Genomic DNA, 57,671 nt, shown 5'->3' on the forward strand with positions numbered 1-57,671 from the left:
CTTTTTTCATTTTTGCAATCTGTGTGTTAAAGGTAAGAAATTGTCTGCACACAGATCGGGTATTCGCCTACCGCGGGTTCCTCAAATTCCCCGTGCGATTTCTTCTAAATCACACAGAGAATTTCGAGGTATAACTTTAACTTCGTAAGTAGTGAAACCAACTTACACAGTTTTTGTCATAGTCCCTTTTCTGATTTTATCTAAAAGCTTATCTCCCAAAATCATCTTGTAACCTTACAATATCTTCCTCGTCTGATGGGTGGTTGTCGTCTGTGTGCTGCCAGATTTCAGCTATCATTCCCCAGTCTTCCAGTCCTATCAAGCGGTGCCTTTCGCCCTGTTGCAGCTTGATTTTTTCTCCTGCACATAAGATATGTTTTTCCTGTTCCACATCTGTGAGACTAGTGGCCACGGCTACTTTTCCATTGATGCATCTCCATATTTCCGCTCTTCTGAAATGATATTGCCAACTCAGTCTTTTGCCAGGGGCGACCAGAAGGATTTTTGGGCTAAGTTTTTCGGAGAGCTTCAGTTTTTGGAAATCTTCCTCAGGGAAAAATTCTATTGCAAAATATTGTGCCTGAGATTCATCTATTACCAAAAAACCACCCCATGGCCTTTCCCTATCTTCTTTGATGATGGTAAACCCTTTCTCCTTCATTAGGCGTTCTGCCGCTTCAAAAATTTCATTCTTAGATTTCATGATGACCTGAATTGTACACAAAAACAATTCAAATATGCAAATTGTGCTTGGAAATCGGAAATACCGATTAAACCTTTTGGTCTTAAAAACTGTCTATATGTATGATTATTTTATCCATCCATTTATCTTTCATAACCCAAAACCTTAAAAAATGAAAACCATTGTAATTATTCTCTTAGGAGTCCTTTTGGCAGTCCCTTTTTTACCAATTTCAGAAGTGTATGAAGTCAAGGTTGACAAAAATGTCAGTACAGTGACCTGGCGCGCGAGCAAAGTGACAGGCACGCACTTTGGCAAAGTCAAAATTTCACAGGCGGACCTGGATTACAAAAACAATAGGATTCAGGGTGGTTTTTTTGAAATCGATATGACCTCAATTACTGTAGAAGACATTACAGACCCTGGTTCCAACAAAAGACTTACAGACCATCTGAAGTCAGATGACTTCTTTTCTGTAGATAAATTCAAAACTTCCAGTTTAAAAATTACAGAGGCCAAAACTGCAAATGGAAAGGATTACCAAATTAATGGGAATTTAATGATCAAGGGGATTTCCAATCCTGTGAGCTTTCCTGCAACAGTGGAAGTTAAGGGAGGAGAGATCACAGCTACGGGTAAAATTACCTTTGACCGTACCAAATATGACATCAAGTACCGTTCGGGAAGTTTCTTTGATGGACTGGCAGACCGAATGATATATGATGAAGTGCAGCTGGAAATTGCATTAGTGGCCAAAGCAAATTAAGTAGAATAAGAGCTTAGATTTAAAATCCCGGTTAAAGATTAGGCCGGGATTTATTTTTCATTTCTATCCGTGTTTTGGAACCTTCCAAAAATAAAAGGGATTGATCTATCCAAAATAGCCGCTTACTTTAGTAATTTAGCCCTATGGAGTATAAATGGATGATTAGGGAAAAGGCCGACCCTAAAATTGTAGATTCCCTAAGTAAAGAAATTAATGTTAATCCCACTTTGGCCAATATGTTGGTCAATAGGGGCATAGATTCTTTCCAAAAAGCCAAAGATTTTTTTAGACCTGATCTTGATAAGCTACATGATCCCATGTTGATGAAGGACATGGATAAAGCCCTGTCCCGGCTGGCATACGCCATTGACCAAGGGGAAAAGATTTTGGTTTATGGGGATTATGATGTAGATGGGACAACTTCTGTGGCCATGATGTATGGTTACCTCAGCCGATTTTATCCTAATGTGGATTTTTACATTCCGGATAGATACAAAGAAGGATATGGAATTTCTGAAAGAGGCGTACGGTTTGCGGCAGATAATGGCTTTAAGCTTATTATTTCTTTGGACTGTGGCATAAAGGCCATTTCCAAAGTTGCTATGGCCAAGGAATTGGGAGTTGATTTTATCATTTGTGACCACCATACTCCGGGTGAGGAGTTGCCCCCTGCTATTGCTATTTTGGATCCAAAGAGGCAAGATTGTACATATCCCTATAAAGAATTGAGCGGTTGTGGGGTTGGTTTTAAACTGATTCAGGCTTTTTCAACTTTCAGAGGAGAAGACCCCGGGAAGGTCATGTCTTTTTTGGATCTTTTGGCGGTAAGCATTGCGGCTGACATTGTTCCGATTACAGGTGAAAACAGAATTTTGACCTATTATGGTATTGAGCGGATCAATAATAATCCAAGGCCTGGGATCAAAGCATTGATCCTTCGGAGTAAAATTGAAAAGGAAATCGAAATTTCCGATATCGTATTCAAAATAGGCCCTAGGATCAATGCCTCAGGAAGGTTGGAGCATGCCAAAGCTTCGGTAGAGTTATTGATTTCTAAGGACCTGGAGGATGCTTTGGCTAGAGCAGAACTAGTTGATACAGTCAACGCGGCCCGTAAGAATTTTGACGAAAATATTACCAAAGAGGCACTTTCTATGATTGAAAGTCTTGATGAGGTAAGGCAAATGAAAACTACTGTGCTTTTCAAGGAAGATTGGCACAAAGGTGTTATCGGAATTGTGGCTTCGAGGTGTATTGAGAGGTTTTATAGACCCACAATAATCCTGACAGAATCCAACAACAAAGCTACAGGAAGCGCAAGGTCTGTCTATGATTTTGATATATATGAGGCCATTTCTGAATGCAGTGATCTTCTTGAGCAGTTTGGAGGCCATAAATATGCTGCCGGCTTGACTTTATCTGTGGATAATGTGCCGGCATTTCAGGCAAAATTTGAGGAAGTGGTTAGTTCCAGGCTTGATGAAATCCACATGAAGCCTGTGCTTGAAATAGATGATGAAATATTGCTTGATCAGATCAATTATAAATTTTATAATATCCTGAGGCAAATGGCACCATTCGGTCCGGGAAATCCTGAGCCGATCTTTACCGTTAAGCAAGTATATGCTGAAAATGTCCGTATCTTAAAGGACAAGCATTTGCGCTTCAATGTGGTACAAGACGGACAAGAAACCAAGCCTGTATGTATTGCTTTTGGATTAGCTGACAAAGATATTTATCCAGATGAAATCATTTATAAAATGTTAATGCGCAAAATGCGATTTGATTTGGCATTTGAGATAAGAGAGAATACTTTTAGGAATAATAGCAGTCTTCAACTTTACGTGAAAGACATCAAATTTGACTGATATGAAATTGATCATGACCAAAAGGTTTCCTAACCGGGATGATTATCAAACGGGTGTGACTCCATAGGACCTTTGGAAAACTATTATAAGCATATGAAATTAAGGGCTGAGCATTTGGTAAAAATTTATAAAGGCCGCAAAGTAGTGAATAACATCTCTGTAGAGGTGGAGCAGGGGGAGATTGTGGGATTATTGGGACCTAATGGGGCCGGGAAGACGACTTCATTCTATATGATTGTTGGACTGATTCAGCCCAATGAAGGAAAAATTTTCCTGGAAGATCAAAATATTACCGAATTGCCTATGTATAAGAGGGCCAAACTTGGAATTGGATATTTAGCCCAGGAAGCTTCAGTTTTTAGGAAGCTCTCGGTAGAAGAAAACATCATGGCTGTATTGGAAATGACCAATAAGACCAAAGCTGAAATGAAAGAAAAAGTGGAAAGTCTGCTAGAAGAATTCAGTCTTACCCATGTGAGGAAAAACCTTGGTATGGTACTTTCAGGAGGGGAGAGAAGAAGGACAGAAATAGCAAGGGCGCTGGCAGTAGATCCTAAGTTTGTACTCTTGGATGAACCATTTGCAGGGGTAGATCCCATTGCAGTAGAGGAAATCCAGACCATTGTGGCCAAGCTAAAAAATAAGAATATAGGTATACTGATTACAGACCATAATGTAAATGAAACCCTTTCCATTACTGATCGCGCCTATTTGATGTTTGAGGGAAGGTTGTTGAAAGCCGGTACAGCTGAGGAATTGGCCGCTGATGAACAGGTGAGAAGGGTATACTTAGGACAGCACTTTGAATTGAAGAGAAAAGTTTTTAACTAATGGAAGTTGTCAATACATTTCTGACCTGGATTTTTAAAAGCCGGATTGGTCAGATTGAAAATTTTATGCACAATCCCATCGAGGTTCAAGAACAAATCCTCGAAGAATTGATTTCCAATGCCAAGAGAACCACTTTTGGCAAGACTTTTAGATTTCAGGAGATTAATACCTACAACGATTTTGCCACTAGGGTTCCTGTGCACACTTATGAGGAGCTAAGTCCCTATTTTGAGCGGATTATGAAAGGGGAGCAGAATGTACTTTGGCCCTCCGAGATTCTCTGGTTTTCCAAATCCTCCGGAACTACTTCCAGCCGGAGTAAATATATACCTGTCTCCCAAGAAGCTTTGGAAGATTGTCATTTCAAAGGTGGCAAGGATATGCTTTCTCTATATGTGAACAATTATCCCGAGAGCAAACTTTTTGCAGGGAAAAGCTTAAGTATTGGGGGGAGTTTGGGCAAGAATCCCTTAGATCCCATCAGTGAGATCCAAGTGGGAGACATCTCTGCTGTTATCATGCAGAATTTGCCACTTTGGGTCCAATTTGCAAGAACCCCCAGTCTTGAAATCGCTCTTATGAGTGAGTGGGAAAGCAAGATAGAAAAGATGGCCAAAGAGGTCATGCACGAGAATGTCATCAGTATTTCGGGGGTGCCCACCTGGACTATAGTTCTGCTTCAGCGGATCATGGAACTCAAACAGGCCAAAAATATTCTTGATGTATGGCCAAATCTAGAAGTATTTTTCCATGGAGCGGTAGCATTTGGACCATATAGAAACCTGTTTCAGGAAATGATTCCCTCATCTAAAATGAGGTACATGGAAACCTACAATGCCTCGGAAGGATTTTTTGGGATACAGGACCAAAAAGATTCAGATGAACTGCTGTTGATGCTGGATTATGGCATATTTTATGAATTTATTCCCATGGAGGATTTGGAAAAGGAGTTTCCAAAAGTAATTCCTTTATCAGAAGTAGAATTAGGTAAGAATTATGCCATCCTGATAACAACCAATGCAGGTCTGTGGCGCTATAAAATCGGGGACACAGTAAGGTTTACCAATACAAGTCCCTATAGATTCAAAATTTCCGGCCGGACGAAGCATTTCATCAATGCTTTTGGAGAAGAAGTGATCGTGGAAAATGCAGAGAAAGCAATTGAAGCAGCAGCTGTGGCCACAGGAGCCTCAATTACAAATTTCACAGCAGCACCGTTATATTTTGGCGATTCCAAAAGCAAAGGTGCGCATGAATGGGTAATTGAGTTCAAAAAGTTACCTGATAATAATGAAAAATTCATCATGGTTTTGGATGAGATCCTCCGTGAGATCAATTCTGATTATGATGCCAAGCGGTACAAAGACCTTGCCTTATCAGCTCCCAAAGTGCATTTTGTTCAGGAGGGGATATTTTCAAAATGGCTCAAGAATAAGGGGAAGCTTGGTGGTCAGAACAAAGTGCCCAGGCTATCCAATACAAGGGAGTATTTGGATGAAGTTCTATCTCTACTTTGACAAGAATCAAATCCCCATTCCTACAGGCTTAAGGTTGTTCATTTGGCCCAGTATCCAAACTTGTCTTCCCTGAATGTAAGGGGTAGGTCTGGCAGGAGACCACCTTCTGGGATTGGGCAATACCGCTGCAATGAGAGCTGCTTCTTGACGGTTTAATTTTTCTGCAGATTTCCTGAAATTAGACTGAGATGCGGCCTCAATACCATAAACCCCTTCACCCATTTCAATGACATTGAGGTATACTTCCATGATTCTTTCTTTTGGCCAAAAAGTTTCTATCAAAAAGGTGAAATAAGCTTCAAGACCCTTTCTGACCAATGTCCTTGAAGGCCATAGGAATACGTTTTTTGCGGTCTGCTGGGAAATGGTGCTGGCTCCCTTAATTCTTTTTCCTTTTTTGTTCTGTTCCCAGGCTTTCTCCATCGCTTTCCAATCAAAACCCCTATGGTCCATAAAGTTTTGATCTTCAGCTGCCACCACTGCTTGGGGAACATGTTTGGATATTTTTTTGATGGAAACCCAGTCTTTATATAAGCGAAGTTCCTTCTTTTCATCTATGGCCTGCTCATAGAGCCTTATCACCATCAATGGGGTGATCGGAACAGGAACAAACCTATAAATTAGAGTAAAACCAATGCTTAGGATAAAAAACCATAAAATGATTTTGAAAAGTATGCCAAATATTATTTTGATGATTTTCATACCCTTAAGCGTAAGCAGTGGCTTGAATGAACCTATAATAGAATACTGAATCCTTCATCGCTCTGAGGCTGTCCATGCCCTTTTGCATAGCTTTAAACTGAGAATCAGTTATGAGTCCATCTTGAATAAGTGAAGAAGCCCCAGAGCCCATAAGATTTTTCCAATAGGTAAAAACGGTATTTTTTTCCTGATTTGTCCTGCTGTCAAGATGAAAACCACCACTCCTCAGGTCTATGTTTCTATATCCTGCTTCATGCAAAAGATTTCCCAATTTGGCACCCACATGGGGATCTCCTCCGATAGAAATTTGATAATTGTTATAAATATCCCAATAATCCATAACTTCTGGTAAGCAAGGGTAAGTATAGAAACTGCTGTTTAAAACTTCGGTGATGGATACCATTGCCCCTGATTTCAGAAAGGGCTTCATACTTTTAAGGACACGTACCGGATCCGCGATATGTTCCAAAACCCAGCAAATAAAAGCCCCATCAAAAGTTTTATCCAGATTGAGGGCTGTTGCATCTTGTTGTATAAAGCGTACTTTTTCAGTTCCAAAGCCCAATGCCTCCATATTCTCTTGGGCCTTTTTAATTTGACGGGCTTCATATTCTACGCCAGTAATCTGGAGGTGTGGAAATCTTCTCAGGAGGATTTCAGTCTGTGCACCTACTCCACTACCAATTTCAAGTAAATTGGTAACATTTGAAAAGTCGATGAAGTCATAAATAGGCCTTTCAATGACCAGAGCCTGTTCCCGTAGTCTTTCCTGTTCGGTGGCTGTATAGCCATGGATATACTTTTTCTCAGATGGATCTTGATTCATCGCTATTTTGCTGAACAGCAAAATAAGGGCTTTTTTTGCTGATAATAAAGGGTACTTTTCTCTGGATTTTTCAAGGATTCGATTTTTGCTTGAGTATCACCGGTTCTTTCAATTTTCCAGTGACCAATTCCATAAAATATTTTAGCTCAGGATAAATTAAAGGGGAAACTATTGGGTATTTCAATACTACATTTGCTGAAATTTTTACGGAATTGTCTAAAGCTGTAATTTGATAAGTAAATGTGGCATCTCCACTTGGAAATGCCATACCTGTATTTTCAAGGTAATCAATTGGTCAAGCTGTTCAATGAATGTTGTGCTAACCAATTTTTTCTACAATTTCCCTTGGCGCTTATGAGAAGTGGATTTGATTACATTATGCCTAAACATGCTATCAGTATAGGGGTTAATTCTGAATTGAGCCATTTTGGGAAGCCAGGAAAGATTTTTTTTTGGATAGTAACCAGACTGACTTGAATAAATGTAGTTCTCCAATACATTGGTATAAACTTCCCTTTCTTTTGAAGTTTCAGAACTGCCCAATACATTCAAATTCCACAACACCATTTTATTAGACGAATTTGATTTCATGAAAGGAGCCAAATCCTCCAAGTCTGACATAAATTTTGTGAAGTTCTTCTAGGTTGTGAATTATTCCTGAAACCAAGATCTGCCTCCATATTCACTTGTTTTTAAATATGCAAATCACCCTTATTGACAATATTTTTTCTAGGCAATCCTGATTTTTGCACATAATAGCTATTTCTTTGATTAATGGAAGATACCCATACGAAAACCCATATTTTTTTTACCTTTACTGTCCATAATAGCAATAATAAGCATGAACCCGATTACTATTGGAAGTTTTGAAGATTTCGCCAAATTCATAGGACAGGACCTAGGAGTTTCTGATTATCACCAAATTACCCAAGAACAGATCAATAAATTTGCCGATGCTACCTTAGATCATCAGTGGATTCATACAGAGCCCGATCGAGCCAAACGAGAAGGTGCTTTTGGAGATACCATAGCCCATGGCTACTTGACACTTTCTCTAGTGCCTTTTTTATGGGAGCAGGTTGTAAGTGTACAAAACCTAAAAATGATGGTCAATTATGGTATTGAAAACCTGCGATTTGCACAAGCGGTATTAGTTAATAATGAAGTGAGGCTCAATGCCCACCTTAAAAATGTTGTTAATTTGAGAGGCACAATTAAGGCAGAAGTGGATGTTACACTAGAAATCAAAGACCAAAAAAAACCTGCCTTTACCGGTACTTTGGTTTTTCTTTATCATTTCCACTCCTAATAATATATTCAAACGATGGTTATATACCATCGTTTGAAGTTTTAATCAATTACCCGCTAGAAGATCATTCACCACTGCTGATGCACAACTGCACCCGAATGCCGCAGGTAAAAAGGACATGGTCCCATAAGCTGATTTTTTATAGTTACGGCCATCGGTATGCATCAAGCTCTCTTTGATATAAAGTTCTGTAGAAAATACAGCCTTAAAACCTTTATTGATATCATGTTTTTTTAATCTCTTTCGGAGCATCCGTGCCAATTTGCAGTTGTAGGTTTCTGAAATATCTGAGATTTTGATTTTGGTAGGATCAATTTTTCCCCCAGCACCCATTGAACTGACCAATGGAAATCCCCGTCGGTAAGCTCCTTCAATCAGGTGTAATTTTGGAGTTAAGCTATCAATGCAATCCACTACATAATCGAATTCATTTTCAGCTAAAAGCTGGGAAATGGGTTCCGGGCCCAAGAATTCTTTTATCACATGAATTTTTAGGTTGGGGTTGATGCTTAACAGACGTTCTTCCATCCACTCTGCTTTAGATTGGCCTACATTTTTTTGAGTTGCAGGCAGCTGTCTGTTACAATTGCTGATATCCACGACATCTCCATCAATAATGGTCATTTCACCGATACCACTTCTACAGATAAATTCAGCTGCAAAAGAACCTACTCCACCCAATCCTACAATCAGCACATGCTTTTTTGCTAACTTCTCCAATCCCTCACGTCCTACGATCAATTCTGTCCGTGAAAGCCAGGCAAAATCATTCATCAATTCCTCTTTTTGATATTTTCTTCCAGTTTTCTTTAAGCTGTCTGTCCAGGGTTTGGACAGGAAGGCGCAAAATTAAGGAAGCCTGTTCATATATGGAGGAAATATTTTTTTCAGAAGTATCGGTTTCTAAAAAAATCCGGTCTATGGGGCAGTTTTTCAGCCAGTTTTGGGCATTCGAGTCCTCTTTAAAGATGGCCTCCCCAAAGGAAAAGTAAATTGGGTATTGCAATAGGCTTTGGGCTATGCTTTCTTTTTGGTTGAAACCATGCCAGATTATTGCCGGAGGGTTTTTTTCATTTTTCAAGAATTGCTGGAGAAGATGGACCCCTTTTACACAATGGAGGATTAGTGGTAAGCTATGTTTATAGGCAAGTTGAGCCTGAGCTGTAAAAGCTGCTAACTGTGTTTTTCCTTCTGGGCCTCTGGCTAAGTCAAACCCGCACTCTCCAATAGCCCAAAGGTTGGGATCATGAATGTTGTTTTCAATTTCAGATAACAGACTTTTCCAATCTTCATTCAGAGACCAAGGATGAATTCCATACGAATACGGTGATTTGGGGGCATTCTTACCCACCAAATTAAATATCCGGTTGCATTGGGGGTCTTGGTGTGTATGGAAATCTATGTAGTCCAAAGTATTCTCTATATGACCTCGTTCAAGCCAAAATAAAAGGCGCGCTGATCGCCGATTGCAAAGTCCAGTCGGATATTCAGTCCGTCGTCTGTGATTTTATATCTAAAACCAAATCCTCCCCCATATTTGAACCTTTTCCAGTCAAATTGCTGCAAGCTCCCGGCTACTTGACCAGAATGTGCGAAAACCACCATGCCCAAGTTTCTATGTACCCTAAATCTGTATTCAGCCTGATGTACCATAGCGTGCCTATCTCTGTATTTTCCTTCAAAATATCCTCGCATCCTGTCACTTCCTCCTATCAAGGAAATTTGTTGAAATGGGGCATTGGCAGAGGTAAAACTCCACCAGCTTTGCAATGCCAAGGAATTATTTCTGACCTTTAGGTATTTCCTTAGATCAAAAGTCAATTGTGAAAACTCAAATCTGCTTCCCAGAAAGCTGCTGTAATCCATGTATCCGATGCGATTAAACCATCCCCTATGCGGTTGAAAAATATTGTCCCGTGTATCATAGTTTAAAACCAGCCCCAATCCGGAAATCCTTTGGCCATCATAGCCTAAAGGGCGGTCAGTTTCCAGCAATCCACCTTCTACTCTTTGTGAAATATCATCTGTCCTGAATTCGTATTTAGGGCCCAGATAAAGGCCTTTGAAAAGCATCCTTTCATAATTGATGAAAAATGATGCAAATCGGGTGGTATAAGCCTCTCCAGTAATTGTTGAAGCAATATCACCAATACCATAATATTTGAATGGAAAATTGGAAAGCTCAAGCCTTGCATTCAGCAAAGATCTGTTTTCATCTGCCCACCATTCCAGTTCTGTAGTAAAAATGCTTTGGTTATTGAGTGTGTACAAAAATGTAATGGGCAATGTGGAAGGCCTTAGATTTTGGTTTTTTTCCCCCTGAGGCCTAAAAATCCTTAAGGCCCTGGCTCCAAGACCTAAATTGGTTTCAGGACTATAAACCAGAGCGGGTATAATTGTCCACTTATCTCCAGAGATGATATCGATTACCCTATCCCCAAAATCAAATAGTTTGTCAAGGCCTCTATTGGTTTCTTTCAGTTCAAGCTCTTGGGCCTGAAGAAAAAAACTGAATAAAAATAGCCCCAATGAAAAGTAGATTTTCCTCATTGGGGCAAAGGTAAGCAAATACCGAATTATTTGATCTTCTCAAGAGAAGTTAGTCATTGGTTTTGCCAATAAATTCCGGGATGTTAGAATTCTACAATCAGTCCAATTGTAGGCAACAATGTTCCTGCAGGATTATCAATAAGCCGCATTTCATACCTGCTTGGATCATTTGGATTAACTTTAATGCTACCATCGGGATTCCTTACAGGAATAAGCAAAGGAGGTTGCTCAGCTTGGAAATTGTAAGCATTCTGGATATCTAAGAACCAATTTAGGTTCCATTTTTTGAAGAAATATTTTTTATCAATTCTAAGATCCAGCTGGTGGAAAGCCTGAAGCCTAATGGCATTGATCAGGTTGTAATCCAATAGTGGTTGCCCACGTAGGTTCCAAACTTCAATCAAAGAGGATGTTTCAATATCGATCGGGGTATAAGGGGTACCTCCAAGATATCTCCATCTTGCCCCAAATTCCCAGTTTTTTACAAATCTTTTTCCAGCTGTCAAACTTACAATGATGCGGTTATCCCATGCAGAAGGAATAAATCCTTGAGTATTTGGATTGGTAAACTCACTTCTTACCAACGTGAGTGAGCCAATACCATAAAAATTGTTGAAGAAGCGCTGTTGGGCCAAGAACTCCAATCCATAAGCCCTTCCCTGTGCATCAGACCTTAATTCTTCATTTCCGATAACTCCAAAATCAGCTCCCAAATTGGCCAAAGCAATTCCGTTCAGGACAGAGGAGGGATAGTTATTGTAGTGTTTATAGAATGCTTCTACCGAAAATCTCCTACTTTTTTGTGGAAGCACTTTTTCTATTCCTGTAATGAATTGACTTGACCTGATAAAGCGAATATCATTCAATTGGTTGACCAATTCCCCTTCATTATTTCTGAATCCTAATGCTGTATAAGGTGGCCTTTGGTAATAGATACCGGCGCTTGAAGTCCAGAAAAGGTTTGGTTTGAACTGGTAGGATATTGAAAGCCTTGGACTAATCTGATTGAGAGGGTTTTGAGCGGTCTGTCCGAAATCACTGCCATCCATCCTTACTCCACCACTTAGCAACAATCTTTCATTGAAGTAGTTTTTGCTTGCAGATACAAATGCTCCATAACTGTTAAAAAATGATCTGGCATTTACATTGATCACTTGCCCTATCGGTGCCAATGTTAAACGGTCAAAATTACTGATAGTAAATCGAGAATATTCGTAGTTAAAGCCATATTTGAAGGTCACCGGTCCTTTAAAAATAGAATTCTCAGCACGGAATTTGTTTTCACTTTCCTGTGAAAGATAGTCAAACAGGATATTTTCCTTTGTAGATTCGTCATTTCCGGCATACTTAAAGGAGCGGTTATTGAGCATATTTCTGCTCAGGATAAAAGTCCAGAAGCCATTTTCCCTGTATCTTTTTAGCCTAAGACCAGTAGTATAATTCCATTGGGTTGAGATGGGAAGGTTATCCAAAAGATATAACCTGGATTCTCTTTCCTCAATGGTTTCATTCCTTGGTTCATCAAAGTTTAGAGAAAAGAGGTCTATGGCGCCGACCCCTAAGAATGTCAACTCTGTTTTGTCATTAATTTTGGTTACAGTTTTCACCTGGAAGTCATAAAAATCAGGTAGGAAAGGAAGTCCTAATGCCCTAAATAACAGTTGAAGGTATGATCTCCTGGCCGAAATGAGGTAGGTTGTTTTTTCTCCCAGAGGCCCTTCATTAGAAAAGGTGAATTCACTCGCCCCTATGGTCATTTGGGTAAACATCTTGTCACTTCTTCCTTCTTTAAATTCAAAATTAAAGAAGGAGCTAAGTGAATTCATCCTGTCCGCCGGGAACCCTCCTGTAATGACATCCACATTTTTGATCAAATTGACATTTAGGATACCTACAGGACCACCGGAAGAGCCTTGTGTGGCAAAGTGATTGATCACAGGAACCTCAATGTCATCAATAAAAAACTTGTTTTCATTGGGAGCGCCACCTCTGATAATGATGTCATTTCTAAAGCTGGCAGTACTCGCAACTCCTGGAAGTGATTGGATTACCCTACTTATATCCCTGTTTCCGCCCGGATATCTTTCAATCTCATTGGTATTCAGTTTTCTTACTGAAATTGGGGTTTCATCAGATCTAGTAAATTCTGCATTGACTGTAACCTCAGAAAGATCGGCGGCTTCTTCTCTGAGTTCAAAATTGAGTTGAACTGATCTTGCTCTTGTTACTTGTATTTCAAACTGAGTTTGAGAGCGGTAGCCTATAAAACTTGCTCTGACATTATAGAGGCCAGGTTCTATATTGGATAATACATAATTGCCATCAAGATCAGTAACAGTACCATAGTCAGTACCTAAAATGACTATGTTGGCAAAAGAAATGCCTTCATTATTGACAGGATTGGATACCCTCCCACGGATTTCGCCCATTTGGGCCATTGTTTGAATAAATGAAAACAAAAGGATTATGAGAAGAAATGAAAGTCGCATAATTGTACATGTATAACCTGTATGTAAGCTAGAATCACAAGATTTTGTTTGGAAAAAATGGGAATATTTTAGTAAAAAAATTTATCTTTTTCCGTAAGCTTCTTTCACTTGCCAAAGCCTCCACCAAGGTGTACCGGGTGAATCGTGATGTTCATAATGATACCCGAAAAAATAGCAGGAAATGAAAGCCCATAAATGGTTTTCATTTTGACTGTGCGAGTGATGTTTGTTGTCGATTTGCCCTTTGTGGGGTAAATATGTCCCGAAATAAAACAGTTGTAAGGTGGAAAGTATAGCAGGCAACATCCAGAATACAATCAAATTCTCAGTCGATAGAAATAGTTTGAGGATATTGAAGCTGATCGCCATCAATAGAAACTGCCATATGTTCAGGTATTGCTTGATGAAACTGAGGTACCAGATAAAGAAATTACCTGAGGCGTGGTAGTCTGGGTCTTTGTCTGTGGCGACATAGCGATGGTGTTCATGGTGTTTTGGAAAAAGCTTCCAATAAAAGTTGAATGAAAACAGGATTGCTGCGATCCATCCAATGGTATGATTGATTTCCTTATTGGTTGAAACAACCCCGTGCATGGCATCATGGGCTGTAATGAATAAGCCCGTGTAGAGATGCATTTGAAATAGGATGGCAAGGTAGGTAAGAGGATTTGTCCAGTTGAAATCCCATTGTAATAGGAAGCATAAGGAAACTGCCCAAATTGATATTATGCTTATCGCAATTAGGATTCCTTTTGCACCAAGGGAACTAGAAATTGGGTATTCTCTCATTGTCATTTTATTATGAACCAAGAGGAGCTCTTAAAACTTCTCAATCCTTTCTTTTACCTGTTCCATCAGCCACATTGGTGTGGAGGTAGCTCCACATATTCCGACAGATTCATTAGCTGAAAACCAGTCGAGGTTTACTTGTTCTGGATTTGAAACAAAGTAAGTGTTTGGATTTTTGTCCTTGCAAACATTATATAAAACTTTGCCATTGGAGGATTTAGTTCCACTGACAAATATTATTTTGTCAAACTTGTCAGCAAATTCCCGGAGCTCTTTGTCTCTGTTAGAAACCTGCCTGCAAATGGTATCGTTGGTATTGACTGTGATGCCATTTTCTTTTAGTATATCATTGATTTCATAAAATTTATCTGTGCTTTTTGTAGTCTGACTGTACAAAGTCAGGTTCTTGGGCAAGGAACCCAAGTCCAATTCGGATATGTCCTGAAATACAACAGCTTTGTTATTGGTCTGACCTAAAAGACCTACGACTTCAGCATGGCCGTGCTTACCATATATATATATGGTCTCGTCTTTGTCAAAAGAATTTTTAATTCTGTTTTGGAGTTTGAGAACAACAGGACAGCTTGCATCGATTAAAGTAAGGTTATTTTTTATAGCCAATTGATAAGTTGATGGGGGCTCCCCATGTGCTCTTATCAGTACCTTTTCGTCTTGGAGATTATTCAATTGATTGTGATCAATGATCCTAAGGCCTTTTTGTGTGAGGCGGTTTACCTCCTCATCATTGTGAACAATGTCTCCCAAGCAATACAAATAACCTTGTTCATCAAGAATTTCTTCTGCCATTTCTATGGCATAGACAACACCAAAACAAAAGCCGGAGTGTTGGTCAATATGTACTTGCAAGTTCAACATAAGCTATTAACTTTTGACTTTTTGAATTGTTTTGGTTTATGATATTTTCAATTGATCCTAAATATTCACCGAATTGTCTGATTTTGAAACTTCAAATTCTATCAACCTAAACCCAGTTTCATTCCAAAGTAGGTCCCAAGCAATAGGGACAGCTTTCTTGAATTCGGAATTCTAATCCGTTTTTGAGTAATTGTTTCCGCAGGTAAGTCTTTGATTTTATCAAATAGTTTTTGATAGTAGAGATAAGCTACCTTTACACCCAATTTAGCACCTTCGGGCAGTTTTTTGATTCCCTCCAAGGCTTCATCAAAATCTCTTTGTATATCTTCCTCAATCAATTCCTTGGCAGATTTATCAAAGGTATTGAAATCCACACCTGGAAAATATACCCTACCTCTTTCTTCAAAGTCACTTTTTATATCTCGGAGGAAATTGACTTTTTGGAAAGCAGCACCAAGCTTGCAGGCAGGTGATTTCAATCTCTCATATTGCTGTTGATCACCTTCCACAAATACCTTAAGACACATCAGCCCTACTACTTCTGCTGAACCATAAATGTACTCATGATACCTGGAGTCGTTATAGCTTTTGAAATCCAGATCCATTTCCATGCTTTTCAGAAAGGCCTCTATCAAATCCAGATCTATTTGGTATTGGTTTACAATCAACTGAAAGGCATGTAACACAGGGTTCAAACTGATTTTATTTTCAATAGCTTCATAGGTATCCAATTTAAATTGATCCAATAAGGTCTTTTTATCTTTGTCGTGGAATGTGTCCACAATTTCATCCGCATACCGGACAAATCCATATATAGCATAAATTGGCAAATGGAATTTTTTATCCAGGGTTTTGATGCCCAGGGTAAAGCTTGTGCTGTACCTTTGAGTAATCAGCTTACTGCATTCAAAGGTGGTTTGATCATAGAGCATTTTTGCATCCATACCCATAATATACCAATTTATCTACAAATTGTTTTCTTTTATTATTTCTCTTGATACCACATGACCCGAAATTATGGTTGGTGGCACCCCAGGTCCAGGAACTGTCAATTGCCCTGTATAGTATAGATTATTGACTTTTTTGTTTTTCAATGAAGGCTTGAGAATTGCAGTTTGCAACAGGGTATTGGCCAATCCATAGGCATTTCCTTTGAAGGCATTGTAATCCGCTTTGAAATCACTGTGTGCGTAGGATCTTTTGAAAACAACATGGCTTCTGATTTCCTGCCCAGTCAATTTTTCCAAGCGGTCCATGACCATATGGTAATATTTTTCACGGATTTCTTCCCCGTCTTCGAGATCAGGAGCCAATGGGATCAATATGACTAAGTTTTCTTTTCCTTCTGGTGCTACGCTTGGGTCTGTTTTGGATGCTGCGGATAAATAAAACAGTGGCCTTTCGGGCCATCTTGGATTTTTATATATGGCATCTGCATGTGGACCCATCTGTTCATCGAAGAAAAGGCAGTGATGAGTTAGATTTTCTAATTTTTTGTCAATTCCGAGGTAAAACAAGAGAGAGGATGGTGCCATTACCCTCTTATTCCAATAATTTTCACTATAATTTCTATACTCAGGTGACAAGAGTTGACTGTCTACATGGTGGTAATCAGCTGCTGCCACTACCACATCTGCCTCATATTTTTTCCCGTTTTTTAATACAACACCCTTGGCTTTGCCATTTTGTACTTCTATTTGGGATACGTCTGCACCTAGTTGGATGTTGACACCTTTTTCCTCTGCCAATTTCACCATACCTTTAACTATCTCGTGCATGCCTCCCATTGGGTACCATGTTCCCAAAACAATATCCGCATAATTCATCAAACTGTACAGGGCAGGAATATTATCAGCTGTTTCACCAAGGAAAATTACTGGGAATTCCATTAAACGGATTATTTTTTCATCATTGAAGAACTTTCTGACATGTTTGGCCATAGATTGAAATACATCCATTCGGATGATATCTGCCAATAACCTTGGATTTGTAAATTCAAAAATTGACCTGCTTGGCCTATATACCAGGTCGTTTATTCCTACCTTGTATTTGTATGCAGCTTGTTCCAGAAAAGCATCTAGTTTTGGGCCTACTCCTGGCTCCATGCTTTCCAATAAAGCCTTAAAGTCTTTCAAATCTGCAGGGATATTTACGAATTGTTTTTCGCCAAAAACTACTGTATATGAAGGGTCAAGTCTGACCAGATTGTAATAGTCAGATGGCTTTTTTCCAAAGTTGGCAAAGTATTTTTCGAAAACATCCGGCATCCAGTACCAAGAGGGCCCCATATCAAAAACAAAACCCTCGGCTTCGAACTTTCGGGCTCTTCCGCCGGGGGTAGTGTTTTTTTCTAAAATGGTAACTTTGTATCCTGCGTGTGCCAAATGGGTAGCCGTGGACAAACCAGCAAATCCTGATCCAATGACTACCACCTGTTTTTGTGGCATAATTGATTAATTTTTATGTTGGTATACGTGTAAGTCTTCTTTTAAAAGTTTCCTGGCAATATGAATTCTATTTTTTACAGTTCCAATAGGTATATTTAGTTTATCAGCAATTTCGTGGTATTTAAAACCTCTGTAGTGCATCATGAATGGGATTTTGTAAACTTCTTCCAGTTTTTCAATGGCTGAATGTATATCATCCATGGTGAAATCTCCATAAGCACCATTTTCAACCAGAATGTCACCTGAATTGATGTAGTGGAGATTTTCTGTGGTATCTACAAATGTACCTCTTCTCACCATTCTTTGATAATTGGTGATAAAAGTGTTCTTCATGATGGTATAAAGCCAAGCCTTTAGATTCGTTCCCTCTGTGAATTTATCCTTGTTTGTAAATGCCTTTACCATGGTGTCCTGTAATAGGTCATTGGCATCATCCATATCTCTTGTTAATTTCAGGGCGAATGGCTTCAAAGAACTGGATAGCTTGTTGAGCGAGTAACTGAATTCTAGAGTTGTCATGGCTTTCTGTTTTTGTTTAATCAAAATTATTAAAACTTAAACAAAGTGCAAACATTTTGTCTAATTTATTTTTGAAAATATTAAACAAAATTAAGATGTTGTTCATTCCAAATCTCTGAAATTTGGTGAATAACGGTTAATTGTAACTTTAAGTGCATAAAAAAAGGTGAAATTCGGAAATTTCACCTTGTTTAATTATTTATCAAAATTGTCAATTTATTTCTCCTGAGGGGCGAGTTCAATTTCCCTAAGATAATCTTTAAGCTGTCTGATATAATGCATGGCAAAAACATTATTTGGTAATTTAAGATCTTGGCCTACAATCTGATATCCTGACACTATGATTTTCGTATCTGAAAATCTCTCGGAAAGGGCCTCTATGTATTCCTGTACATATTCAGCACTAGGAGATGTAGTAATTACAGTTACAATATATTCTGGGCGGTGAAGTTTGTAGACAGCCAATAAATCATCAGAAGGTGTATTTTGCCCCAGATAAATCACCTTATGCCCTTGATTTTTAATAAGGAATGCAGCAAAGAGGATAGAAATTTCATGGAGTTCACCTTCAGGTAAAAAAAGTATAAATTTTTTACCATTGCTTTTGGAGACTTGTCCATCGATGGCAACAATTAGTTTTTGCCTTACAAGGTTACTGATAAAATGCTCCTGCGCAGGATTTATTGCACCTGTCTGCCAAAGAACCCCAATTTTGGACATGAACGGATAAATGATATTCATCATTGTCTGATCAAATCCTATTTTTAGGATATTGGTTGACAAAACTTTGTCAAAACGCTCCTCATCCATTTCTATCATGCAGATGGTAAGGGCATGTATTTGGTCATCGTGGGTTAAACTTCTTTCTGTCAGTTTGACAACTTCCTCCCTCATTTCATCCATGGCCATTTTAGCAATCTTACTTATTTTATAGCCATTGTCATTTAATAAGGCGACGTTGAGGATCAGTTTGAGGTCATTATCGTCATAATACCGGATATTAGTTTCTGTTCTTTTTGGGGAAAGCAGATTATACCGCTGTTCCCAAATGCGCAGCGTGTGTGCCTTTATACCGGACAACTGTTCAAGATCCTTGATGGAATAAGTACTCACGAAAATTATCTTTTAAAATACTTCTTTGGTACAACAAATAATCCGAATGATACAGCATCATTCTTTTTATTGGTGGCATGATGGTCCTGATGGGCTTTGAATATACCTAACAAGTACTTATTCTGAGGCCTATTGAACCATTTCAGCCTTCGATGTACAAGTACATCATGAATAATGAAATATAACATACCATAAATACTGATGCCTACTCCCATCCAAAACCTATAATCTAGGTTTTCCGCTCCTGTCAGTATCAAACCAATAGCTATACTACCAAACAGTAATGAAAATAAATCATTCAGTTCAAAGAATGATTTAGAAGGTTGATGATGGGTTTTATGAATGGACCAAAGTGGACCATGCATGATGTATTTATGGATAAACCATCCGGAAAGCTCCATGATGGCAAAGCCTATTAAAGTAAATACAACAGCATACATCATTTCAATAACTTATTTAAGGACAGAATGTTTTTTTGATTTTATAGAATAAAGTTTAAAATCACAAAGAATGCGACAAGATTGACCAATAAATATGCAGATATTTTGTTTTCCTTGGAAAACTCAGCCTTTCTAAAGATCAATTGTATAATAAATGCCACCCCAAACCATCCCAGGTAATTGGATAAGGGAATAATATCATTCTCCCAAGTCCAGAAATCAAGGACAATTGCTACGGGCTCAATGGCATAATCAATCATTACCATAGCAAAGGCTCCAAGCAGAGAGGCAAAGATGTCATTTTGGATCCATTTGTACAGTAAAGTGCCTGTAAGGTATATCAATATCAGCCAATTGACACCGATCAAGATTGGGACTTCAAATAATTGAGGTCCCAATACCGGTCCATATTGATAATTGCCAAAAGGGAAACCGGTATGAACTCCAGATACTTCAGAACCATATCCGATAAGGAATGCAGCTGCCAAAAATCTGATAAATGAATCATTCCAGTCCCTGTGCTTAGATAGCATGATTCCCAGTGTGATAAGCAATTGGTAAGGTGTAAGAGACTGAAAGTATGGCCTTACTTCAGGAATGGACATGCCAATTATACCTACCAGATATAGGACTGTAATAACTGCTTCTAAAACAGGAAACTTTTTCTTGTCGGGTTTATCGAGATCCAAAGAGGGGACATTACTTATTTTTTGATCAATCGGATAAGACATGGCTTTAAATGGAATTCACAATTGCTGAGAATTGTTTAACTGCTGAGAAGTATATTTGTTGGAAATTAATCGAGGCAAAGGTAAAAAATAAAAAGCAAGTAATATGTTATTATACAATGTGACCGTCAATATTGAAAAAGATGCTGAAAAGGATTGGGTGATCTGGATGAAAGAAACACATATTCCAGATGTGCTGGCTACCGGAATGTTTTTTGAAAACAGGTTTTATAAAATCCTGCATGACTCTGAAGATGGTAGTGTTAATTATTCTGTACAGTATTTTTCAGACTCCATGGATAAAATCCTTGAATATCAAAAGGTTTATGCTCCTAAACTTCAACAGGATACCAAAGATAAATTTGGAGAAAAGTTTGTCGTTTTTAGAACACTTCTTGAATCAGTCAAATAATCATGGAAAAAGAACTGAAATGCCGCTGTGGATGGTGTCTGGGTTTTGAGGATTACATAAGGTACCATGATGAAGAATGGGGAGTGCCTGTACGGGATGACAGCAAACAGTTTGAGTTTCTGGTTCTGGAAAGTGCCCAGGCCGGCTTGAGCTGGTCAACTATCCTTAAGAAAAGGCAAGGATATAAAAAGGCATTTGCAGATTTTGATTACATGCAAGTGGCAGAATTTCCTGAGGCTTATTTAAAGGAATTGTTGACAGATAAAGGAATTATCAGAAATGAACTCAAAATAAGATCTGCCGTTAACAATGCCCGTCGTTTCTTGGAAGTTCAGGATGAGTTTGGAACTTTTTCAGAATACATTTGGAGCTTTGTAAATGGAAAAAGCATTCAGAATGAATGGAAATCCCTTTCAGAAGTTCCTGCTACCTCGTCTGTTTCGGATCGTTTGGCCAAAGACATGAAGAAGCGTGGCTTTAAATTTTTGGGAAGTACCATACTTTATGCCCATATGCAGGCTACCGGTCTGGTCAATGACCATTTAGTGGACTGTTGGAGATATGAGGAGGTAAAAAAATTATCTGTGTAATACAAAAGGGGCTGCTTTTATGCAGCCACTTTTGTTTGGATCTTTATTTATTGGGTTTATAGGCGTCCTTATATTTGCTCCAGACTTCATATATAGGATTGCCTGTAGAACTCATCCCACTATGATGCCATTCCCCGTTGATTACTTCAAAGTCAAAACTTAGACTCGCACCGACTCTCGAATCATCCCGTGAAAAAAAGGTTATGTTTTCAGTGTATTTTCCATTTTCAGCAGTATAAGTACCTCCGCCTGTTCCCATAAATTCCTTGGTCTCAGAATTGAATGCAATCCATTGAAATCTTCCGCCACTCAGAACTTTTACAGTTCTTCTGGCCCCAGGTGTACTTCTTCTTATTTCTCCTTCAGCTTTTCTTCCAGTAAATACCCAGTTGGCAGTTAAGTCATCCTTTCTATCGCCAATTTTTTCCCAGATTTCAACCAGGGTTTTACCATCCACTTGGGCAGATATGATTACCCTATTGTCTTTTTTATCCAGGCTGTAGTTAGTTGTGGTGCCGACTTTCTCAGAATTCATTGTGAAAAAATCAAGAGTTTCTCTATAATTATTACCATCAGTCGAAAACTCACCACCTCCAGCACCAAGGAATTTATTGCTTCCGATTTCTTTGGCCCCAAATGCAAAATAGCCATCCTGATAGATTTTGATGTATTCTTTATCAGTGATTTCTTTACCGTCCTTATGGGTCATTTTCCATGCTCCCTCTAAAGTTTGTGCGTAAATCATTCCTGCCAGAAACAACAAGGGCAATGTCAATATTTTTTTCATGATAGGATTATGTTTAGGTTTATGGTTTCAATATATGACTTAATGCTTGAGTATGAAAACCTTTATACTTGGACGGACGAAAGAAGAGGTGCTAGGGTTACTCCGCGAAAAGGAAATTAAGACTGTAGCATTGGGAGAAAGAAAAATTTGCCTTACCAGGATAGGGGAAGAATATTTTGCTTTTGAGCAAAACTGCCCGCATAGAAAGGCCAATTTGGGTCAGGGATATATCAATAATTTTCAGGAAATAATTTGCCCATTGCATGCTTATCGTTTTGATTTAAAGTCTGGAAAGGTGAGTAATGCCAACTGTCCAGATCTCCAGGTTTTCAAAACTCAAATATCTGATAATGGATTAAAGATTTTTATTTGACCTCAGTGAAGCCTAGAGCCATTTGGGACTTTATGGTCAGGAGTGGCCAATACAATGCCGCCATTACCATCATCAAAGCCCGTCACCAAAATTTCTGATATAAAGTTAGCAATTTGTTTTGGCTTAAAATTGCAGACACAAATTACCTGCTTTCCTATCAGATCCTCGGGGATGTACCGGGCAGTAATCTGAGCTGAGGATTGCTTGACCCCCAATTCTCCCAAATCCACCCAAATTTTGTAGGCTGGTTTTTGTGCTCTTTCAAAATTTTCTGCTTTGATAATTGTACCCACTCTTATCTCGATTCTTTGAAAATCACAAAAGTCAATCGTTTGCATTGAGAAATTATTTTATTATTTTTGGAACATTACTGCTGAAAAGCAGTTAAATCTACTCAAACCTCCATCATAAATGAACTCATTTGACAATAATTCTTCCTTCATGCCAAAGGTTTTCCTAATCGGTCTGGGATTGTGTTTGTTTTTAAGTTCTTATTCATTTGCCCAAAGCGAAAGAGAAAAAAGTACTCAGGACCTGCCAAAAAACTCAGATGGAATAGGACAATTTGAAAGTCATGAATCTGGTTCTTTGGAATTAAGGAATGAATTATTGAACCGTTCTAATCTAAACCAGAACAAAGATAACTCATTGAATGCCACAAATTCCAATAGAAGGGAAAACCCAATCTACAAGCAAGGGGGGGAAAAAGATGTCAAAAAAGAAGGAATGTCTACCTTGTCTTTCAACCTGTTCCTTTATATAGTGGACAAATTCAAAGAAGATTAAATGCAAATACCAATAAATCCAAAATAAAAAAGAGATCGCGTGATCTCTTTTTTTTTACCCCTCATTTTGAAACAAGTTCAACTTGACCACAAAATCCCAGATTGCTATACCCATAGAGACTGAAATATTCAATGAGTGTTTGGTGCCGAGTTGAGGGATTTCTAGGACATGATCACTTTTCAGTATTACTTCCTGTTCAACTCCAAATACTTCATTTCCAAATACCAGTGCATATTTTTTACCTTTATCGGGTTGAAATTCATTCAAAGGAACTGACTGATCAACCTGTTCTAATGCACAAATGTTGAATCCCGCCTCCCTTAACTCTTCAATGGCTTTACTGGTATTTTCAAAATATTCCCATTCTACTGATTCCGTTGCTCCCAATGCAGTTTTTTGAATTTCACGATGAGGAGGAGTTCCCGTGATCCCACAAAGGCATATTTTTTCTATTAAAAAGGCGTCAGAAGTCCGGAATGCTGAACCCACATTATTCAGACTTCTCACATTGTCCAACACTATGACCAAAGGTGCTTTATCCCTTTTTTTGAATTCCTCAACCGATAAGCGGTTGAGTTCTTCCATGCTTAATTTCTTCATGAGGTTTTGTTTACCCTTTGATATCTCTTAATTTCAGGTTTTGAATTTATTCCAAAATTAGCACAAAGATTTAATTCAGGGACGATATGGCCAAAGAGAAGGAAAAGGAAGTCAAGGAAACCCCATTAATGAAACAATATAATGCTATTAAAGCAAAACATCCTGGGGCCTTGCTTTTGTTTAGAGTGGGGGATTTTTATGAGACTTTTGGAGAAGATGCCATTGTAGCCAGTAAAGTCCTCGATATTGTTCTTACCAAAAGGGCTAATGGGGCAGCATCCCATATTGAATTAGCGGGATTTCCCCATCATTCTTTGGACAGTTATCTTCCAAAATTAGTACGTGCCGGTAACAGGGTAGCTATCTGTGATCAATTGGAAGATCCCAAAGAGGTAAAAGGTATTGTCAAAAGGGGTGTAACTGAATTGGTGACTCCGGGTCTTTCATTCAATGATAATGTACTTGATAAGCGGAAGAACAATTACCTTGCCTCCATTCACTTTGGGAAAGAAAACCTTGGAATTGCATTTTTGGATCTATCGACCGGAGAATTTATGAGTGCGGAAGGCAGTCAACAGTACATTGAAAAGTTATTACAAAGCTTTAGCCCCTCCGAAGTCATTTATTCCAAAGCATACAGACAGAGAGCCCAGGAAATGCTCAAAGAGCAGTTTTCCACTTTTCATTGTGAAGATTGGGTGTATCAATTTGATTACGCCTATGAAAAGTTGACCGGGCACTTTGCCACTGCCAACCTGAAAGGTTTTGGTATAGACAATCTGGAATTGGGCATCGTGGCAGCAGGTGCAGTCTTGTTTTATTTGGAAGAAACGGAACATAAAGAAGTTAAGCATATAGCTTCCATTTCTAGGATTGCCGAGGAAAAATTTGTCTGGCTGGACAAATTCACTATCAGAAACCTGGAGCTTGTCTATCCCCAGCAAGATGGGGGAGTTCCTTTGATCAATATTCTGGATCAGACCGTTACCCCAATGGGATCCAGAATGATGAAGAAATGGATGGTGCTTCCCCTTAAAGAGAAGGAATTAATTGAGGAAAGACTGAAGGTTGTCGAGTTTTTCTTTGAAAACAACCCATTGGGAGAAGAAATCCTTTCTCATCTTAGACATATTGGTGATTTGGAAAGGCTGATTTCAAAGGTGGCAGTAGGGAGAATCAATCCAAGGGAAATGAATCAACTGAAAAAAGCGTTGAAAAATACCCTACCTATCAGGGACCTGTTGCGCGCATCCGAAAGCGAATCACTCAGAAAACTAGCAGATCAGATCAATTCATGTGAATTCCTTTTGGAGAAAATCGAAAAAGAACTTCAGGAGGATGCTCCTATGCTGGTGCATCAGGGAGGTATAATCAAAGATGGGGTGGATTCGGAACTGGATGAATACAGGGGCCTGGCCAATACCGGAAAAGATTACCTATTGGCTTTACAGCAGAGAGAATTGCAAAGGACAGGTATCAGTTCGCTCAAAGTAGCCTTTAACAAAGTCTTTGGCTATTATCTGGAAGTGACCAATGCCCATAAGGACAAGGTGCCTGAGGAATGGATCAGGAAACAGACATTGGTCAATGCAGAGAGGTACATTACCCCTGAGCTCAAAGAATATGAAGAAAAGATCCTGAATGCTGAGGAGCGTATGATTGCCATTGAGCAACGTTACTTTCAGGCATTGGTACAAGATGCTTCAGACTATGTAATTCAAATCCAGCAAAATGCCCGGATCTTGGCCACCTTGGATTGTCTGTTGTCTTTTGCCAATGTAGCAAAAACCAACAAATACAGTAAACCAAAAATTTCTGATACAGATGCTCTGGAAATCAAGGATGGAAGGCATCCGGTCATTGAGAAGCAACTACCCGTAGGGGAGGCTTATGTGCCGAATGACATCTATCTGGACAATGAAAGTCAGCAGATTATAATCATTACAGGCCCCAATATGGCTGGTAAATCTGCACTTTTAAGGCAGACTGCCCTGATCGTGCTCATGGCTCAAATGGGAAGTTTTGTACCTGCATCCTATGCACGTATTGGTATTATAGATAAGGTGTTTACAAGAGTCGGCGCGTCTGATAATTTATCAAAAGGTGAATCTACTTTTATGGTTGAAATGACAGAGACGGCCAGCATCCTGAATAATCTTTCTGATAGAAGTTTGGTTCTGATGGACGAAATCGGTCGGGGAACATCCACCTATGATGGAATAAGCATAGCTTGGTCAATTGTGGAATTCCTGCACAACCACCCGAAGACCCGGGCAAAAACATTGTTTGCTACCCATTACCATGAACTCAACCAGTTGGCAGAAGATTTTCCGAAAATCAAAAATTTCAACGTTTCTGTAAAAGAGGTTGGTAATAAGGTGATTTTTATGCGAAAACTGAAGGAAGGAGGAAGTGAACACAGTTTTGGTATCCATGTTGCCCAAATGGCAGGCATGCCCAATCCTGTTGTACTAAGGGCGGCAGAGATTATGGTACATTTGGAAAAAGACAAAGCCATGAAAGCTTCAAAAAATTCTTTGAAGGAAATGCCTAAAAACAACTATCAGTTGAGCCTTTTCGATATAGACCCGAAATACAAAGAAGTACAGGATATGATTGCACAAATTGACATCAATGCCATATCACCGATTGAAGCATTGATCAAATTAAATGAGATAAAAAAGAAACTTGACTTTTGAAATCAACGTTGATTTAGACCGAAAAGTACAGCCCAAATAAAACTTAAACAAAACTTATGGAAATCAGTCTGTTAGAGGAGCTTAAAAAACAAAATAAGCTATCTGATTTTTTTTCTTATTGGAAAAAAAAGTCTCCAACTTACTATCCTGAGGAAAGGGATATTTTAGAAGACCTGAGAAGATTTAGCCAGAATTTGGCTTTAAAGGAAGGCATTGTAATGGGATGTTTTGATTACAGGGATTTGAGCCTTGCCTTTTTCACAGAAAACATCGAGCAAATAAGCGGTTATTCAGTTGAGTTTTTAAAGAAAAACGGAATTGCAGGAGTCATCTCAGCACTCCATCCAGAAGATGCCCAAGAGCATGTCGCTTTTAATAATAAGGTTTTGGAAACTTTCAATCAGGCCAGTCTTTCTGAAAAAAAGACATTTGAGCTATCTTATACTGTAAGATGGCTACATAAAGATGATGGGCATGAGATTTGGTTTTTTACCAAAGCCAAGCCTTATCTGGTGGACCAGGAAGGAAATTTTGTTTATGACCTGCATATAGCCTTCCAAATCAATAACCATGAGCATTTGACAGGTTATGATTGGAGTTTTTCTTACACGAAGGATAACGGAGAAAAGGTCCTTTTCAAAAAGAATGATGTCAAACAGGATATTCCTTTGACTAAAAAAGAAATTGAAATTGGTTCTTACCTGGTCAAAGGTATGGATTCTCAAGAGATAGCTGAGAAATTATTTATTTCCAGAAATACGGTATTCACCCATAGAAAAAGTATTATGAAAAAGCTCAATGCCAAAAATGTGGCTGAAGTGATTAAAACCCTTATTTCTTATGGGATAAATTAAGTGGCTGATTCTCATAATTGAGCAGAATTCATGCTTTAAAAAAGCCAAAAAAAATTCTATAGCCTTTTGCAAATTTAGAAAACTGATTTACCTTTGCACACACAAAACACGGAGATATAAGGTCAAAGTGATTTTACTGCAATAAGCGAGAGTAGCTCAGTTGGTAGAGCACAACCTTGCCAAGGTTGGGGTCGCGAGTTCGAATCTCGTCTCTCGCTCAAAAAAGGCCCTTTCAAAAAAGGGCTTTCTTGTTTTTGTTAATATTTAAGCTCTAGCGATAGAGTAAGCCGGGATGGTGGAACTGGTAGACACGCAAGACTTAAAATCTTGTGGCCGCTTAGGCCGTGCGGGTTCGATTCCCGCTCCTGGTACTTAAAGCCTCGTATGACAGCGGGGCTTTATTGTTTTAAGCCAGTTAATTTTTTCGAAATTCCAGACAAAATTTAATTTTCAACACTGAATTACATGCGGATTTCCTGTATGAAATCAACGTTCTACAGGAAGATGATTTGTCGCAATTTCCAATCTTGGTATAAACTTTTCTGTAATTAAGCTCTTTTCAATAATTTGAGCTCACCTTTTCTCTTTACAATTTTGAGGTCAAAGTAATTGTTAAGAAATGCTTTGCACTGATTTTCTGACCACTCAGCTCGGCTTTCGTTATCAAAAAGTATACTTAATCGCAGCATGTTTTTAACATAAATCTCTTGCTTGCCCAATTCTCTCAGCCATCTTGTCAATTGGGAGTGCCAATCCTCTTTGAATTTTTCAAAATGGCTTCTTCCATCAAAAAGCAGTTCAAGCTGATTATCTCCATTTTGGTACCGGTATACTCCACAGAGTTGCCTGTAAATAACCCTTAAATTTTCTTTAGGATATTCAAAAGTGTCCAATATCCTAGAAAAGGTGGTATCCATCAACATCAAAGGATTGTAGAGCTGGGTGTAGGATTTTTTCAATTCAAAAACCATCAAATCCAGCATATCCTCTTCCATGACAGTTTGCGCCTGTCTAAGGATATAGTTTTTGTCAAGTGGGAATAATTTTTGAATCATTAGGATACGAAAACTTTTGCAAATTAGTCGTTTCGGTTCATTTTTTAAAGATTTTAAGCCAAAATGATCTCTTCAATTGCCATTTGGATCAAATCAGGTTCAAACCCCCTTCCCATTAGATATTGATGGGTTTTGAATTTCTTTTTCATTCCATCAGTTTCTTTTAGAGATTGCCATTTTTTTTCAGCGACATGAATTAGGATGCCCCAATATTCTTCTCCGTCAATTTCCTTTAATCCTGATTTGATGCAGTTGGGGCTGATTTTTCTTGATTTCAGTTCATTGATGATTTTATTTCGCCCCCATTTTTTCAAACGATATTTGCCTCTCACAAAGGCCTGTGCATACCTTTCTTCATTAATGAAGCCTTCTGAAATCATTGTAGCGATCAAATCTTCAGCCTCTGTTCCGAAGATCCCCCTTTCAGCCAATTTTGTCCTTACTTCTTCCTGACAACGCTCCTGATAAGCACAATAGGCTGCAACTTTCACTTTGGCTTCTTGTAGAGACCATTGCTTTTTGGGTCCTTGGTTGCCATATTCTTTTCGTGGGTAGGACATTTTGTGTATTTTTGACCCCAAAGTAATCCTTCGGGTTATTTTTTTCAAATTCAATCTTCAAACCATTAAACATCATGCGTAGTAAAATTGTAGCTGGTAACTGGAAAATGAACCTAAATTTCGATGAAGGCCAAAAGCTTACTTCTGAAATTGTTAATATGCTCAAGGATGAGCATGTAAAGGATGTGACTGTAGTACTTAATCCTCCTTTTGTGCATCTCTATCCTGTGAAAAAACTGATAGGGGATGCCCCCAATCTTTTCCTCGGATCACAAAATTGTTCCGATAAGGCATCAGGCGCTTATACAGGGGAAGTTTCTGCCGGAATGCTGGCTTCCTTTGGTGCCAAGTTTGTCATTTTGGGACATAGCGAGAGAAGGGAATATTTCAAAGAATCCAACGAACTGCTAACTGCCAAAACCAGACAAGCGCTTGATAATGGTCTGACCCCAATCTTTTGTTGTGGTGAACCCTTGGAAATTAGGGAATCTGGCACGCATGAAACATACGTGAAGGAACAGCTGACAGAAAGTCTTTTTGGATTTTCTTCCGATGAAATTTCCAAAATTGTTATTGCATATGAGCCCATTTGGGCCATTGGTACAGGAAGAACTGCAAGCTCTGATCAAGCTCAGGATATGCATGCTGCTTTAAGAAATCACCTTGCTTCAAAATATGGAAGCAATATTGCAGAAGGAATTTCAATCCTCTACGGAGGTAGCTGTAATCCGTCCAATGCTAAAGAAATATTCTCCAAACCTGATGTGGACGGGGGATTGATCGGAGGAGCTTCCTTGAAATCAAGGGACTTTGTGGAGATCGTTAAATCCTTTTAAAAAAATCAACCGGAAGCATTATGCTTCCGGTTGATTTTTTGCGCTTGTTTATGCCATGGCCACTTCTCAAATGCTACCCCTCAATTAGATGCAATACCTTGAATTTAAGATTACCTGTACCGAAGCCTACAGAGAAATATTGATAGCAGAGCTGTCTGAAATTGGATTTGATTCCTTTTTGGAAACGGATGAAGGTTTGGATGCTTACATCCAGGAAGATGTTTTCCAGAGGGAGGCATTTATGGAAATTATCGATAAATATAAGGAAGCAGCCAAAATTTCAGTTCAAGAGGGGGTAATGCCCAAGGTCAATTGGAATGAGGAGTGGGAGAAAAACTATGATCCCATCACTGTAGGGGATCAGGTATATGTCAGAGCATCATTTCACCCCACCAAACCAGAGTTTCCATTTGAAATTGTCATCAACCCTAAAATGTCTTTTGGCACTGGCCATCATGCAACTACCTATTTGATGATTTCTCATCAGTTGAACCTTGACCACCAAGGTAAGCGGGTTTTGGATATTGGAGCAGGAACAGGTATTTTAGCAATAATGGCACATCAATTAGGTGCTGCTTTAGTAGAGGCATTTGATATTGACGAGTGGTGTGTCCAAAACGGAAATGAAAACTTTGACCTGAACGGAATGGCCGCTGTCCGAATGGGAAGAGGAACTGTGCGGGAAGTAAATCCACAGGGCAAATTTGATATTGTCCTTGCCAATATCAACAAGAACGTTTTACTGGATGAAATGGAGGTGTACAGCGGATTGATTAAGGAACAGGGCTACCTTTTGTTGAGCGGGTTTTATGAACATGATATTCCCGATATTGAAAAAGAAGCCAATAGCCATGGATTGGTTTTAATTGGGAAAAAAGTAAAAGATAATTGGGCTGCATTAGCCATGCAAAAAATATGACTGAGTTGATCATTTATGCCATTGTTTTCCTTCTTTTGATCGCCCATACCCTGATGGCGGGAAAAATGTACAAAGCAGTACATGGCAATCCAAATCTGAGTTTGAAGGAAAAAAATGACTGGAAATTAAAAGCACTGATCTTTCCGGGATACTTTTGGGGCAAGTATAAGCGGACTTTGTAATGAAATAGAAATTTCAAGTGATTTTTGGATTGAATTCACTCCTAATCTTTTTTTAAGCTTTAACTTAAATTTTATTCCTTCATGTTTGTGTAAATCATAAAGAAATGTTTAAGAAAGGGCTTAATATTTTACAAAGTTCAATCTAACACTCCTTCTTGTTTTAGTTATTATAAGATGTAAAACAATTTATTTAGTTGTTTTGCTGTTTTTTTTCTAAGTCAATTTAGAAAGCAGATTTATCGAATCAATTGAATTTAAACTTTTAATATTAAATATTATGATTATCTGCAATCATAGCACTAACTGAATTACATAGAACATTCAGGGAACCTAGAATCAATATCCATAATAACTCCACCGCAGAGGTGAATCCAATATCAGGTTTGCATGTTTAAAAAAAGCTAAGAGAGAAATGTAAATTATAAGTATCAAACAAAATTTAATAAATCTCTCATTGCTAATGAAACTACACAAAATACAAAAAAAAGATTTCGGCGGTCAAGAAATTTATGTGGGAATCGAAGTTCACAAAAAGTATTTGACGATAGCAGTAAAGTCAGAATTTCTAGAGCACAAAACCTTTGTTTAGAAATCCGATAGCTAGGTTCTGGGAGATTAGATTACCTTAAGAGAAATTTTCCAGGTGCAATTTTCAAAAATGTTTACCCGGTTGGATCCCGCTCCCCGATCATTCCAGTTTGACAGACTATTCCTAACAGGTTGCTCTACAGCAGAGCCTGGTTCCCCTTTGCCTGACAAAAATTAAAAAAAGTAAATAAGAGAGAAAAAAACATTTCTTGATAGAAATTTAACATAGAATAATTATCGGTATGGTTATAAACCGCAATTAAAAAGATTACTGGTATCATTGCGGATATACATATTAAATATTAAGTAACTTATACATTTTTTAAAATATAATGGGGTCATCTGAGTGTTTTTTATGCTCTTATAGATAAGTAATGTAAAAATTCAAAATTCTATATCTTAAGAATACTTAAGTGATGTCTTATTGAATTGCCATTTCACTACTTCTTGACAATGGATTTTGTAGTCTCAATTATTCTATTCTATAGTTTATGAAAAAATTTTATTTGGTCATATTTCTGCTCTTGGGAAATATTAGTACAGGAATTGGAAGGGAGCTCATTTCTGTTGCCTTCAATACCCAAAATGAGCAGATTTCCTTTGCTGCAGGAGAACTTAAAAAAGAACTTTATTACGACGGTATTCAACTTAGGTTATCCGACCTTAGTCAGGTAATGGAAATTCCCAATATCACCGTAGTAGTCAAAGGGGATTATTCTTTATTTTTTGATGACATTATTGAGGATACAGATTTTGAAAACATTGGTCCTGAAGGTTTCAAAATTAAAAAAATAAAAGGGGGCAGATCAATATTTGTTCTGTCAATCGACCAGAATGGGGCAGTTTATGGTCTGCTCGATATCGGTGAACATCTTCTCTCCAAAAGAGATATTAATGAATATGAGGCTAGACTTGTCAACCCTGCATTTGAATATAGGATTGTAAAATTCAATCTGCCCTGGTCGCCTTACAGATCGAGTGCGGCTACAGAAGTACACACTCATATCAGCCGGGATATTTCATTTTGGGAAAGATTCCTTGATATGATGGTTGAAAACAGGCTCAATGTCCTTTCCCTGTGGAATAACCATCCATTTCCTTATATGATCAGCTCTGAAAACTTTCCCCAGGCAAGTCCTTTTAATGATGTGGAAATGGAAGAATGGAAAAACTTTTGGAAAACCCTATTTAGGATGGCAAAAATCAGGGGCATACAGACTTTTATTGTCAACTGGAACATTGTTGTTTCCCCGGAGTTTGCCGAAGCATATGGAGTAAGGGAATACAATGATTTGTCAGAGACCGTAAAAAAATATACTAAAGAGTCTGTAACCCAGCTTATCAATGAATATGATGACCTTACCGGAATCGGCGTTACCCTTGCCGATTGGATGGGGAATTTCGGGGAAATGGAAATGACTCCCCAAAAACGTGAAGAATGGATTGAGGAAACTTTTGTTGCCGGAATGAAAGCCGCAAAAAGACCCGTGAAATTTATCCACAGATCAGTGCTTGCAGGTGACCCTGTGGCCATGAGGAACCTAATTGACAGGGCCGACCTGAAAGATCCTGCCCTGGTGGAGATCAAATTCAACTGGTCACACGGACATTCCACACCAAAGTTGGCTATCACACATGACTATCATTCCGGTGAACTCGACGAGAGATTCTGGAATCCTATACCCCACAATTACCGGATACAATGGATGGTCAGGAATGAGGATTTTTTTATCCTCCGTTGGGGACAGCCGGATTTTATAAGGGAACATATTTCTGAAAACACCAAAGAATATGTAAACGGTTATTTTATAGGTTCAGAAGGTTTTATTCCGGCGATGGATTATTCCCATAAACTTTCCCCGGTAAAAACTTGGCAGTATGCTTTTGAAAAACAATGGATGTTTTACAAAACCTGGGGAAGATTACTCTACAGGCCTGATACACCTGACAGCTACTTTATTGACCAAATTGAAAGGAGATTCGGGAAAGGAAAGGGAGAGCCGCTTTTTGAAGCATATAAACTTTCAGGGAACATGCCTTTAAGACTTGCATCATTTTATAGGTCAACCTGGGATTATACCCTTTATTCGGAAGGATTTATTGAAGCAGAACCATCTTCAAGGACCAAGTGGTTTGACAGGTCATCCCCCTTCATTTCCGTGGACCAGCTGATCAACCATGAAACATTGGATCCAGACATGGTTTCCATAGCTGACTATTCCAAGATGGTTGGAATGGGTGAAAAGCTCGGACCACAAAAGATTTCACCATTAAAACTGGCAGAACTCTCCGAATCGGACAGTAGGAAATCCCTTGAACTCATCGGAACGCTTTATAATAAGACTTCATCCTTTAGCGGAGCTCTGGTTTCAGAACTCGATGATATAGCCACTTGGAGCTACCTCGGGCTTTATTTTGCTGATAAACTCAGGGCTGGAGTTGCCCTTCAGGATTTCCGAAATACTGGGGATGAATCCAAAAAGGAAAAAGCAGTTGAGCTCCTTGAGAAATGCCTAGACCACTGGGACATGGTAATCAGATACACCAGTGGAAGGTATTACCCCACGCCCCATGTTAGCACCCAGCGTTACGGTGAAGAATTCAAAGAATTTTCCTGGGAACAACTCAGGCCACAGGTAGTAAGAGATATTCAGATAGCCAAAGATTCAATTATAAATTCCGATAAATGAAAAATAAAATAATCCCCGATTTAGGAAACGGAACTAAAGCTAACGGAATCATGATCTCAAGAAGAAACTTTTTGCAGACAGGCAGTTTGGTCACAGGAGGTTTTTTGCTTACTCCGGCGTTTGCCTCTGCAAACATTATTGACCAAAAGCAAAATCCACTTTTGCCCCTTCACTGGTACCAGAAACCTGTTAGGATCATGCATACCGTGCTCAGGGAAATTGATGCAAGGAACTATGATGCTTCCAAGGTGGTGGACTACCTAAAAAATGGTGGTTATAATACACTCTGCGTCAATGCAGGAGGAATAGTGGATTTTTTTCAGAACCCTTTGCCTGGTGGAAACATCAATAAAGAAATGGGAGAAAGAGATGTGTTGCGGGAAATTACAGAGGCCTGCCAAAAGGAAAACATAAGGGTTATCGCCAGAATTGACTTCAGGGGAGTAGAAGAGCATGTTTACAATAAATTTCCGAATTGGTTTATGAAAGATCCCGATGGGAAGCCTGTCAAGCTCACATATACCAAGCCTGAACTTTATTCTTCATGTTACCTAGGAGAGCACCGGAACCAATACGCAAATGAATTCGTGGCTTATGTCCTGAAGAATTACAGGGTGGATGGAATTTGGCATAATTCTCCAGGGTTTAACGGTATCTGTTACTGTAATGCTTGCAGGGAGTCCTTTCTTGATTTTGCTGGTAAAGCTCTTCCTGAGAGAAGAACTGTTTCAACTGAGGAAATAGAAGAATACATGGTCTGGAAAAGAAGAGAGGCAGACAGGTGTATGGAAAACATTAAAAAGACAGTAAAATCGTTTGGCGAAGACAAGGTATACACCGCTGAGATTTTTAGTATTTATGATGTGGGGCAGCAACTGGACTGGGGCCTGGGGTTCGATAATGCCAGACGTCATTTTGATATTTTAGTCAGCGTAGCATTTTTGACAGGTCATGGTTCGGATAAATATTATTTTGACCTGAATTATGGGACTACTATCATAAAATTCCTAAAATCAATGCATCCTGAAAAGGAAGCGGTGGTCATGTATGGTAGCAACGGAACTTCCCACCGGCTGGTTTCCGATCCCTCAATCGACTTGAAGATTTGGCTTTGGCAGATGCTTTCGGTAGGCGGCAGATTCTGGAACTGTTATTTTACAAATGTCCCTACACTCACACATGATAACAGAAATGCATTCAATGAAAAAGATACCTATATGTTTGTCAGGGAACATGAAAAAATCCTTGAACAGCAAATCCCTTTCTGTAATGTAGGCATTTATTATTCTAATTCCACAAGGGAATCTTACAGGAGAAAATCTGAAGATGAAGCGCTGTTTGGAAATGAAATAAGGGGTACTGAAACTGTCCTTGTAGAAGAGCATATCCCGCATGATTTTATCATAGATGATTATCTGGATGCAGCAAAACTTCAAAAATACAGACTTATAATTTTACCAAATGTTAAATGCCTTTCCCTTAAAGAATCTGAAATACTTAAAAATTATGTAAATAACGGTGGAAATTTGGTAGCTACATATGCAACCGGCCTATATGATGAAAAAGGCAATCCTTTGGGCAACTACCGACTTCATGAACTTTTCGGTGTAGGTTATTCGGGAATAAGAGAAAATACAAAAAGTGATAATTATCAATATATACTTGATAAATCACATCCATTGGTGGCAGAGGACAGCCGTGAAACTGAACTACTTTTTAATGCCGCCTATACGGCACTCTGTAAACCTTACCCCAGTACAAAAGTAATATGTACCTGGGTGCCTACCATACAGAACCAGCCTCCTGACAAATCATGGGTAAATTCATTTTCCACTGAATATCCCACAATTGTGGAAAATACCTTTGGTAAAGGGAAGGTTATCTATTTTGCAAACCAACCTGATCTGCTAAGCCATGAAATAGGACATGCCGATCCAAGAAACTTATTGGCAAGGGCATTTAGATACCTTCTTGAAGATCATGTCCCAGTAGAGACAAATGCCCCGCCAAGTGTCAATCTCGGACTGACCGCTTCCCTCATCGAAAAGGGACAATATGTTCTTTCTCTAGTCAACACTACTTCTGGGCCGGTCCGCCCTATCCGGAAACTAATTCCAGTTAATAATATCTTGGTAAGCGCCAAAATTCCTGGTGAAAGCCCCAAAAGTTTTAAGATTTTAAAAAGCCAGGGTAACTGCAGTGTCAAATTTTTGGGGGACAGTATTCATGTGGAATTGGATAAGTTGGAAGATTATTTTTCAATCCATTTTTCTACCGTGTAATTCAAAAAAATCAATTCAATCAAAACAAGAAAAATTATGGCCATTTGGTTAAAAAAAGGCAAACCTGAAGCACAGGTTATGGAAGAGAATTTTGGTGTCACCAAAGTAGTGGCCCAGATTATTAAAGATGTTGAGGAAAATGGAGATAGGGCAGTAAGGTCCTATTCTGAAAAATTTGATAGTTGGAGCCCCAAGAGCTTCAGACTGACCGAACAGGAATTGAAACAGATATTCAACCAGACAGATCCAGGAGTAATCAGGGACATAAAGTTTGCCCAAGAACAAATCCGAAATTTTGCACAATTGCAAAAGGATTCCATTAAAGATATCGAAGTGGAAACCTTGCCAGGAGTAATTCTAGGACATAAGAACATTCCGGTGAACAGTGTGGGATGTTACATTCCAGGAGGTAGATACCCGATGGTGGCTTCAGCACATATGAGTATACTTACTGCCAAAGTAGCCGGCGTAAAAAGGGTCATTGGTTTTACCCCACCCATAAAAGGTGAAATCCCAAAAGCAACCATTGTTGCCATGGCATTGGCAGGAGCTGATGAAATTTATATTCTTGGTGGGGTACAAGCAATTGCTGCAATGTCAATAGGTACTGAATCCATTGAGCCGGTTGACATGATTGTTGGACCCGGGAATGCATATGTGGCAGAGGCTAAAAGGCAGCTTTTCGGAAAAGTTGGCATTGATCTTTTTGCAGGACCTACTGAAGTTCTGGTAATCGCCGATGAAACAGCAGATGCGGAAATGGTCGCCTGCGATATCCTAGGACAAGCCGAACATGGTCCCACTTCCCCTGGTGCGCTTATCACCACTTCCAAGGAACTTGCACTAGAAACTGAAATTGAAATAAAAAAACAGCTTCAGAAACTTCCCACAGCGGATATTGCAGGTCCGGCTTGGGAGAATAATGGCCAGATAATCCTTGTAAAAGATGAAAAAGAAGCAGTTTACCAAGCAGACAGACTTGCATATGAACACGTTGAAGTCCTGACGAAAAACCCGGATTACTTTCTGGAAAATATGACCAATTACGGAGCTCTGTTCTTGGGAAAGGAAACAAACGTGGCTTATGGTGATAAGGTTATCGGCACCAATCACACCCTTCCGACCAACAAGGCCGCTAAATATACTGGTGGGCTATGGGTTGGGAAATTTCTCAAAAACTGCACCTACCAGAAATGCACCCCCGAAGCAAGTCTCCTCATCGGAGAATATGCCATGAGATTGTGTGAAATAGAAGGCTTTATGGCCCATAAGGAACAGGCTGCCCTAAGGGTCAAGAGATATAGTATCCAAGGGGAAACTGCCTGAAATGGAAAGTATTTATTGGAATTCTCGGATAACATCATTATACCGAAAAGCGCCTGGCCCACACTAACTTCATAATAAAATCTTGCAATGGATATAGCTGTAATTTTATTTTCTCTCGTCTTTCTGATCTATGTGGCATACAAGGGGTACAGTGTGATAATTTTTGCTCCGGTTGCAGCATTAATGGCGGTTTTCCTGAATTCGCCAGACCTTGTTATGCCTTTCTTTTCAGGAGTGTTTATGGAAAGGATGGTGGACTTTATAAAACTGTACTTTGCGGTTTTTCTGCTGGGAGCAATATTCGGGAAAGTCATCGCCATGTCCGGGTTTGCAAAATCCATTACCTCCTTTACCTTAAAAGTTTTCGGTAAACACAATGCCATTTTGGCCATTGTTACTGTATGTGCCGTTTTGACCTATGGTGGTGTTTCTCTGTTTGTAGTTGCATTTGCTGTTTACCCCTTTGGTGCAGAACTTTTTAAAGCCGCAGATATCCCAAAAAGGATACTTCCCGCAACCATTGCTCTAGGAGCTTTTACTTTTACCATGGATGCATTCCCAGGATCACCTCAGATACAGAATATTATTCCAACAGCATTTTTTCAGACCGATTCTTGGGCGGCGCCATGGCTGGGACTGTCAGGCGGGCTGTTCATTTTTTTGTTGGGCATGATCTATCTGGGATGGAGAAAAAATTCTGCAACTGTAAATGGTGAGGGGTATGGGGAGGGACATTTCAATGAACCAGATGAGGAAATCAGAGAGTCTCTTCCTAAACCAATAGTGGCCATTCTCCCATTGGTGGTAGTAGCAGTGCTAAACAAGGCTTTTACAGAAATGGTCCCTAAATATTATGGAACTATTTATAGGTTTTCAGATATGGGATTCAATGGTTTGCCTGAAATAGAAATTTCAAAGGTAACCGCTATTTGGGCTGTTCAGATCAGCTTGGTTTTTGGAATCCTTACCGTTGTTGCATTTGCCTTTAGCCATGTTAGAAAAAACTTTGCTACTGAATTGAACCTTGGGGTCAGTGGTGCAATGCTGGCGACTTTGAACACTGCCTCTGAATATGGTTTCGGGGCCGTAATTGCTGCTCTTCCGGGTTTTCATGCTGTCACTGACCTAATTTCTGATACTTTTAATAATTTATTGGTAAATGAAGCTGTAACTGTTTCTGTCCTTTCTGGTATTACAGGCTCCGCCTCAGGAGGAATGAGCATAGCACTTGCCACAATGAATGAATCTTACCTTCAACAGGCATCAGATCTGTGCATTCCGGCGGAAGTACTTCACCGGGTTGCCTCAATGGCCAGTGGGGGGATGGACACTCTTCCACACAATGGGGCTATTATCACACTTCTGGTTGTTACCGGACTAACTCACAAACAGTCCTATGGGGATATTTTAGTCATGACAGTCATAAAAACCTCAGCTGTCTTTTTTATCATTTTCCTTTACAATGTTTTTGGTATGGTATGATCAGAAACTATCCAGACATGAAAGAAGGCAGCAAGAAATAGAACAGATATCAGATGAAAAACAACAGAAGGGAATTTATATCAAAAGTAGTGCTTGGAACTATTGCTACAGGCTCATCCTCTATGCTTTCCTGTAGGGATTTTTCAAATGGGATATTGGATGGGGAGAAATCCATGAATTATAAAATACTTGATGAAGAACTACAAAAGCCTGTTTTTAAAAGGGAACTTTTTTCAGAACCTGTGCACATTGAAAGCATTTCTTTATTAAACTATGGAGACAGCTTCCTTTGTAAAGTGCGTTCTTCGGAAGGAGCAGAAGGGATTTCCGTAGGCCATTCGGAACTCAAAAACCTTTATCCTCTTTTTTTAAGAAAAGTACAACCTTTTTTTATAGGAAAAGACGCTAGGGATCTTGATGATATTATAGAAAGGGTCTATATCTACAGCCTAAATTTTAGATATAATGGGATTTCAATAGGGATACCTGTTGCAACCATTGAATTTGCAGTTCTTGACATGATGGGTAAGATTGCTGGCAAATCCTTGGGAAACCTAATTGGGGAAATCCATAACCCTGAAGTGGGAGTTTACATAGCCACCGAGTTCAGGGAAAAGCCATTGGAAGAACATCTTGAACTAATACAAAATACAGTTTCTCAATATGATGTCAATGCACTTAAGATTAAGGTCGGATATCAACATGCCTGGACAAAGGAACTGTATTATAAGGGGCCAATCGGAAAAACTGAAAAACTCATACCCAAGGTAAGGGAGATCTATGGGGACAAGATGGCCCTTTATGCCGATGCTAACGGATATTATTCTACTAAAGAAGCAATCCAGGTTGGGAAAATGCTTCAAGAGAATAATTACAAATACTTTGAGGAACCGGTAATGTTTGACCATTTTGAGGATATCAAAGCGGTGGCCGACAGTTTGGATATTCCTATAGCCAACGGTGAACAGGATTACAGTTTTTACAATTTCCGCTGGCTATTGGCAAATGATGGAATTGAAATTGTCCAGCCTGATAATTTTTATTTTGGGGGCTTTATCAGGTCTATGAAAGTTGCCAAAATGGCACATGCAATGGGGAAAAGCTGCGTGCCCCATATGTCAGCCGGAGGACTTGGTTATCTGTATGATATCCATTTTGTCTCAGCAATTCCAAATGCAGGGGAGCACCATGAGACACATGGAGCCAAGAGTAATATTCCATTCGAATGTCCTAGTTCACCCTTAAAAATCACAGGGGGGAAAATCAAAGTTCCCACTGGTCCGGGTCTGGGCATTGACATTGATCCATCTTTTATTTTGAAACATATAGAGGTAACGGTTTGAACAATCTTATACCTAAGTCAGGTAAATAATTAACAAAATTCAAGAACAAACTAATGATAGTAGAAAAACAAGAAATTCCAAAAGTACCCATGATCATGGGTGAGAAAAGAATATATAAGGAAAATTCCGTCAATTATCCAGTATTTAATCCATCAACAGGCGAAATCATCGGGCTTACACCGGAAGGAACAGCTGGGGATGTGGATCATGCAGTTGGAATCGCAAAGAAAGCTTTTGCTGATTGGTCAAGAATGCCGCCGACAAAAAGGGCAGAAATTCTTTTTAAATATAGAGCATTGATAGAACTGCATATGGAGTCTATTGCTGAAATGATCACTCTTGAAAACGGGAAGACCATCGATGAGGCCAGGGGGGACATTAGAAGAGGTTATGAAGTTGTGGAGTTTGCCTGTGGGATTGCACACCTGCTCAAAGGTGAAAGTCTTTCTAATATAGCTCCCGAAATAGATGGTATCACCATCAGGGAACCTCTTGGAGTCTGTGCGGGGATTTCACCTTTTAATTTTCCGGCTATGGTGCCTATGTGGATGTTTCCTATTGCCATTGCCTGTGGTAATGCTTTTATTCTCAAACCCAGTGAAAAAGTTCCCTTTACGGCAATCAGGCTTACAGAGCTTTTCTTAGAGGCAGGTCTTCCGCCTGGGGTATTGAATATCGTACATGGTGGAAAAGAAGTGGTAGATGCACTGTGCTCCCATCCAGGAATAGCCTCAATAAGCTTTGTGGGTTCTTCGGCCATTGCAAAGCATGTTTATAGACTTGCTTCAGCTTTAGGTAAGAGAGTCCAGGCAGGGGGAGGAGCAAAAAATGTACAGTTGGTCATGCCGGACGCAGACCCCGAATCCACCATTCGCGCAATTTCAGGTGCAGCTTTTGGTTGTGCTGGGCAGCGGTGTATGGCTGGATCCTTGCTAGTTGGAATAGGAGGAATTGCCGGATCTCTTAAATCCAAATTGGTTGAAGTCATGGATAGCCTTGTAATCGGAGATACCGGTTCGGGAAGGAAGGTGGATATGGGGCCAGTAATTGATGCGAGAAGTAAAGAAAGAATTACCGATACAATCACTGCCTCAGAAAAAAAGGGAGTCGAAATTCTAAGAGATGGGAGGATAGGTATACCGGAAAAGGGTTTTTTTGTCGGGCCTACATTACTGGATCAGGTTAGTCCTGAAATAGATTTATTTGAGGAAGAGATCTTTGGTCCAGTTCTTTCGGTCCTGTCACCAAAAAATCTGGATGAGGCTATTTCATGGTTAAACCAACTTCCATTTGGTAATGGGGCAACAATCTACACTTCCAACGGAAGATATGCCAGAGAATTTGCCTCTAAAATCAACTGTGGAATGGTAGGTATTAACGTGGGGGTACCAGCTCCAATGGCATTGTTCCCTTTTGCAGGTTGGAATGATTCGTTCTATGGGGACCTCCACATGCAGGGTACCGAAGGAGTGATGTTCTACACCAAACAAAGAGTTGTGCTGTCCAGATGGGATAATAATTATCAAAGAATTAACGGCTGGTAATATGGATAAAGGATTTGTGTTCAATTCTCCCAAAGCCTCAATTTTTGGAAAAAACACGCTTAGTGACCTTCCGAAATTGGTAAGAGATTTCGGAACTGAAAAGGTGATGATTGTCACTGATAGGTTTTTTATTCAAAACGGACTGATTGACCTTATAAGGGAAAACTTAGAAAACTCAGGTTTAAGTGTAGTCATTTTTTCCAATGTTAGACCTGATCCGACCCTTGAAAATGTTTATGAGGGATTGGAGCTTCTAAATGAATCTGGAGCCGGTCTTCTTATCGGTGTAGGTGGGGGGAGCCCAATCGACGCAGCAAAAGCAATATCGATACTTGCAACCAATCCCAAACCCTTGGAACGTTATATGGGCTACCATAAGGTTCAAAAGGCAGGTTTACCTCTGATTGCTATTCCAACAACAGCAGGTACAGGCAGTGAGGCAACCAAAGTCGCGGTTATAACCGATTCAGTGAATGATGTCAAAATGATGATCCTCGATAAAAGCCTGATGCCTTCTGCTAGTATCATTGATTATTCCCTTACAATGACAATGCCCCCAGATCTAACAGCTTATGTAGGGGTGGACACCCTTACTCATGGCATCGAAGCATTCGTATCCCTTAAATCTAATCCGATTTCTGATTCATTGGCATTATCCTGTATTGGACTTGTCAGCAAACATCTTAAAAAGGCTTGGGAATTTCCCGAAGATGAACAGGCAAGACAAGGGATGTCTTTGGCAGCTTTTCTGGGGGGGCTTTCATTTACCAACAGCAGCGTGGGTCTTGTCCATGGGATGAGCAGACCCCTTGGAGCTATTTTTCATCTAGCCCATGGTCTTTCAAATGCCATATTGCTCCCAACAGTAGTGAGATATTCCCTAAAAGGTTCACCAGCTAAATATGCCGAAATTTCTTCAGTTATGGGGTTTGCTAAGAAGGGTGAGACAGAAGAATCTACAGGGATGAATTTGGTAAAGGGACTAATTGAACTGAACAGTTTCTTAAACATTCCTAGACTTAGTGAATGTGGAAAAATAAAAAGCAAGGATTTTTTTGGATCTCTTGAAAAGATGGCTTCGGATGCCCTCGCTTCAGGTTCTCCCCAAAACAATCCGATTATTCCGACCATGGAAGAAATTGTTACTCTTTACAAGGAAGCTTGGTAATGGACTGAAAGTTTTCCAATTTGAACTTGAATTACCCGCTTAATCAACTGAAAAAAACGCTTAACTCGGAATAAATTGCCGCTAGTTTTTATCTTGATAAATTAATCACCCAAAAAAATGAAAAAAATTAGAATATAATGGGGTCATTATATTCTATTACCTCCTCTTATTATATGAAAGCTGAGTAAACTCAAAGTTCAAATGATCAATAACCCAAAACCACCAAGACCTGAGAATAATGTGATCAGCCTGTTAAGTCATTCTGAATCCATCAAAATATTTGAAAACAAATCAGATGAAGAAATTTGGAAGGCTTTCGACAAAGGAGATGAATTTGCGTTCAACTATATTTATAGGATATACGTAGTCAAAATGTTCCAATATGGATGCCAGTTTGCCAAAGATCATTCACTAATTCAGGACTGTATACAGAACATTTTCATCGACCTGAGAAGAAAGAGGGGAGGACTAAGCACTGTGGTAAGCATAAAAGCCTATCTATTCAAAATATTATATAGGGAAATAATCCGAAAACAGAACAAGAACAAGATAGTTGGTCAGCAATCCTTTGAAATTTCCGAGGAAGGTTTCTCAATTGAATATTCTCATGAAACCAAACTCATCAATGATGAAAGCATGGAAAGGAAAAGGGAATTAGTTATGATGGCGCTGGAAAAATTGAGCCAGAGGCAGAGACAGGCTATTCTGTTGATGTACGAGGAGGGTATGAGCTATAAAGAGATTTCCGTAGCTATGGAATTCAGTGAGGTTAAATCAGCCCGGAAAGTAATATACAGAGCACTAGCATCACTCAAAGATCTGTTACATGAAAAAGCACCGTATTTAAAATAAAGTTTTAAAAAATAATCATAAACTTTTATGAAATATAGGGATTACGATATTGAGCATTTTATTACCGATGAGTTTTTTATACAATGGGTGGTTAACCCCAATGAAAACAATACTCATTTTTGGGAGAAATGGCTTGAACAGCACCCCGAAAAAAGGTTGGTCGTCAATGATGCGGCCAATTTTATTAGGTCGATAAACTATAGCATCAGACCTGAACTTCCAGACAAAATATATGTGGACATTTATGAAAATATTTTAAAGTCCGAACAAAGAAATATTATAAGGCAAACGGAGAATGTTTCCCGTGGTTTTTTTTATTTATTCCCTATTCGGAGTATAGCTGCCACTCTTTTGTTGATTTTCTGCCTTTGGATCCAGTTTGAATCAATCAATTATCAAAGGCCGGTACAGCAGGAAATGCCATTGATAACTATGGTTAAAAAATCTAATCCCATTGGTAGGAAATCAGTTATTGAACTTCCAGATGGATCAAAGATTCACCTAAATTCAGAGAGTGAGCTAGAATTCCCTTCAGTTTTCTCCGATACCTTGAGATGGGTTAGTCTAAAAGGAGAGGCTTTTTTTGAGGTTAAGAAAGAAGCCAGACCTTTTTATGTGGCATCTGAGTCAAATGGCATACATGTCCTTGGTACTACCTTTAATGTTAACCAATCAGATAACGGGTCTTTGTATGTTGCATTAGTAACCGGGAAAGTTAGAGTAGAATCGGAACTGGGAAAACAGGTTGAACTTGAGCCAAAGGAAATGTTGGTCCTGCAAAAGAACGGTTCCTTTTACAAAACGGGATTTGATCCTATGGATATTTTGGCATGGAAAGATAAAATCTTGGTATTTAAAAGTTCGGACCTAGTAGAAGTGAAGTCAAAACTGGAAAAGTGGTACGGGATCAAGGTCGAATATTCCGGAAATTTTGATAAAAACTGGACTTATTCTGGTACTTATGAGGATGAAATACTAGAAAACGTTCTTAAAGGTATTTGCCTTACCTCAGGAATGGAATTTACAATAGAAGAAGATAAAGTAACCATCAACAACCCAAAATGACATGAAAAATAAGATCCCAGATTCCTGTTAAAAAAAGGCAGATCCTGTCAGACAGGAACTGCCTTTAACTGCCGTCAACATTTTCGCGGATGGTCCGGCAGTAGTTCAAGCATCATTTACTTAAACACATTTAAAATTATGAAAAATAATGTACTGAGACAACTGGTTATGGTGTCAAAAAGAATATTCTATGCATTCATTGTCCAACTGTTTTTTTGCACTGTTATTTTGGCCAACAATAGTAATGCTCAACGCAAAAATATTGAAGAGGTCAAATTATCCATCAATATCAAAGAAAAACCGCTTTCACATTTTTTTAAGCAGGTAGAATCCAAAACAGATTACAAATTTACTTATACCGACAACCTTGTCAATTTAAATCAAGAGATATCGGTCTCAGGTTTCAATAAGTCACTTTATGAGATACTGACCGTGGTAAGTATGCAGACAAAACTGAATTTTGTCCAGATCAATGAAAACATTCATGTAAAGGTCAAAGGAAGTTTTCCTCCAGAGAGTGTTGTAAAGATCACACCGCCCGCTGATATCTTTGTAAGGGGCATTGTCAATGATGAAAAAGGGATGCCTATCCCTGGAGTTTCTGTACTTGTAAGAGGGACAACCAAGGGAACAACTACTGACCTGGACGGCGCTTTTTCTTTGCAGGTTCCTGAAGGGGCCACCCTGATTTTTTCTTTTATTGGATTTATAACTCAGGAAGTAAACATTGGGAACAGGTCCCAAATCAATGTTACATTGGTGGAGGATATCTCTGCCCTTGGTGAAGTGGTTGTAGTCGGATATGGTACCGTGGACAGAAAAGACCTGACGGGATCCATTGGATCGGTAACTGCCAGCCAACTTACAGAAATGAATGGGAGTGCAATCCGGGTTGATGCTGCACTTCAAGGAAAAGTAGCTGGTGTTGACGTAAGGTTGAGAGACGGAGAACCCGGCAGTGCTCCCCAAGTTACCATCAGGGGACTTGGCAGTATCGGTGCAGGTTCAAATCCTCTTTATGTTGTGGATGGATTTCCAGTTGAAGATATTGGGACCTTAAACATGAATGATATAGAAAGCATTGATATTCTTAAAGATGCAGCATCAACATCCATTTATGGTTCAAGAGGTGCAAATGGTGTTGTTATGATAACAACAAAAAGAGGTAGAGAAGGTAAAACCAACATCACCCTTGATGTATATAGAGGTATACAATCTCCAATGCTTCAAAGAGATATGATGAATGCAATGCAAAGTGCCCAGTATTTTTTTGATGGGATGAGGAATAGAAATATTGATGAAGGGCGTGATGTAAGTGGGGATCCTAGAACGTGGTTTAGGCCAGTAGGGCAAGAAGTAATGGATGTTTTAGAAGGTAGGAATACATATGATGTCAATCCTTTGGATTATGTATTGAGGAAAAATTCACCACAATCACAATATTCTTTATCAACGAATGGTGGTACTGAGAAAGTCCAGTTTGCTATAAGTGGTGAATACCTTAGTCAAGGTGGTTTAATCATTGAAAATGATATGGAAAGGATTTCATTTAGGTCAAATATTGATGCAAAACTCACAAAAAAGATTAAAATCAATTTTAACTTAAACCCATCATTTATCCATAGAAATAGAGTCCAATCTTCAGGGCATGCTTCCGAGCCTGACCACCTAAGTATTATAGGTGTGGCAACAACAATGCACAACTATTTCCCTCTTTTCGACGCAAATGGAGAATATGCTAAATTTGAAGGGTATAGTTCACTTGCAAATCTTGCAAATCCAGTAGCTATTGCAAAAGAAATTAAACAGGTCGAGAAACAGGGAAGAATACTTGGTAATCTAAATTTAATTTATGACATCAATAAGGACTTAAAATTTAATGTCTTATTGGGAGGAAATCTTAGGAATCAAAGAGATACTTATTTCAGGCCTAAGATCCCAGTATTTTTTGGTACCTCAATATTTGGAAGTGATGGGACCACATGGGCCGAAACATGGGTATCGGAATTCATTCTAAGTCATGATAAGAAAATTAATAAACATTCATTTTCAACAGTTGGTGGTTTTACAGCCCAAAAAGACAGGATAGAAGTGAATCATCTGGAAAGCACATTCTTTCCAAATAATTTGGTGAAAACTTTGAATGCTGCAAGCCAAATAACTAATGGTTACTCCCAAATCAACGAATGGGCACTCCTTTCTTACTTAGCTCGGGTAAATTATAATTTTAACAGTAGATATTATGTATCTGCCTCGATTCGGACCGACGGATCTTCAAGATTTGGTTCTAACAATAAATGGGGATTTTTCCCTTCTGTTGGAGCAACTTGGAGAATTTCTGATGAAGCTATCATGAAGGATATTGATTTTTTAACTGATTTAAAGTTTAGAGTTAGCTATGGGGAAACTGGAAATAATAATATTGGAAATTATGCTCACTTGCCTACTGTTGGATTTCAGAATTATCCTACAGGTCCTGGTTTTGCGGCATCTGCCTTACCAAACCCAAATCTGAGATGGGAAAAACAACGTCAATCTAATGTTGCTTTAGATGCTCTCCTATTTAATGGAAGGCTTGGTCTTACTGCTGAGTATATGAGATCTGTTAGTTCTGACCTACTTTTATTTGTACCTGTTCCCCAGATTACTGGTTTCAATACAATGCTTCAAAACATTGGTGAAGTCGAAAATAAAGGTTGGGAATTTGTCCTTAATACAGTCAACACTAAAGGAAAATTTAATTGGACAACTGATTTTAATATTTCAAGTTACAAAAATAAAGTTTTGCAGCTTGGACCAGAAAATGCTCCAATAATAAGTGGAGCTCATATTACAAAAGTTGGACAGCCAATTGGTATGTTTTTCGGCTATTTATTTGATGGGATTTTTATGAATCAATCAGAAATAGAACGAGGCCCTTTATGGAATCCAGGTGGAAATGCTGAATCTAGGCCAGGTGATATAAGATGGAAAGATGTTAGTGGTCCAGAAGGAGTTCCAGATGGAAGAATTGATACGAACGATAAAACAATAATGGGTAGTCCCTATGCAAAATTCTTTTACGGAATGCAAAACAGGCTTAGTTTTAAGAATTTTTCATTGGTTGTCAGTTTGACTGGATCATATGGTAACCAGATTTTGGCTGAAGCATATAGATCAAATGCAAATACCCGTGGCCGAATGAAACAAGTTACCAGAATGTTAAATTATTGGCAGTCAGAACAAAATCCTGGTGATGGTAAAACTCCAAGACCAAATGATGGACCAAAAGGTGGAAATAGAGAACAGTGGAGTCAATTTCACTTAATGGATGGATCATATTTGAGGATCAACAACATAAATTTCGCCTATCAAATACCTAAACATTTATCCGATAGGTTGGGTATGGGAAATGCTAAGTTGTATTACACATCTTTCAATCCTTTTATTTTTACAAGCAAAGATTATAATGGATTCAATCCTGATGTAAACAATAGTGGAGCAGCTTTGACGCCTGGTGTTGACCTAAACAATTATCCTGTGCCTAAAAGCCATATTTTAGGAATTAACATTTCCTTTTAACTATTCTATGGACTATTAATAATCAGAAAATGAAAAATTCAATATTGAATAAAAAAGCAATTTTATCTTACATGATTTGGACTATTTTGATATTGCCTTCATGTAGCGATGATTTCATAGAATTATTACCCCCTTCAACAGTTACTGTAGATGTTCTTTACAAAACTGAAGGGGATTTTAAACAAGCTGTAGTTGGTGTTTACACCGGACTTCTCGGCCAATATAATGGGTTTTGGGAAATTGGTGACTTAAGGGCAGATGATGTTTGGCAAGAGGCTACAAATCAGACAAGTAGGGTATTAATCGATAATTTTCAAGGTCATACAGCTGCAAATGGTGTTTGGTCCAATGGCTATATCATGATCAATAGAGCAAATTTATTGCTTGAAAAAATCGATAAGGTTGATATACCTAATAAAGCTGTATATATAGCAGAAACAAAATTTTTAAGAGCTTTGGGCTATTTTAACTTAGTCCGGATCTTTGGACCCGTACCCCTTGTAAGATCAACCCTAACTCCTGAAGAAGCATATAGAACAGGCAGAACTGCAGTTGACATTATTTATAATGAACTGATTATTCCTGATCTCATTGAAGTCTCTAATATTCTTCCTGTAAAATACTCTGGCCAAGATGTGGGCCGAGCTACTAGCGGAGCAGCTAAAGCTCTTCTAGGGAAAGTTTACCTTACTAGAGGAAACTTCATTGAAGCGGAAAAAATTCTCAAAGAAGTTACCACAATGGGTTATGCCTTATTGGATAATTACGATGCGGTTTTCGATTCAAAAAATAAGCACCACAAAGAATATATTTTTGACATTGAATATACATCTGCCCCAAATGCTGCAGGGAATAATATGACAAGTATATGCTCAGCCAATTGGGCTGTGGTCAGATCCTTATATGGAATGGTGGGTACCCTTCATGATAGTTGCACCCCAAGGATTTCCTTCAGGAATTTATTTGAGGCGGGTGATAGAAGAAGAGAAATTTCGGCAGCTTTGGGTATAACCTCTGCAAATGGAACTTTTACACCACTTCCACCACGGTGGTCTGCAATTACTAAAAAATATCTTTCCGAAGTTCCAAGTGCAGACAATGGAAATGCCAATTTTCCAGTCATAAGATATGCAGATGTACTTTTAATGCTTGCAGAAGCCTTGAACGAGAACAACAAAACATCAGAAGCGCTGGAATATTTGAACCTTGTGAGGTCAAGGGCTCGTGTTTCGACATATTTTGGCAAAACCCAAAAAGAAACAAGAGATCTTATCGAATTGGAAAGAAGACTAGAGTTTAACATGGAAGGCCATAGATGGTTTGATTTGATTCGGTGGGGTAAAGCGCTTGAAGTGTTGGCACCTTTTGGAATGGAACCTCATATGGTCCTTTGGCCACTACCTGAAAGTCAAGTTCTCTTAATAAACGACAGGTCAATCTTTCCGCAGAATCCAGGTTATGATTGATATAATTGCCTGATATTTTCTGGCTATGACTCATAAGAATAAATTATTCAAAGGAGACATAGCCAGATTTTTAACTAATGTCCAGTTTAATTCCTCAATTATCCGGTTTTTTCCGACCAACCGGTGTTACAGCTATAGCTTTATGAAAAAAACAATGTTAGGACTGGTTACCTATTTGATATTGGGGCTTGCCTCTGGATATTCCCAGTCAGTTTATATCCTATTTGATCCAAATGTAGATCAGGCAAGGTATGCAAACAAAATCCTTACAGAAGCCTTAAAGGGAAAAGGGTATCATATATCCCCCGACAGAGGTGCATATGATTTTTTATTAAACCTTGATATCAATTCGGTAAAGCTTGAAAAAGAGGCATATATGATTATTCCCGATAGGAAAGTCATAACTGTCAACGGAGGAGATGCAAACGGATTACTTTATGGATCCCTGTCTTTGAAGGAAAAAGTTCTTAACGGAATACCCATTTCAGAAATAGGCTTTGAGCAAGAAAAACCGGAGTTGGAGTTCAGAGGAATTAAACATAATCTTCCTTGGGATGCCTATAGAGCCAATCCGGCACTGGACCAGCATTACTTAACTGCAAGAGATATCAATTATTGGGAAGCGTTTCTTGATATGATGGCTGAAAATAGATTCAATGTACTTTCCCTTTGGAACTTGCATCCCTTTACGTATATGATTCGGCCCAAAAATTTTCCTGAGGCCAGTCCATTCACCGATGCTGAATTTATGCAATGGCAGGAATTATACAGGGGAATTTTCAGAATGGCTAGGGAAAGGGGTATTGAAACCTACATAGTTAATTGGAGCATCTTCGTCAGTGAGGAATTCTCCAAAGCTCACAAGGTGGCAAAGGATAATTTCTATCCACATTTTTATGTAGATGGGGACACTTCTGAAATTGTCAAAAGATATACTCGAGAAAGTGTGACACAGGTCTTAGAGGAATATCCCGACCTGACAGGTTTTGGGATTTCACATGGGGAAGGAATGGGAGGAATGACACCTCAACAGAGACAGGACTGGATGAATGAAACTATGATTGAAGGGATGAGACTTGCTAATAGAAAAACAAAATTCATCCATAGGGTACCCTTTTCAGCTAACCTAGGGTCAGGTGGATCCACTAGCAGGGATACTGAAAGATTAACGAGGGAAGCCATGGAAAAAATCGACTATTTTGATGGGCCAATATGGGTGGAAATGAAATTCAACTGGTCACATGCCCATTCTACCCCTGATCTTGTCAAGGTCCATGGAGGGGAACTTGGAGATACCTATTTTGTGCCAGAACCCAAAAATTATAAAATAACTTGGATGGCAAGGAACGAAGATTTTTTTACCCTCAGGTGGGGCGTTCCGGATTTTATCCGTTTACACATTGCAAAGAACAACCATTCTTATGTGGGAGGATATTTTATCGGATCAGAAGGTTACATTCCTGTAAAGGATTATTTCACAGCGATCAACAAACCCGTAGACTGGAAATACGCCTTTCAAAGACAGTGGCTTTTCTACAAATTGTGGGGTAGACTTCTTTACAATCCTCAAACGCCTGATGAGGTATTTAAAGCTGAATTCAATAGGAGATATGGAAAAAACACTGAGGATCTTTTGGAAGCATTTTCTCTTTCTTCATCCACGCAACTTAGGCTGGCCTCTGTGTTTGACTCCACTTGGGATCTTACCCTATATGGAGAAGGGTTTATGTCTCTGGACAAGGGTACCATGAAATATATCTCTGTGGATAAACTGATCAACCAGAAAACAATGGATCCCAATTATATTTCAGTAAAGGACTTTGTGGGACAAGGAACCTCAGCTGGTACCGGTTATGAAATAAAAATCACACCTCTGGAATTGGCCAATAGATTGGAAAGAGACTGTAAAAGGGCTCTAGAGCTAGTTGAAAACATAGAGTTGAAAGATAATGCTTCTCTGCTTTATGAGGTCAGTGATGTCCAGGCTTGGTCCAATCTGGGTCTTCACTTAGCCGAAAAATTACGGGGGGCAGTCCATTTGCAAACCTTCAGGGTCTCTGCTAGTGAAATCCACAGAGAGCTTGCTATTGCCCACCTTGAAAATGCCCTTTCTTATTGGGATAAGGTTATAGCAGTTACCAGACCCATTTATAAGGATATGCCCTTGACCCCTTATCTTCACAACAACAATGCCCTTTTTCATTGGGAACATCTTAGACCTGAAGTGGAAGATGACATTTCAATTGCCAAAGGGCAGAAAATAAATTCTTTAGATTAATAAATCATGTCTATATGAAACGTTTCCCTGTAATCTTATTGCTTTTATTGCTTTTTGTGTCAGAATCCTTTGGCCAGACAGTATATATTCTCTCGGATAAATCTTCCCAACAGGCTGAATATGCCCTTGGAAAACTCAGTCCAGTACTGGTTTCCAAAGGTTACCAACCGGTCCGAAATTCGATAAAGTATCATTTTCTCATCAACCTAGCTGTAGACCCATCTAAGGCCGGTCCGGAATCCTATATCATAAAAAGGGAAAATAATATGATATCAGTAATTGGAGGGGATGATAGAGGTCTAATTTACGGCACACATTCACTGGCCGAATCTCTTAGAAACGGAGCAAACCTTGAGGATATTGATTACAGTAGTGAAAAACCTCATTTTCCACTCAGGGCAATCAAGCATAATACCTCCTGGTATTCCTACAGACCAAGTTCTGCTCTTGATCTGCACTATGAAATCCTTAGGGATATCAGCTATTGGGAGGCATTTTTGGATATGATGGTCGAGAACAGGTTCAATTCACTTTCCATATGGAACCTGCACCCATTTGTTTTCATGATTCAGGCAAAAAACTTTCCCGAAGCAAGTCCTTTCTCCCAAAAAGAAATGGAAGAGTGGAAAAATCTTCACAAGGCCATCTTTAAAATGGCCAGCCAAAGGGCAATTGAAACTTATATAATACCATTCAACATCTTTGTAAGTCATGAATTTGCAAAAGCACATGATGTGGCCCATAATAATGTTTATCCACATTACTTTGTACCAGGAGATACATCTGAAATAGTCAAAAGATATACTAGGGAAAGTGTTGCCCAGGTTTTGCAGGAATATCCAGAGCTTACTGGATTTGGTCTCACTTTGGGAGAAGGAATGGCAGGAATGACTCCCCAACAGCGCGAAGACTGGATGTTTGAAACCTACATTGAAGGTATGAGGCTTGCCGGTAGGCCTTCAAAACTTGTCCATAGGATACCTTTTTCCAGCACAACGGAATCCTTAGGCGCGACAAGTGTGGAATTGGAAAGACTGACAAGAAGGGCAATTGAAAGAGAAGCAAAACTGAATTTTATACAAGGACCTATCTGGGCTGACCTGAAATATAACTGGTCACATGCACACTCCACCCCAAAATTGGTAAAAGTACATGGAGGGGAAATGTTCGATACATTTTATAATCCTTTGCCTGAAGGGTACAAAGTTACGTACACTGCAAGAAATGAAGATTTTTTTGCCTTGAGGTGGGGAGTGCCACAGTTTATCCGAGACCATATTGCAATGAATAGCCAGTCCTATGTAGGAGGCTATTTTGTAGGATCGGAAAGTTATATTCCCGCAAAAGACTATTTTACTGCTGCCAAAGGGCAAGTCAACTGGAAATTTGCATTTCAGAGACAATGGCTTTTTTATAAGTTATGGGGGAGGCTTCTGTACAATCCCCAGACTCCAGATAAAATTTTCTCTGCCACATATACGGAAAAATATGGAGAAAAGGGAGTTAACCTACTGGAAGCCATTTCGCTAGCTTCATCTACCCAACTCAAATTGGCCTCGCTTTATGATTCAAAATGGGATTTTACTCTCTATGGTGAGGGGATGATGGCACTGATCGGTAGATATACCAATTATATCACCGCTGACAGGTTAATCAATCAGCCTACCCTTGATCCGGATTATGTTTCGGTTAAAGATTATGTCGATGTATTAAAGGAAGGAAACCATTTCCCTTTAGGCAAAATTACCCCTCCTATTCTAATAGATATGCTAGAGAAGGATTGCAAAAGAGCACTTGAGCTTATCAATGGTACAGATCCAGGGCAGGATCTTTCCCTAGTGTATGAACTCGCAGACATCAAGATATGGGCAAATCTAGGCCTTCACCTTGCTGAAAAGTTAAAGGGGAGTATTTCACTTCAGATGTACAGACAGGGCTTTGGAAATGACCTGAAAGCAAAAGCAATTGCGTCATTTACCGATGCCCTCGGATATTGGGACCAGATAATTGAAATTTCCAGGCCCATTTACAAAGATATGCCATTGGCACATTATAACGGAAGCAGCCATGACAGAAATGACAACAATCTTTTCCACTGGGCGCTGATCAGGGATGAAGTGGCTAATGATATTGAAATTGCCAGGAATGCAACTGTCTCCAATCCCTAAAAAACAACATTCCCATACCACTAAACTTTAAATGGAAAATGAGTAATCCAAAAATCCACATAAGGGAAAATCTCGAAAAGTCTTATTCAGATATCTTTACAAACGAAACTTTGGCCGCACTTTCAAAGCTTTCTTCTTTTAATCCTATCATAAAGGAATTAATGGATGTTAGGATTCAAAGAAGGAATAACAGGATAAAAAATAAACAGAGGATTAAGTTCCTCGATCCGGATTCACTAATTGAAGGTACAACTATCCTCGTAAATGATGCAAGATCTGGGAATTTTGAAGGAAAACCTGTGCCGGATGACCTCCTTAGGCAATGGGTGCAAGGAACGGGGCCGGCAGCCAAACCTAATGCTCCTTTAAAAAACAGTATCAGAAATGTTGCCTACGCCCTTCTATCAGGAGCTGACGGATGGATGTTTGATGGAGAAGATGCACTGGGTCAGATAAACAGTATGTCACTGGATAATCAGAGAAATCTAAAACTGGCCATTCAGAGGTCACCTGTTTTTTTGGAAGTTGCTCATACTGTTGCACAGGAAATGAACAAGTGGTCAATAGGATTTTTGGGCCGTACTATAATAGAAGACTGGGAGAAACAACTTGATTTTACAACAATAATTTTTAGGGCAAGGGGACTTCACCTAGATGACAGGCACATAAAAGATGAAATGGGAAGTGCTATGGCTGCATCCATTGTGGATCTTGTACTTTATGTGGTTAATAATTATGAGAACCTTCAAAAGAAAGGATCATCGATAGTCCTTTACCTTCCCAAAATACAGACAGCCTCTGAAGCTGGGCTGTGGAACAGGATGATATCGGCTCTGGAAGATCATTTGGGTCTTGAAGACGGAACGGTGAGGGTATATGTGCTGGTAGAACAACTTGAGGCTACTTTTCAATTAATGGAAATCCGAGCAGCCTTAGGTAAACATTTTGTAGGATTTAATACTGGGAGGTGGGATTATATAAACAGTGTTTCGGATGCAATGTGCTGGGACAGAAATTTTGTAAACCCCAATATTGAATCTATAACCATGACCTATGGCTATATGAGAAATTATGAAGACAGGGTTAGAAGAGCGGTAAATACTCCAGACAGATCGGGGAATTTTGCATTGTGGCAGGGGGGAATGGAACCCAATATCCCTGTAGGTTCTGAACATGGCGTTGCCATTAGTATGGATAAGGCATTGAAGGGAGGGGAAAGGGAACAGTTGGAAGGTGCTAGTGGAAAGTGGGTAGCACACTGGAAAATGGTCCATATCATCAGGCCTATATGGGAGAAGAAAGGTTTCCAAAACCAATTGGGAAGAAAATTCCCAGCTCTCGGTTATTCATTAGAAGATGCGGATGGATTGCTTGAACTTGAAGAAGCCCCAAGAACAGTTGACGGAGCAAGAAATTTAATTAGTGTGGCTCTCCAATACGGAAATGCTTTCGGGCAGGGTATGCAGGCCGCAGCACTCAAACCTGCAGACTTTTTCAACAATGATAACGTGCTTTATCTGATGGAAGATATGGCCACTGGTGAAATTAGAGTCAGCATTCTTTGGGAATGGATACATAAAAAAGCAGTTATTACCTGTGATGACCAAGGGTCAGGAGTCCGTAAAGGAGATACTTTTTCTCCTGACCTTTTTGAAAAATTACTCGAAGAGGAGTATGAAAAACTTCTCATTGCCTCAGACAGAGATGTGCATGATGGTTCTAAGGATACCACCCTTCCGATTTCAAAGGAGATTGTAAAGACCTTCGTTCTCAATAAAGAGAAGCTTCCTTGGTTTATTGATCTTCTCAATATCAATCTCAATAATGTGGAAATTGATGAAGCAAGAAAAAGGATTGCAAAATACATATTGGAATTCATCGGATCGGGTAAGAGAATTACCGAGAACCTTGATTTTTGATATATCTTCTATCCCTGATCCTTTACAGTTCCGGTAGAATTCAGTCTTAGGAAAATAATTACCAAAAGAAAGACCCTGAAAACAAAAGACAAGAAACCCAAAAATTATGGCCATTGACTCTGCACTTATAGCTGAACTGGAAAAGGTAATCCAGGGAGAAGTCCTTTCCGATGTATATTCACTTGGAATGTACGCAACCGACGCAAGTATATATCAGATTGTTCCAAAAATAGTCATCCTCCCCAAAAATGATCAGGATGTTCAAAATGCCATTGGCTTTGCAAATAAACATAAACTGAAAATTTTGCCACGAGGGGCAGGTACGAGCCTTGCCGGACAGACAGTAGCTGATGGAATGGTACTTGATTTTTCCAAATATATGGACAGTATCCTGGAAGTGAACCTTGAGCAAAGATGGGCAAGGGTTCAGCCCGGACTTGTCAGGGATGTGCTTAATGAACATCTTGCTCCCATGGGACTTCATTTTGCGCCGGATCCGGCGACAAGCAGTAGGGCAAATGTAGGGGGTATGGTCGGTAATAATTCCTCAGGTACCAAAAGTATCTTATATGGGAAAACAGTAGATCATGTCTTGGAAGCAAAAGTGATATTGGCAGACGGTACCATTCTTCATTTAAAAGAATATTCCCCCGAGGAATACGGGCAGCTATGTGAGATAAGGAACAGAGAAGGACAGATTTATCAGGGCTTCAGACAAATAGTAAAGGAAAATGAAGAAGAAATAAAAAGAAGATTTCCAAAAGTGATGCGAAGGGTTGGAGGCTATAACTTTGATGAGTTTGTATATACCGACAGATGGAATCTTTCAAAAAT

51 protein-coding genes and 2 tRNA genes (1 of these 53 running past the window's edge) are annotated in these 57,671 nt (G+C 39.2%); 31 read left to right on the top strand and 22 right to left on the bottom strand.

From position 1 onward, the window contains the following. Window positions 1-208 precede the first annotated feature (208 nt). Complete coding sequence (locus CLV48_RS10150; protein ID WP_106567178.1) at window positions 209-703, bottom strand: cupin domain-containing protein; 495 nt, start codon at window positions 701-703, stop codon at window positions 209-211. 151 nt (window positions 704-854) lie between these two features. On the opposite strand from CLV48_RS10150, the gene CLV48_RS10155 reads away from it, so the two are divergent. The 4 genes from CLV48_RS10155 (at window position 855) to CLV48_RS10170 (ending at window position 5,664) form a co-directional block, all read left to right on the top strand. Beyond that, window positions 855-1,448 (top strand): YceI family protein, encoded by a 594-nt coding sequence (locus CLV48_RS10155; RefSeq protein ID WP_106567179.1) that lies wholly within the window; start codon window positions 855-857, stop codon window positions 1,446-1,448. 143 nt (window positions 1,449-1,591) lie between these two features. Beyond that, the gene (recJ, locus tag CLV48_RS10160; RefSeq protein WP_211299927.1) at window positions 1,592-3,316 is read left to right on the top strand and encodes a single-stranded-DNA-specific exonuclease RecJ; all 1,725 of its coding nucleotides are present in this window, start codon (window positions 1,592-1,594) and stop codon (window positions 3,314-3,316) included. Window positions 3,317-3,409: 93 nt separating this feature from the next. Next, a complete protein-coding gene (gene lptB, locus CLV48_RS10165; RefSeq protein WP_106567180.1) occupies window positions 3,410-4,147 on the top strand; it encodes an LPS export ABC transporter ATP-binding protein in 738 nt (245 codons plus the stop codon). Further along, a complete protein-coding gene (locus tag CLV48_RS10170) occupies window positions 4,147-5,664 on the top strand; it encodes a GH3 auxin-responsive promoter family protein (RefSeq protein WP_106567181.1) in 1,518 nt (505 codons plus the stop codon). The genes lptB and CLV48_RS10170 overlap by 1 nt, the downstream gene beginning before the upstream one ends. Before the next feature lie 6 nt (window positions 5,665-5,670). On the opposite strand, the gene mtgA is transcribed toward CLV48_RS10170, so the two are convergent. The 4 genes from mtgA to CLV48_RS10190 form a co-directional block, all read right to left on the bottom strand. Then, the gene (gene mtgA / locus CLV48_RS10175) at window positions 5,671-6,366 is read right to left on the bottom strand and encodes a monofunctional biosynthetic peptidoglycan transglycosylase (RefSeq protein WP_106567182.1); all 696 of its coding nucleotides are present in this window, start codon (window positions 6,364-6,366) and stop codon (window positions 5,671-5,673) included. Window positions 6,367-6,370: 4 nt separating this feature from the next. Further along, entirely contained in the window at window positions 6,371-7,192 is an 822-nt protein-coding gene (locus CLV48_RS10180) for a class I SAM-dependent methyltransferase (RefSeq protein ID WP_106567183.1), read from the bottom strand. Window positions 7,193-7,262: 70 nt separating this feature from the next. Beyond that, window positions 7,263-7,460: a hypothetical protein gene (locus CLV48_RS10185; protein WP_106567184.1), complete on the bottom strand. Its 198-nt coding sequence runs from the start codon at window positions 7,458-7,460 to the stop codon at window positions 7,263-7,265. Between the two features lie 65 nt (window positions 7,461-7,525). Next, window positions 7,526-7,813, bottom strand: a complete 288-nt coding sequence (locus CLV48_RS10190) for a hypothetical protein (protein ID WP_106567185.1) — start codon at window positions 7,811-7,813, stop codon at window positions 7,526-7,528. A 220-nt stretch (window positions 7,814-8,033) separates the two neighbouring features. On the opposite strand from CLV48_RS10190, the gene CLV48_RS10195 reads away from it, so the two are divergent. After that, window positions 8,034-8,501 carry a MaoC family dehydratase gene (locus CLV48_RS10195; RefSeq protein ID WP_106567186.1) on the top strand — a complete coding sequence of 156 codons (468 nt, stop codon included), beginning with the start codon at window positions 8,034-8,036 and terminating at the stop codon, window positions 8,499-8,501. A 45-nt stretch (window positions 8,502-8,546) separates the two neighbouring features. On the opposite strand, the gene CLV48_RS10200 is transcribed toward CLV48_RS10195, so the two are convergent. The 12 genes from CLV48_RS10200 to CLV48_RS10255 all read right to left on the bottom strand — a co-directional run bounded on the left by CLV48_RS10200 (window position 8,547) and on the right by CLV48_RS10255 (window position 20,455). Then, window positions 8,547-9,275, bottom strand: a complete 729-nt coding sequence (locus tag CLV48_RS10200) for a tRNA threonylcarbamoyladenosine dehydratase (protein WP_106567187.1) — start codon at window positions 9,273-9,275, stop codon at window positions 8,547-8,549. Further along, complete coding sequence (locus tag CLV48_RS10205) at window positions 9,268-9,912, bottom strand: TatD family hydrolase (protein ID WP_106567188.1); 645 nt, start codon at window positions 9,910-9,912, stop codon at window positions 9,268-9,270. Before CLV48_RS10205 ends, CLV48_RS10200 begins: the two co-directional genes overlap by 8 nt. 8 nt (window positions 9,913-9,920) lie before the next feature. Continuing rightward, window positions 9,921-11,051: a BamA/TamA family outer membrane protein gene (locus CLV48_RS10210; protein ID WP_106567189.1), complete on the bottom strand. Its 1,131-nt coding sequence runs from the start codon at window positions 11,049-11,051 to the stop codon at window positions 9,921-9,923. An 83-nt stretch (window positions 11,052-11,134) separates the two neighbouring features. Further along, window positions 11,135-13,540, bottom strand: a complete 2,406-nt coding sequence (locus CLV48_RS10215) for a TonB-dependent receptor (RefSeq protein WP_106567190.1) — start codon at window positions 13,538-13,540, stop codon at window positions 11,135-11,137. Window positions 13,541-13,621: 81 nt separating this feature from the next. Next, complete coding sequence (locus CLV48_RS10220; protein WP_414734301.1) at window positions 13,622-14,329, bottom strand: fatty acid desaturase; 708 nt, start codon at window positions 14,327-14,329, stop codon at window positions 13,622-13,624. Window positions 14,330-14,359: 30 nt separating this feature from the next. Continuing rightward, a complete protein-coding gene (locus CLV48_RS10225) occupies window positions 14,360-15,205 on the bottom strand; it encodes a 4-hydroxy-3-methylbut-2-enyl diphosphate reductase (RefSeq protein WP_211299928.1) in 846 nt (281 codons plus the stop codon). A 101-nt stretch (window positions 15,206-15,306) separates the two neighbouring features. After that, window positions 15,307-16,149, bottom strand: coding sequence for a phytoene/squalene synthase family protein (locus tag CLV48_RS10230; RefSeq protein ID WP_106567429.1), 843 nt, complete (start codon window positions 16,147-16,149; stop codon window positions 15,307-15,309). Between the two features lie 21 nt (window positions 16,150-16,170). Next, window positions 16,171-17,652, bottom strand: coding sequence for a phytoene desaturase family protein (locus tag CLV48_RS10235; protein WP_106567192.1), 1,482 nt, complete (start codon window positions 17,650-17,652; stop codon window positions 16,171-16,173). A 6-nt stretch (window positions 17,653-17,658) separates the two neighbouring features. Beyond that, window positions 17,659-18,171: an RNA polymerase sigma factor gene (locus tag CLV48_RS10240; protein ID WP_106567193.1), complete on the bottom strand. Its 513-nt coding sequence runs from the start codon at window positions 18,169-18,171 to the stop codon at window positions 17,659-17,661. Between the two features lie 216 nt (window positions 18,172-18,387). Further along, entirely contained in the window at window positions 18,388-19,284 is an 897-nt protein-coding gene (locus tag CLV48_RS10245; RefSeq protein ID WP_211299929.1) for a MerR family transcriptional regulator, read from the bottom strand. A 5-nt stretch (window positions 19,285-19,289) separates the two neighbouring features. Further along, window positions 19,290-19,727 (bottom strand): sterol desaturase family protein, encoded by a 438-nt coding sequence (locus CLV48_RS10250; RefSeq protein WP_106567195.1) that lies wholly within the window; start codon window positions 19,725-19,727, stop codon window positions 19,290-19,292. 38 nt (window positions 19,728-19,765) lie between these two features. After that, window positions 19,766-20,455, bottom strand: a complete 690-nt coding sequence (locus tag CLV48_RS10255) for a carotenoid biosynthesis protein (protein WP_106567196.1) — start codon at window positions 20,453-20,455, stop codon at window positions 19,766-19,768. 103 nt (window positions 20,456-20,558) lie between these two features. Here CLV48_RS10255 and CLV48_RS10260 point away from each other — a divergent pair, with 103 nt between their 5' ends. Both CLV48_RS10260 and CLV48_RS10265 read left to right on the top strand, forming a co-directional pair. Beyond that, the gene (locus CLV48_RS10260) at window positions 20,559-20,864 is read left to right on the top strand and encodes a DUF4286 family protein (RefSeq protein ID WP_106567197.1); all 306 of its coding nucleotides are present in this window, start codon (window positions 20,559-20,561) and stop codon (window positions 20,862-20,864) included. Window positions 20,865-20,866: 2 nt separating this feature from the next. Continuing rightward, a complete protein-coding gene (locus CLV48_RS10265) occupies window positions 20,867-21,454 on the top strand; it encodes a DNA-3-methyladenine glycosylase I (protein ID WP_106567198.1) in 588 nt (195 codons plus the stop codon). Between the two features lie 43 nt (window positions 21,455-21,497). Here the strand turns inward: CLV48_RS10265 and CLV48_RS10270 are convergent, their stop codons facing one another. Then, window positions 21,498-22,241, bottom strand: a complete 744-nt coding sequence (locus CLV48_RS10270) for a hypothetical protein (protein WP_106567199.1) — start codon at window positions 22,239-22,241, stop codon at window positions 21,498-21,500. Between the two features lie 52 nt (window positions 22,242-22,293). Here CLV48_RS10270 and CLV48_RS10275 point away from each other — a divergent pair, with 52 nt between their 5' ends. Further along, complete coding sequence (locus CLV48_RS10275; RefSeq protein WP_106567200.1) at window positions 22,294-22,614, top strand: Rieske (2Fe-2S) protein; 321 nt, start codon at window positions 22,294-22,296, stop codon at window positions 22,612-22,614. Window positions 22,615-22,616: 2 nt separating this feature from the next. Here the strand turns inward: CLV48_RS10275 and CLV48_RS10280 are convergent, their stop codons facing one another. After that, window positions 22,617-22,952: a tRNA-binding protein gene (locus tag CLV48_RS10280; protein ID WP_106567201.1), complete on the bottom strand. Its 336-nt coding sequence runs from the start codon at window positions 22,950-22,952 to the stop codon at window positions 22,617-22,619. A 73-nt stretch (window positions 22,953-23,025) separates the two neighbouring features. On the opposite strand from CLV48_RS10280, the gene CLV48_RS10285 reads away from it, so the two are divergent. Next, window positions 23,026-23,400 carry a hypothetical protein gene (locus CLV48_RS10285; RefSeq protein WP_106567202.1) on the top strand — a complete coding sequence of 125 codons (375 nt, stop codon included), beginning with the start codon at window positions 23,026-23,028 and terminating at the stop codon, window positions 23,398-23,400. Between the two features lie 54 nt (window positions 23,401-23,454). Here CLV48_RS10285 and CLV48_RS10290 read toward each other — a convergent pair whose 3' ends face one another. Next, window positions 23,455-24,000, bottom strand: a complete 546-nt coding sequence (locus CLV48_RS10290; RefSeq protein WP_245889523.1) for an RNA methyltransferase — start codon at window positions 23,998-24,000, stop codon at window positions 23,455-23,457. Window positions 24,001-24,086: 86 nt separating this feature from the next. On the opposite strand from CLV48_RS10290, the gene mutS reads away from it, so the two are divergent. The 4 genes from mutS (at window position 24,087) to CLV48_RS10310 (ending at window position 27,924) form a co-directional block, all read left to right on the top strand. Next, the gene (gene mutS, locus CLV48_RS10295) at window positions 24,087-26,699 is read left to right on the top strand and encodes a DNA mismatch repair protein MutS (protein ID WP_106567203.1); all 2,613 of its coding nucleotides are present in this window, start codon (window positions 24,087-24,089) and stop codon (window positions 26,697-26,699) included. A 56-nt stretch (window positions 26,700-26,755) separates the two neighbouring features. Continuing rightward, window positions 26,756-27,553, top strand: coding sequence for a helix-turn-helix transcriptional regulator (locus CLV48_RS10300; protein ID WP_106567204.1), 798 nt, complete (start codon window positions 26,756-26,758; stop codon window positions 27,551-27,553). Window positions 27,554-27,698: 145 nt separating this feature from the next. After that, window positions 27,699-27,771 (top strand) — tRNA-Gly (locus CLV48_RS10305). A gap of 68 nt (window positions 27,772-27,839) precedes the next feature. Further along, a tRNA-Leu gene (locus CLV48_RS10310) sits at window positions 27,840-27,924 on the top strand. A gap of 177 nt (window positions 27,925-28,101) precedes the next feature. Here the strand turns inward: CLV48_RS10310 and CLV48_RS10315 are convergent. Further along, window positions 28,102-28,608: a hypothetical protein gene (locus CLV48_RS10315; RefSeq protein WP_106567205.1), complete on the bottom strand. Its 507-nt coding sequence runs from the start codon at window positions 28,606-28,608 to the stop codon at window positions 28,102-28,104. 53 nt (window positions 28,609-28,661) lie between these two features. Then, a complete protein-coding gene (locus CLV48_RS10320) occupies window positions 28,662-29,168 on the bottom strand; it encodes a regulatory protein RecX (protein ID WP_106567206.1) in 507 nt (168 codons plus the stop codon). A 74-nt stretch (window positions 29,169-29,242) separates the two neighbouring features. Here CLV48_RS10320 and tpiA point away from each other — a divergent pair, with 74 nt between their 5' ends. The 18 genes from tpiA to CLV48_RS10410 form a co-directional block, all read left to right on the top strand. Continuing rightward, entirely contained in the window at window positions 29,243-30,004 is a 762-nt protein-coding gene (gene tpiA, locus CLV48_RS10325) for a triose-phosphate isomerase (RefSeq protein ID WP_106567207.1), read from the top strand. An 88-nt stretch (window positions 30,005-30,092) separates the two neighbouring features. Further along, a complete protein-coding gene (gene prmA / locus CLV48_RS10330; protein WP_106567208.1) occupies window positions 30,093-30,923 on the top strand; it encodes a 50S ribosomal protein L11 methyltransferase in 831 nt (276 codons plus the stop codon). Then, window positions 30,920-31,105, top strand: coding sequence for a hypothetical protein (locus tag CLV48_RS10335; protein ID WP_106567209.1), 186 nt, complete (start codon window positions 30,920-30,922; stop codon window positions 31,103-31,105). The genes prmA and CLV48_RS10335 overlap by 4 nt, the downstream gene beginning before the upstream one ends. A gap of 1,079 nt (window positions 31,106-32,184) precedes the next feature. After that, a complete protein-coding gene (locus CLV48_RS10340; RefSeq protein WP_106567210.1) occupies window positions 32,185-34,383 on the top strand; it encodes a hypothetical protein in 2,199 nt (732 codons plus the stop codon). After that, window positions 34,380-36,665, top strand: a complete 2,286-nt coding sequence (locus tag CLV48_RS10345) for an alpha-amylase family protein (RefSeq protein WP_106567211.1) — start codon at window positions 34,380-34,382, stop codon at window positions 36,663-36,665. The genes CLV48_RS10340 and CLV48_RS10345 overlap by 4 nt, the downstream gene beginning before the upstream one ends. 36 nt (window positions 36,666-36,701) lie before the next feature. Then, window positions 36,702-37,991, top strand: a complete 1,290-nt coding sequence (hisD, locus tag CLV48_RS10350; protein ID WP_106567212.1) for a histidinol dehydrogenase — start codon at window positions 36,702-36,704, stop codon at window positions 37,989-37,991. 87 nt (window positions 37,992-38,078) lie between these two features. Next, the gene (locus CLV48_RS10355; RefSeq protein ID WP_106567213.1) at window positions 38,079-39,473 is read left to right on the top strand and encodes a GntP family permease; all 1,395 of its coding nucleotides are present in this window, start codon (window positions 38,079-38,081) and stop codon (window positions 39,471-39,473) included. Window positions 39,474-39,526: 53 nt separating this feature from the next. After that, on the top strand, window positions 39,527-40,816 hold the full coding sequence (locus CLV48_RS10360) for a mandelate racemase/muconate lactonizing enzyme family protein (protein ID WP_106567214.1): 1,290 nt from the start codon (window positions 39,527-39,529) through the stop codon (window positions 40,814-40,816). Between the two features lie 53 nt (window positions 40,817-40,869). Further along, window positions 40,870-42,360, top strand: coding sequence for a CoA-acylating methylmalonate-semialdehyde dehydrogenase (locus tag CLV48_RS10365; RefSeq protein WP_106567215.1), 1,491 nt, complete (start codon window positions 40,870-40,872; stop codon window positions 42,358-42,360). 1 nt (window position 42,361) lies between these two features. Then, window positions 42,362-43,528, top strand: coding sequence for an iron-containing alcohol dehydrogenase (locus CLV48_RS10370; protein ID WP_106567216.1), 1,167 nt, complete (start codon window positions 42,362-42,364; stop codon window positions 43,526-43,528). 201 nt (window positions 43,529-43,729) lie between these two features. Beyond that, window positions 43,730-44,380 (top strand): RNA polymerase sigma factor, encoded by a 651-nt coding sequence (locus CLV48_RS10375; protein ID WP_106567217.1) that lies wholly within the window; start codon window positions 43,730-43,732, stop codon window positions 44,378-44,380. Window positions 44,381-44,407: 27 nt separating this feature from the next. Further along, entirely contained in the window at window positions 44,408-45,445 is a 1,038-nt protein-coding gene (locus CLV48_RS10380) for a FecR family protein (RefSeq protein WP_106567218.1), read from the top strand. Between the two features lie 441 nt (window positions 45,446-45,886). Further along, entirely contained in the window at window positions 45,887-49,006 is a 3,120-nt protein-coding gene (locus CLV48_RS10385; protein WP_281261107.1) for a SusC/RagA family TonB-linked outer membrane protein, read from the top strand. Window positions 49,007-49,035: 29 nt separating this feature from the next. Further along, the gene (locus tag CLV48_RS10390) at window positions 49,036-50,472 is read left to right on the top strand and encodes a RagB/SusD family nutrient uptake outer membrane protein (protein ID WP_245889524.1); all 1,437 of its coding nucleotides are present in this window, start codon (window positions 49,036-49,038) and stop codon (window positions 50,470-50,472) included. Between the two features lie 142 nt (window positions 50,473-50,614). Further along, complete coding sequence (locus tag CLV48_RS10395) at window positions 50,615-52,750, top strand: glycoside hydrolase family 20 zincin-like fold domain-containing protein (protein WP_106567220.1); 2,136 nt, start codon at window positions 50,615-50,617, stop codon at window positions 52,748-52,750. A gap of 14 nt (window positions 52,751-52,764) precedes the next feature. Further along, window positions 52,765-54,918: a hypothetical protein gene (locus tag CLV48_RS10400; RefSeq protein WP_106567221.1), complete on the top strand. Its 2,154-nt coding sequence runs from the start codon at window positions 52,765-52,767 to the stop codon at window positions 54,916-54,918. Between the two features lie 38 nt (window positions 54,919-54,956). Beyond that, a complete protein-coding gene (locus tag CLV48_RS10405; protein ID WP_106567222.1) occupies window positions 54,957-56,837 on the top strand; it encodes an aldolase/citrate lyase/malate synthase family protein in 1,881 nt (626 codons plus the stop codon). Between the two features lie 106 nt (window positions 56,838-56,943). Then, window positions 56,944-57,671 carry the 5' end (the start) of an FAD-binding and (Fe-S)-binding domain-containing protein gene (locus CLV48_RS10410; protein WP_106567223.1) on the top strand. Its footprint extends 2,176 nt past the window's final position, so the window shows 728 of its 2,904 coding nt (coding positions 1-728); it begins with the start codon at window positions 56,944-56,946; its stop codon lies off the right edge, out of view.

Origin of the sequence: Cecembia rubra (assembly GCF_003014575.1) — a bacterium.
Classification (GTDB): Bacteria; Bacteroidota; Bacteroidia; order Cytophagales; family Cyclobacteriaceae; genus Cecembia_A; species Cecembia_A rubra.

Coding starts and splice junctions, on each gene's coding strand:
- CLV48_RS10150 (WP_106567178.1), bottom strand. CDS start 703: ATGAAATCTAAGAATGAAATTTTTGAAGCGGCAGAACGCCTAATGAAG.
- CLV48_RS10155 (WP_106567179.1), top strand. CDS start 855: ATGAAAACCATTGTAATTATTCTCTTAGGAGTCCTTTTGGCAGTCCCT.
- recJ (WP_211299927.1), top strand. CDS start 1,592: ATGGAGTATAAATGGATGATTAGGGAAAAGGCCGACCCTAAAATTGTA.
- lptB (WP_106567180.1), top strand. CDS start 3,410: ATGAAATTAAGGGCTGAGCATTTGGTAAAAATTTATAAAGGCCGCAAA.
- CLV48_RS10170 (WP_106567181.1), top strand. CDS start 4,147: ATGGAAGTTGTCAATACATTTCTGACCTGGATTTTTAAAAGCCGGATT.
- mtgA (WP_106567182.1), bottom strand. CDS start 6,366: ATGAAAATCATCAAAATAATATTTGGCATACTTTTCAAAATCATTTTA.
- CLV48_RS10180 (WP_106567183.1), bottom strand. CDS start 7,192: ATGAATCAAGATCCATCTGAGAAAAAGTATATCCATGGCTATACAGCC.
- CLV48_RS10185 (WP_106567184.1), bottom strand. CDS start 7,460: ATGGCATTTCCAAGTGGAGATGCCACATTTACTTATCAAATTACAGCT.
- CLV48_RS10190 (WP_106567185.1), bottom strand. CDS start 7,813: ATGTCAGACTTGGAGGATTTGGCTCCTTTCATGAAATCAAATTCGTCT.
- CLV48_RS10195 (WP_106567186.1), top strand. CDS start 8,034: ATGAACCCGATTACTATTGGAAGTTTTGAAGATTTCGCCAAATTCATA.
- CLV48_RS10200 (WP_106567187.1), bottom strand. CDS start 9,275: ATGAATGATTTTGCCTGGCTTTCACGGACAGAATTGATCGTAGGACGT.
- CLV48_RS10210 (WP_106567189.1), bottom strand. CDS start 11,051: ATGAGGAAAATCTACTTTTCATTGGGGCTATTTTTATTCAGTTTTTTT.
- CLV48_RS10215 (WP_106567190.1), bottom strand. CDS start 13,540: ATGCGACTTTCATTTCTTCTCATAATCCTTTTGTTTTCATTTATTCAA.
- CLV48_RS10220 (WP_414734301.1), bottom strand. CDS start 14,329: ATGAGAGAATACCCAATTTCTAGTTCCCTTGGTGCAAAAGGAATCCTA.
- CLV48_RS10225 (WP_211299928.1), bottom strand. CDS start 15,205: ATGTTGAACTTGCAAGTACATATTGACCAACACTCCGGCTTTTGTTTT.
- CLV48_RS10230 (WP_106567429.1), bottom strand. CDS start 16,149: ATGGATGCAAAAATGCTCTATGATCAAACCACCTTTGAATGCAGTAAG.
- CLV48_RS10235 (WP_106567192.1), bottom strand. CDS start 17,652: ATGCCACAAAAACAGGTGGTAGTCATTGGATCAGGATTTGCTGGTTTG.
- CLV48_RS10240 (WP_106567193.1), bottom strand. CDS start 18,171: ATGACAACTCTAGAATTCAGTTACTCGCTCAACAAGCTATCCAGTTCT.
- CLV48_RS10250 (WP_106567195.1), bottom strand. CDS start 19,727: ATGATGTATGCTGTTGTATTTACTTTAATAGGCTTTGCCATCATGGAG.
- CLV48_RS10255 (WP_106567196.1), bottom strand. CDS start 20,455: ATGTCTTATCCGATTGATCAAAAAATAAGTAATGTCCCCTCTTTGGAT.
- CLV48_RS10260 (WP_106567197.1), top strand. CDS start 20,559: ATGTTATTATACAATGTGACCGTCAATATTGAAAAAGATGCTGAAAAG.
- CLV48_RS10265 (WP_106567198.1), top strand. CDS start 20,867: ATGGAAAAAGAACTGAAATGCCGCTGTGGATGGTGTCTGGGTTTTGAG.
- CLV48_RS10270 (WP_106567199.1), bottom strand. CDS start 22,241: ATGAAAAAAATATTGACATTGCCCTTGTTGTTTCTGGCAGGAATGATT.
- CLV48_RS10275 (WP_106567200.1), top strand. CDS start 22,294: ATGAAAACCTTTATACTTGGACGGACGAAAGAAGAGGTGCTAGGGTTA.
- CLV48_RS10280 (WP_106567201.1), bottom strand. CDS start 22,952: ATGCAAACGATTGACTTTTGTGATTTTCAAAGAATCGAGATAAGAGTG.
- CLV48_RS10285 (WP_106567202.1), top strand. CDS start 23,026: ATGAACTCATTTGACAATAATTCTTCCTTCATGCCAAAGGTTTTCCTA.
- CLV48_RS10290 (WP_245889523.1), bottom strand. CDS start 24,000: ATGAAGAAATTAAGCATGGAAGAACTCAACCGCTTATCGGTTGAGGAA.
- mutS (WP_106567203.1), top strand. CDS start 24,087: ATGGCCAAAGAGAAGGAAAAGGAAGTCAAGGAAACCCCATTAATGAAA.
- CLV48_RS10300 (WP_106567204.1), top strand. CDS start 26,756: ATGGAAATCAGTCTGTTAGAGGAGCTTAAAAAACAAAATAAGCTATCT.
- CLV48_RS10315 (WP_106567205.1), bottom strand. CDS start 28,608: ATGATTCAAAAATTATTCCCACTTGACAAAAACTATATCCTTAGACAG.
- CLV48_RS10320 (WP_106567206.1), bottom strand. CDS start 29,168: ATGTCCTACCCACGAAAAGAATATGGCAACCAAGGACCCAAAAAGCAA.
- tpiA (WP_106567207.1), top strand. CDS start 29,243: ATGCGTAGTAAAATTGTAGCTGGTAACTGGAAAATGAACCTAAATTTC.
- prmA (WP_106567208.1), top strand. CDS start 30,093: ATGCAATACCTTGAATTTAAGATTACCTGTACCGAAGCCTACAGAGAA.
- CLV48_RS10335 (WP_106567209.1), top strand. CDS start 30,920: ATGACTGAGTTGATCATTTATGCCATTGTTTTCCTTCTTTTGATCGCC.
- CLV48_RS10340 (WP_106567210.1), top strand. CDS start 32,185: ATGAAAAAATTTTATTTGGTCATATTTCTGCTCTTGGGAAATATTAGT.
- CLV48_RS10345 (WP_106567211.1), top strand. CDS start 34,380: ATGAAAAATAAAATAATCCCCGATTTAGGAAACGGAACTAAAGCTAAC.
- hisD (WP_106567212.1), top strand. CDS start 36,702: ATGGCCATTTGGTTAAAAAAAGGCAAACCTGAAGCACAGGTTATGGAA.
- CLV48_RS10355 (WP_106567213.1), top strand. CDS start 38,079: ATGGATATAGCTGTAATTTTATTTTCTCTCGTCTTTCTGATCTATGTG.
- CLV48_RS10360 (WP_106567214.1), top strand. CDS start 39,527: ATGAAAAACAACAGAAGGGAATTTATATCAAAAGTAGTGCTTGGAACT.
- CLV48_RS10365 (WP_106567215.1), top strand. CDS start 40,870: ATGATAGTAGAAAAACAAGAAATTCCAAAAGTACCCATGATCATGGGT.
- CLV48_RS10370 (WP_106567216.1), top strand. CDS start 42,362: ATGGATAAAGGATTTGTGTTCAATTCTCCCAAAGCCTCAATTTTTGGA.
- CLV48_RS10375 (WP_106567217.1), top strand. CDS start 43,730: ATGATCAATAACCCAAAACCACCAAGACCTGAGAATAATGTGATCAGC.
- CLV48_RS10380 (WP_106567218.1), top strand. CDS start 44,408: ATGAAATATAGGGATTACGATATTGAGCATTTTATTACCGATGAGTTT.
- CLV48_RS10385 (WP_281261107.1), top strand. CDS start 45,887: ATGCAGACAAAACTGAATTTTGTCCAGATCAATGAAAACATTCATGTA.
- CLV48_RS10390 (WP_245889524.1), top strand. CDS start 49,036: ATGAAAAATTCAATATTGAATAAAAAAGCAATTTTATCTTACATGATT.
- CLV48_RS10395 (WP_106567220.1), top strand. CDS start 50,615: ATGAAAAAAACAATGTTAGGACTGGTTACCTATTTGATATTGGGGCTT.
- CLV48_RS10400 (WP_106567221.1), top strand. CDS start 52,765: ATGAAACGTTTCCCTGTAATCTTATTGCTTTTATTGCTTTTTGTGTCA.
- CLV48_RS10405 (WP_106567222.1), top strand. CDS start 54,957: ATGAGTAATCCAAAAATCCACATAAGGGAAAATCTCGAAAAGTCTTAT.